Source organism: Azospirillum sp. A26 (genome assembly GCF_042604635.1).
GTDB lineage: Bacteria > Pseudomonadota > Alphaproteobacteria > Azospirillales > Azospirillaceae > Azospirillum > Azospirillum palustre.
This window is the reverse complement of sequence record NZ_CP170475.1, coordinates 332,501-388,711: the sequence shown is the minus strand read 5'-3', so window position 1 is coordinate 388,711 and position 56,211 is coordinate 332,501. Positions and strand designations below refer to the sequence as shown.

Sequence of the window (56,211 nt, the reverse complement as noted above, 5' to 3'; positions counted from 1 at the left end):
GCACCACCCGCATGCATGACTCACCGCGCCACGGCGTGGTCGATTCCGATGGGCGCGTCCATGGCGTGGGCAACCTCTACATCGCCGGCAGCTCCGTCTTCCCGACCATGGGCGCCGACCACCCGACCATGACCATCGTGGCGCTGGCCCTGCGCATGACCGACCGCGTCCTGGCCCTGTTGCAGGACGAACGCGGCAGCCCGCCCGCACCCGCGGTGGCCGCCTCGCTTTGAGCGGGGCGGCAGCGTCCTATATTCTTCTCCCTTGCGGAGAGAATGCGATTGCCATGGACCTGTTCGACGACATTCCGGCCCCGCCCCTGACCCTTGCCCCGCCGGGATTGCCGCCCCCCGCCGGGCCGCTGCCGGACATCGTGGCGCCGGGGCTCGACTGCCTGTTCGTCGGCTTCAATCCCGGCCTGCGATCCGGCGTGCTCGGCCATCACTATGCCGGGCGCGGCAACCAGTTCTGGCGCCTGCTGCATGAGGCCGGGCTGACGCCGCGCCTCTACCGGCCGGAGGAGGACGTCACCCTGCCGGCCATCGGCCTCGGCTCCACCAACCTCGTCGCCCGCGCCACCGCCAGCGCCGCAGAACTGTCGCGGGCGGAACTGCGCGGCGGCGTGCCGCGGCTGGCGCGGATCGTCGGTTTCGTCCGGCCGCAGGTGCTGGCCTATACCGGCAAGGGCGTCTATCTGGCGGCGACCGGCCTGCCAGACGCGCCCTGGGGCGTGCAGGAACGCAGCCTGTTCGACGGCGTCGCCGACGTGGTGGTGCCGTCGCCGAGCGGCCTCGCCCGCCTGCCCTTCGAGGACAAGCTGCGCTGGTTCCGCGAGGTTCGGGCGGAGATCGACCGACGGCGGCTTGCCTGAACCCATATCAGCGACGGGGATGTCGCCTCCGCTGCAATTCCTGGGAAGGCGGTAGGGATTGTTGTCCGGACGGAGAATGCCGGCCGGTCAGGGCGGGACGCGGGGGGCACTCCCCCTGCTCCGGCATTTCGCCGGGAAAGGCCGGGCGGGCCGATGCCGGCTTGGGCCATGCTGTGCCCCGCATGACCGCGACCGCCCGAACCCGTCCCATTGACCAACAGCCACCGCAGACCGACAGGATCGCCCTGCGGCTGCGCCGCCGCCATTGGGCAATCCTGGCGCTGGCCGTCCTGCTGCTGGGAGGCGTTCTGCGGGCGGCCTGCTATCTCACGGTGTTGACGCCTGCGACCGCTGCGGCAGATCTCTGGAAAGACCCTTGGGGGCCGCGGCTTCCCGCGTTTCCCTTGACGGACGCCCAATCCTGGCAGGTCGCCCGGCTTCTGCATCTCGATGCGCCCCACAAAAAAGGGCCGGCGGAGACTCCCGTCCCCACCGGCCCTGTGCCGCTGGATCCCGCGGTGAAGCTGCTGGTCGACCATGGCTGGCCTGCCCATCGCTCCAAGTCGATCCCGGTCGAGACGATCCCGGCCGCCGCGCGGACGGCCGGGATCGTCGCAGTCTCGGACAAAGCCTCGCCTTAGCTGACGATGCCGCCCCGGCTGAAGGGCAGCGTCTGCAAGGGCTGGCCGGTCACCGAGAAGACGGCGTTCGCCACCGCCGGTGCCACGGTCGGGACGCCCGGCTCGCCGGCGCCGGTCGGCCGCTCGTGCGACGGCACGATGTGGACCTCCACCACCGGCATGTCCGACATCCGCAGCGGCAGATAGCTGTCGAAGTTGGCCTGATCCACCACGCCGTCGGTCATGGTGATCTCGCCGCGCAGCGCATGGCCGATGCCCCAGCCGGCACCGCCCTCCATCTGGGCCTTGACGATGTCCGGGTTGACAACCTCGCCGCAATCGACGGCGACGACGATCCGGTCCACCTTGATCTGGCCCTTGGCATCGACCGTCACATCGGCGACATGGGCGACATAGGTGTTGAAGCTCTCATGCACGGCGACGCCGCGGCCCTTGCCCTGCGCAAGAGGCTGGCCCCAGCCGGCCTTCTCGGCCGCCAGCTTCAGCACGCCGGCCAGACGCGGATGGTCCTTCAGCATCTCCATACGGAAGGCCACCGGATCCTTGCCGGCCGCCTTGGCGAGGCGGTCGATCATCACCTCCTTGGCATAAGCCGTGTGGGTGTGCCCGACCGAGCGCCACCACAGGGTGGTGACCGGCGAGGCGACGGTGTGGGCATCGACCGCGAGGTTCGCCACCGGATAGGCCATGTCCGAGGCGCCCTCGACCATCGTCGCGTCGACGCCGTCCTTGACCATCACCGCCTCGAACGGCGTGCCGGCCATGAAGCTCTGGCCGACGATGCGCTGCTTCCAGCCGACGAGCGCACCCTTGGCGTCGACCGCCGCGGTGATCCTGTGCAGGAACAGCGGGCGGTAGCGGCCGCCCTTGATGTCGTCCTCGCGCGTCCAGACCAGATGCACCGGGGCCTTGGGATAGGCCTTGGCGATCATCACCGCCTCGGCGATGTAGTCGGCGTTGGTGGTGGCGCGCCGGCCGAAGCTGCCGCCGGCCCACTGGGTCTCGATCTTCACCTGCTCCGGCTTGCAGCCCAGGATGTGGGCGGCGGTCATCTGCTCGACCGTCTGGAACTGCGATCCGGCCCAGATGGTGCAGCCACCCTCCGGGTTCAGCGCGACCACCGCGTTCAGCGGCTCCATCGGCGCATGGGCGAGATAGGGGAAGACGAACTCGCCGTCCACCGCATGGCCGCCCGTGGCCTTGGCGTCGGCGATGGCCTTGTCGGCATCGCCCTTGTTCGCCGCGACCGACCCCGGCTTCTCCGCCGCCTTGCGGTAGTCGGCCAGCATGGCATCGGTGCCGCGGGTCTCGGCCTTGGCGTCGTCCCAGGCGACCGTCAGCGCCTCGCGGCCCTTCATGGCGGCCCATGTGTTCCTGGCGATCACCGCCACGCCGACCGGCAGGCTGATCACCTCGATGACGCCCGGCACCTTGCGGGCGGCGGCATCGTCGACGCTCTTCACCGTGCCGCCGAAGCGCGGGCTGCGGGCCAGCACCGCCGTCACCTGACCGGGGCGGCGGATGTCCATCGAGAAGATGGCAGTGCCGTTGGTCTTGCTGATGTGGTCCAGCCGGTGCAGGTCCGGCTTGCCGATCAGCACATAGTCCTTCTGCTCCTTCAGCTTGACCTGCTGCGGCACCGGCAGCTTCGCCGCCTCCTCCGCCAGTTCGCCGAACGTGGCGCTGCGGTTGCTGGCGGCATGGCGGACCACGCCCTTCGACACCGTCACCTCGCCGGCCGGAACCTTCCAGCGGGCGGATGCCGCGGCGACCAGCATGGCGCGGGCGGCGGCGCCGGCCATGCGCAGCTCGTCCCAGCTGTTGGCGACGGCGGTCGAGCCGCCGGTGCCCTGGATGCCGAAGAAATGATTGGCGTACAGCTTGGCATCGGCCGGAGCGAAGGCGCCGCGCACCTGGGCCCAATCGGCGTCAAGCTCCTCGGCCGCGATGGTGGCGATGCCGGTGACGATGCCCTGGCCCTTGTCCAGATGCTTGGCCAGCACGGTGACCGTGTTGTCCGGCGCCACGATGATGAAGGCGTGCGGACGCGGGTCGGCCGGGCCGATGATCTTCGGCGCGGCCTCGGCGGCGAAGGCCGGCATCGGCAGATGCGCGCCGACCACCAGCACGCCGGCGCCGGCGCCGATGGCCTTCAGGAAACCACGGCGCGACGGGGCGTGCAGCGGGCCGGGAGCGGGAGCGAAACCGGAGTCCGGAAACCCATGCTGGGCGGCCTGACGGATCAGATGATGCAGCATGGATCAGGCCCTCATCGTCTGGGCGGCATCCTTGATCGCCGCGCGGATGCGGACATAGGTGGCGCAGCGGCAGACATTGCCGTCCATCGCCGCGTCGATGTCCTGGTCGGTCGGGTTCTGGTTGTCGGTCAGCAGCGCGACGGCGCTCATGATCTGGCCCGACTGGCAATAGCCGCACTGGACGACGTCCAGCTTCTGCCACGCCGCCTGGACGGCCTGGGCGGCCTTGCCCTTCACGCCCTCGATGGTCGTGATCTTGCTGTCCGGCGTCAGCATGCCGACCGGGGTCTGGCAGGCGCGGGTCGGCGTGCCGTCGACATGGACGGTGCAGGCGCCGCACTGGGCGATGCCGCAGCCGAACTTGGTACCGGTCATGTTCAGCTCGTCCCGCAGAACCCACAGGAGCGGCATGTCCTCGGGAACGTCGACCTGACGCTCCTCGCCGTTGACGTTGATGCGAACCATGGCTCTTGCCTCTTTCTCCCTGAACGGAACCGCCGGCCTGCCCTGACGATTTGCGGAAGGACGACGACAGGTCCGCTGCCCGGTTGTGGGCGTTGGCTACGGAATATGGTTTTTTGATTGATGGCTGTTGGATCAGCGCTGGCTAGACAGAATACACCGTCCAGTGCACAATGAACTAGGATGGTTTGGCTCATATCGTCATGAAAGCAATTCATAACCCGGCGCTCGACCTCAACCTGATCAAGGTGTTCGATGCGCTGCTGGAGACCCGCAACGTTTCCCGCGCGGCCGATGCGCTGGGCGTCAGCCAGTCGGCGGTCAGCCACGCGCTGGGCCGGCTGCGCACCCTGGTGGGCGACCCGCTGTTCGTGCGCACCGGCAACCGGATGGAACCGACGCCGCGCGCCCAGCGTCTGGCCGAACCCCTGCGCGACCTGCTGGTGGGTGCGACCCGCGCCCTGTCGGCGGAGGAGGATTTCGATCCCCAGCGGGAGGAGCGCAACTTCACCATCTCCACCCCGGATTCGATGCAGGCGGTGCTGCTGACCGGCATCCTGCGCGACGCGGCGGAGGGCGACCTGCGCGTCTCGGTCTCCCTGCTCAGCCTCGACCCCGACGCCATGCTGAACGCGCTGGACGACGGCACGCTGGACCTCGCCATCGGCTATCTGCCGGAGACGCGGCGCTGGCACGACCGGCAGGTGCTGTACCATGAAACCCATGTCTGCCTGTTCAACCCGGCCCTCGTCCCGGTCACTCCGCCGATCGGCCTGGAGGACTACACCCGCTATCCGCATCTGATGCCGTCGCTGCGCGGCGGGCTGACCAGCTTCATCGACGACGAGCTGACGGCGCTCGGCACCCGGCGGCGGGTCGCCGCCTCGACCACGCAGTTCCTGGCGATCCCGATGATCCTGACCCAGGCGCCGATGCTGACCTCGCTGCCCGCCCGGCTGGCCCGGCTGTGCGCCGACGCGCTCGGCCTCGCCACCAGCCCGCTGCCCTTCGACATCGGCGACTATGAAGTGTCGATGATCTGGCACCGCCGCAACAGCGGTTCCCCCTCGCATGGCTGGCTGCGCCAACGCATGAGCGAAGAGGCGGCGAAGCTCTGACATGGAAAAGGGCGCCCGTTTCCGAGCGCCCCCAACGAAGATATTGCGCTGTTCGCAGAACTCGACGGCAGTGGCCGCGGTCCGGTTCGTTCAGTCGAAATCCGTCGGCAGCCCCGGATCCCGCCAGTGCTGGAACAGGCGTGTGATCTGAAATGGCAGCACCCGGCCGACGGAGAGTTCCGCTTCCGGCACCTCCTCCTGCGCAAAGAACGCCGCGGCGCCCGTTTCATGCCCATCCCCGCGTGCGCGTTCCACAGGGCTCGCCGGGACGCAGATGAAGAACATCTTGTAGATGTGGAAGGGATAAGGCGGCTGGTGGGCATGGCGGGCACGGTCATAGACACAGGCCAGCTTACGTACCCGGACCTCGATCCCAGCCTCCTCCAGAACCTCGCGAGCGACGCACTCGCCCGGCGTCTGGTTGACGTCGGCCCAGCCGCCGGGCAAGGTCCAGCGACCGCCATCCGCCAGTTCACGCACCAGAAGGATGCGCCCGGCCTGATCGAACACCGCCCCACGAACATCCACCTTGGGCGTGGCGTAGCCGGACTGCTCCGCGAAGAGCGCTTCGATCCGGGCCGGATCACCGCCCGACCGCGCTGCCATCATCTCCGCGGCCAGGAGGCGCAGATCTTCGTACCGCTCGCGGTCATAGACATCCCTGGTGAAGGCGAGGCCGGACTGCGCCAGCGCTTGAATGCGCCGGGCCCAAACCAACCAATCCGGTTCCATGTCGCACTCCCTGAAAGCCTGAGCGGAACGGCTCTGATGACGATGGGCATCACCGGCCCCATGCGCAATTGCACCATTTGCCATCGGCTTCAGGAACTACAGCTCGCCTCACAAGGATATCGACGGCATTTGCTCGCGCCGTCCGCTCAGTCCGCGGTGACGGAACGGATCTCGTCCTGGCTGAAGCGCTGCTGCTCCTCCATCACCATCTGCGACAGCTCGCGCTTCAGGCGGTTGAACTCCGGGGTGGAGCCGTCGCGCGGGCGCGGCATGTCGACGAGGACGTCGCGCTTGATGGTGCCCGGCCGGTAGGTCATCACGATGATGCGGTCGGCCAGATAGATGCTCTCCTCGATGGAGTGGGTGACGAACAGGATGGTCTTGCCGACCTCCTCCCAGATGCGCAGCAGCTCGTCCTGAAGCGTGCGGCGGGTCAGGGCGTCTAGCGCGCCGAACGGCTCGTCCATCAGCAGGATCGGGCTGTCGAGCGCCAGCACGCGGGCGATGGCCACGCGCTGGCGCATGCCGCCCGACAGATCCTTCGGAAAGCGGTTGCGGAAGTCCTGCAAATGCAGCTTCTGCAGCAGCCACTCCACCCGCTCGGCGATCTCCGGCTTGGACATCCCCTTGATCTCCAGGCCGAAGGCGACGTTCTGCGCCACCGTCATCCAGGGGAACAGGGCATATTCCTGGAACACCATGCCGCGGTCCGGACCGGGCTCGGTGATGATGCGGCCATCGACGGTGACGGTCCCCGTCGTCGGCGGCTGGAACCCGGCGACCGCGTTCAACAGCGTGGACTTGCCACAGCCCGAGGGCCCCAGCAGGCAGACGAACTCGCCCTTGCGGATGTCGAGGTCGATGTTCTGCAAGGCGACGATCTTCTGCGCCCCGACGGCGAAGGTCTTCTCCACCCCGCGCACCTGGATCTGCACAGGCGCCGCGTCGGCGACCGGCATGGTGTCGGCAACGGTCTTCAGCATGGGCGTCATCTCCATTCCCTCCCGGTCTGTCTTCTCTGGATCAGTTCTCAAGCCCGCGGTGCCAGCGCAGCAGGTGGTTGTTCAGGCGGTTCATGCCGATGTCGATGGCGAGGCCCAGCAGGCCGATGGTGAACATCCCGGCGATGATCTTGTCGGACCACATGAACTCGCGCGCTTCCAGGATGCGGAAGCCGAGGCCGGAGTTGACGGCGATCATCTCCGACACGATCACGACGATGAAGGCGGTGCCGATGCCGATCCGGGCGCCGGCCAGAATGTAGGGGGTGGCGGCCGGCAGGATGACGCGGACGAACATGGTCAGCTTGCCGGCGCCCAGGTTGCGGGCGGCGCGCAGATAGATGCCGTCGACATGGCGCACCCCGGCGATGGTGTTCATCAGCACCGGGAAGAAGGCGCCGATGGCGATCAGGAACACGGCCGGCGCGTTGCCCAGCCCGAACCACAGGATCGCCAGCGGGATGTAGGCGATGGGCGGGATCGGCCGCAGCACCTGCATCAGCGGGTCGAACAGCGCATAAATGCGCGGGTTGCCGCCCATGGCGAGGCCCAGCGGAAGCGCCAGCCCGGCGCCGACGGCGAAGCCCAGCACCACGCGGTACAGGCTGGACCAGGCGTCGAACAGCATCTCGCCCGACAGCGCCCACAGGATCCAGCTGGACTGCGCCGGATCGTAGGCCTCGGTCGGCAGCAGATAGGCCCACCAGCGCACGACCACCTGCACCGGCGACGGCAGCACCACCGGGTTGATCAGGCCGGACGTGGACAGGATCTGCCACAGCGCGATCACCAGGACCGGCACCAGGGAGCCGCGCAGCAGGGCCGCGGGCGAGAAACGGGGGGTGGCTTGGGACATGGAACGTCCTCCTTCCGCTGGGTGGGGCTCAGTTCGCCTTCACGGTGCCGGTGGCGGTGCCGGCGTCATTCGCGGCGGCTTTGGTCGCCTTCGCCTTTTCCAGCAGGTCCAGCTTGACCCAGTCGGCGGCCTTCGGCGGGTTGTCCATGCGGCCGACGCCGAACTTCTGCATCATGTCGGTCGTGACCTGGACGTGATGGGCCGACAGGTCGTAGCTGTAGGGCGAGTTGCCGATCGCATCCTTGAAGTCCTGGCTCGAGATCTGGCCCTTGAACATCTGTTCGCGGACATACTTCTCGGCCAGATCGGGGTTGGCGATGAAGGTCGCCGTCGCCTCGACGAAGCAGTTGACCAGACGCTGGGCGACGTCGGGCTTCTTCTTGTAGAAGTCCTCGGTGATGACCAGAGACCGCACCGGCTCGCCCAGTTCGGTGTCGTAGGGCTTCACCACCTCGACGCCGAAGCCCTTGTTGATGGCCTGGCTCGACTGCGGCTCGGACTGCGACATGGCGTCGATGCTGCCGGCCAGCAGGGCCTGATTCATGTCGGCGTAGGCCATGTAGACGATCTGCACGTCCTTGCCGGAACGGTCCGACCAGCTCAAGCCATGCTTCGCCAGCTCGGCCAGCAGGATCAACTCCTGCGCGCCGCCGCGCGGGGTGGCGACCTTCTTGCCCTTCAGGTCGGCGACACTCTTGATGCCGGCATCCGGCTTGGCGACGATGCGCGCGCCGCCCTTGGCAAAGCCGGCTACCGCATAGATCGGCACGCCCGACGCACGGCCGGCGATGGCGGCGTCCACCGCGCTGGCGGCCACGTCGATCTCGCCGGCGACGATGGCCGGCAGGATATCGATGCCCTTGGGGAAGACCCGCTCCTCGATCTTCAGGTCGTACTTGCCGGCGATCTCCTTCATGTAGGAGACCGCGCCGTAATGGGCGAATTTCAGGTTGCCGAGTCGGACCAGATCGGCGGCCGAGGCACCCTGGGCGGCGAGTGCCGCGGCAGCGAAGGCGGTGGCGGCGAGCAGAGTCTTCCGGAGCATCGTGTCTCTCCCATGGGGCTTGATCCGCGACCCGTCGCCGCGGTTGGCCTGGAAGAGAGCAAGGGGCGTGCCATTGTCAGTTCGTCGCGCAAACAGTTGAAAAGCCTGGACCCGGCTTTCGGCGCCATGGCCCGCATCGGCGAAAATCCGCCGATGGCGTTGCACAGGCAGGCGGATTTCCGCCGATACCCGTCCCTGCGGCAGGTCGCCGCGCCGGGCGAAAGCCGCCGTTGCCCCTTACGACAAGTCATCGCAGCGCAACGAAAAACCGTGTAGAAGATGCTGCATCTGCGAACCAACGCACGCGCTTAACCGATTAGGGACAAGAAACATGGCCGAGAGCATGGGGATCGAAACGATCGGCGTCATCGGCGCCGGACAGATGGGCAACGGCATCGCCCAGGTCTGCGCCGTCGCCGGCCTGACGGTGGTCATGACCGACATCTCCGAAGAGGCGGTGCAGCGCGGCCTGTCGACCGTCGGCGGCAGCCTGGACCGTCTGGTCAAGAAGGAGAAGATGACCGCCGCCGACCGCGAGGCCGCCGTCGCGCGCATCACCGCCACCACCGACAAGTCGAAGCTGGCAGCGTGCGATCTGGTGATCGAGGCCGCGACCGAGAATGAAGACCTCAAGGTCAAGATCCTGAAGGATCTCTGCGCCACCCTGAAGCCGGAGGCGCTGGTCGCCACCAACACCTCGTCGATCTCCATCACCAAGCTGGCGACGGCCACCGACCGTCCGGACCGCTTCATCGGCCTGCACTTCTTCAATCCGGTGCCGCTGATGGCGCTCTTGGAGATCATCCGCGGCATCCAGACCAGCGACGACACCCACGCCAAGGCGATGGCCTTCGCCAAGCGCGTCGGCAAGTCGCCAATCACCGCCAAGAACAGCCCCGGCTTCGCCGTCAACCGCATCCTCTGCCCGATGATCAACGAGGCGATCTTCGCGCTTCAGGAAGGCATCGCCACCGCCGAGGACATCGACGCCGGCATGAAGGCGGGCTGCAACCACCCGATCGGCCCGTTGGCGCTCGCCGACCTGATCGGTCTCGACACCATGCTGTCGGTGATGGAGGTCTTCTATGAAGGCTTCAACGATCCGAAGTACCGCCCGGCCCCGCTGCTGAAGGAGATGGTCGACGCCGGCTATCTCGGCCGCAAGACCGGCCGCGGCTTCTACGACTACAGCAAGTAACCGCTGCGGCGAGGGAGGGCCCCGGCGCCCTCCCCGCCAAATCCGGCCAAGCCGGGAAGCGGGTGCGCAGAACCGTCAAAAGCGGTTCGGAAGGAGCAATCACCCGGCCGGGCATCCCCATAGGATCGGTGCAGTCCAGCGCCATCACGGAGATGCCCCATGACGGCCCGCCTTCGCGCGGCGGCGGTCGCCCTTTTGCTGTGGACCGGTCCGGCCTGTGCCGCCGATCCGCCACCGCTGACCAACACCCGCTTTGACGAGGATTACCGTTACCTGCTCTCACCCGGGGCAGGGACCGGCGCCTCTTGGGAGCGGTTCAAGGCCATCCCGGTCACGCCGGACGGTTTCGCCTCGCTCTCCACCGGGCTGGAGCTGCGCCTGCGCGGCGAGGCAATCCGCAACAGCGGCTGGGGCCAGGACGAGCCGCGCAGCGACGCCTATGGGCTTTGGCGCGCCCTGCCCTACGCCGACCTGCGTGTGGGGGAGAGCCTGCGCCTGTTCGGCCAGCTGATCATGGCCGACGCGGTGGGCAAGCTGGACCCGCTGGCGCCGCCCGATGCCGACCGCATCGACCTGATGCAGGGCTTCGCCGACCTGAACGTCCCGCTGGGCGAGGCCCAGGGCACACTGCGCGTCGGGCGCCAGATGCTGGCCTATGGCTCGGAGCGGCTGATCTCCATCCGCTACGGCGCCAACGTCCCGCGCGCCTTCGACGCGGTGAAGGGGATCGTCACCGCCGGCCCCTGGCGGATCGACGCCTTCTACGGCCGTCCGATCCAGCCGACGCCGGAGCTGTTCGACGATGGCCGCGACGCCCGCCGCACCGCCTGGGGGCTCTACGCCACCCGGCCGCTCGATTTCGGATGGGGCGGCAGCGCGGGGCTGGACGCCTATTACATCGGCTATCGCAACCGCCGCGCCGGCTTCGACGCCGGCAGGGCGAACGAACTGCGGCATACGGTTGGCCTGCGCAGCTTCGGCAAGGCCGACGGCTGGGACTGGAACTGGGAAGCGATGGGCCAGTTCGGCCGTTTCGGCAGCGGGTCGATCCGGGCCTGGTCGCTCGCCACCGACAGCGGCTATCGCTTCACGGAGTTGCCGCTGCAACCCCGGCTCGGCCTGAAGGCCAACATCGCCAGCGGCGACAGCAACCCGCGCGACGGCCGGCTAGAGACCTTCAACCCGCTGTTCCCGCGCGCCAAGTATTTCGGCGAGCTGACGCCCATCGGCCCGTTCAACCTGATGAACCTGCATCCGTCGCTGGACCTCGCTTTGTCCGACGAATTCAGCCTGTCGGCCTCCGCCATCGCCTTCTGGCGGGAAAGCCTGGACGACGGCGTCTACGACCTGACCGGCGGACTGCTGCGCTCCGGTGTGGCATCGAAGGCGCGCTATGTCGGCACCCAGGGCGAACTGGTGCTGTCCTACAGCTCCGGCCGTTCCTTCGAGGGGCTGATCTCCTACTCTCTGTTCCAGCCGGGTTCCTTCCTGAAGGACAGCGGCCCGGCCAAGACCATCCACTTCGCCGGGATGGAGGCGGTCTTCAAATTCTAGGATCAGTCTGGTGCTTCCTGAAGCACCAGACTGATCCTAGGCTTTTGGGCTTCCGTGTGATTCACGCTTCAAGCGATTCCGCTTGAAGCGATCACACTCTAAAGCGCAAGCCTTGCAGCCGGACGGCGGTCTCATACGTTCAGACAATCGGGGCTTTCGACAAGCCCCGTACGAACCAACGGCGGATGCGGGAAGCGGTGGAACGGAGACTTCAGGACAGACGCCGGACCAAGCCATCCCTGCGCAAGGGGCGGCTTCTGCATGTTCGCTCCGGCCTGTCGGCGGAAAAGACCCTGCTGCTGCGCGTCGGCATCGTCGCCGCCCTGATCGCGCTGGTCATCGCGGTGTTCTGGTTCGACCGCGACGGGCTGAAGGACCAGATCGACGGCCACATCAGCTTTCCCGACATCCTCTACTTCGCCATGATCACGGTGACCACCGTCGGCTATGGCGACATCGTGCCGGTCAGCCACACCGCCCGGCTGATCGACGCCTTCGCCGTCACGCCGATCCGCATCTTCATCTGGTTCATCTTTCTCGGCACCGCCTATGAGCTGGTGGTGCAGAGGATCGTGGAGGAATTCCGGTTGAGCCGCATTCAGAAGCAGCTGCAGGGCCACATCGTGCTGTGCGGCTTCGGGCACAGCGGCTTCATCGCCGCGCAGGAGACCGTCTCGAAAGGCCACCCCGCCGACCACATCGTCGTCATCGACGAGTCGGAGGACCGCATCCAGCTGGCGGCCGACTGCGGCTTCATCGGCCTGCTCGGCGACGGCACCAGCGAGGAGACGCTGAAGAATGCCTGTGTCGGCAAGGCGAAGGCGGTGATCGTCAGCACCGGGCGCGACGACACCACCATCCTGGTGATCCTGACCGTGCGCCACCTGTCCGCCGCCACCAAGATCGTGGCGAACATCAAGCAGGAGGAGAACATCAAGCTCGCCAACCTCAGCGGCGCCGATCTGGTGGTGTCGCCGCCCAAGATCGGCGGCTACCTGATGGCCGACGCGGTGGAGACGCGCTACGCCACCCCCTTCCTGTGCGACCTGATGTCGGCCGGCGGGCAGATGGTGCTCAGCGAACGGCGGGCGGAGCCGGACGAGGTCGGCCTGACCATGGCGGAGGTCACCGTCGGCATGGTGGTGCAGGTCCACAGCCACGGCCGCGACATCCCCTTCACCGAACGCAACCGCTACATCATCCAGCCGCAGGACACCCTGCTGATCATCAGCCCGCCGGCCGAGGGGAGCCAATCCAACTAGGATCGGCCCCCATCGCCTCACCCCTTGTAATGCCGCCCGAAGCGGTTGTTCAGGAAGGCATCCAGCGGCACCTGTTCCTGCCGGATGAAGCCGGCCTGCGGGATGGATCCTTCGCGCAGCAGGTCCAGCACGGCGCAGATGCCGGCGGCGGTGGTGACCTGGATGGCGCTCCAGGTGCGGCCGGCAATCGGCTTGCTGTAGATCTTGGTGGCGAAGGTCTCCTGCCGCAACTCGCCGTCCTGCATGCCGGTGGCGGTCGCCAGCACCAGAACCACGTCCTGCAGGGTCAACGGCACCGCGGTCTCCAGCACGTCCTTCAGCAGGTGGCGCCGCTCGCCCAGCCGCAGGTCGCGGATCAGCAGGCGGACGATGTCGCGGTGGCCGGGATAGCGCACGGTCTTGTAGTCGAGGTTCCGCACCTTGCCGGCCAACGTCTCGCACAGCGACCCCAGCCCGCCCGAGGTGTTGAAGGCCTCGTAATCGACGCCGTCCAGCGCGAAGCGCTCGTCGCCCTCCAGCGGCATCACCTCGTGCGGACGGCCGTCGATGATGGCCTCGCACGGGTTGCAATACTCGTTGATCAGCCCGTCGGTGCTCCAGGTCAGATTGTATTTCAGGGCGTTGGTCGGGTATTGCGGCAGGGCGCCGACCCTGAGATGCAGGTTGTGAAGCTCGTCGAAGCGGCGGGCGAGATCATGGCCGACGATGGAGATGAAGCCCGGCGCCAGACCGCATTGCGGGATCAGTGCCGTGTTGGCGGTCTCCGCCAGCATCTTCACCTTGCGGGTGGCGGCGACATCCTCGGTCAGGTCGAGATAATGGGCGCCGGCCGCGACGGCGGCGGTGGCGATGGCCGGGGTCAGGGTGAAGGGGCAGGCGCTCAACACCGCCTGCTGGCCTGCCATGGCGGCGCGCAGGGACGCCGGATCCTCGACATCGACGCGTGTCACCCGCAGCCCGGCCTGTTCGGCGCGGTACAGCAGCGCCTCGTCCCGGTCACCGATGGTGACGGCGAAATCGCCGGTCTCCGACAGCAGCGTGCCGATCATCGAGCCGATCTTGCCCGCACCCAGAACCAGAACCTTCATCGTTGCCATGGTCTCCCGCTCCTCTGTTCAGCCGTGTCCCGTGTTGGCGAGCCATGCCGATGGTTTGGCCCGCACACGAAAGATGTCGGCGGATGCGGCCGAGCAGAACCGGGCAATGCGCCGGTGGCGCTTGAGTTTTCCGGCGGAATGACGGAAATCCCGTCGAAATGACGGACACGCTTTATCCCTCGCACCACCGCGGCGGCAGCGCTAAGGTCGCAGCCGGTTTCCCCAAATCCGGCCCGTCCCCATGACCCTTCGCCAACTGACCGCCCCACACGCCGTCCTGCTGGAAGAGCCGCAAAACGGCATCGCCCAGACCAGCGAGATGATCCGCGGCGAGCGCTTCCACATTCTGGAGGAGCGTGACGGCTGGCTGCGGGCGGAGAACGCCTTCGACGGCCATGTCGGCTGGTTGCCCCCCGGCACCGCGCATCGGGAGCCGGTGGCCCCCACCCACCGCGTGCGGGCTCTGCGCGCCGACCTGCACCCCGGCCCGACGCACCGGGCGCCGCCGGTGGCGACGCTCAGCTTCGGGTCACTGGTGACGCTGGACGGCCGGGCCGAAAACGGCTGGGTCGGCACCGACGACGGGCTGTGGCTGTTCGCCGGCTGGCTGGAACCGGTGGACGCCGCGCCTGCCACCGACCACATCGCCACCGCCCTGCGCTTTCTGGAGACGCCCTATGTCTGGGGCGGGCGCAGCAGCTTCGGCATCGACTGTTCCGGGCTGGTGCTGACCGCCATGGCGGCGGCCGGGGTGGTCTCCCACCACAGCAGCGGCATGCAGCGCAAGGACGAGCGGCTGGGGGCGTGGGTGTCCGAAGACGGCCGCGGCGTCGAGTATCGGCGCGGCGACATCGTTTTCTTCCCCGGCCATGTCGGGCTGATGGTGGACGGGACGAACCTGCTGCACGCCACCGTCTTCACCATGTCAGTCGTGATCGAGCCGCTCAGCGAGGTCGCCAAGCGTGCGGAGGTCAATGGGGTCCGCCGTCCCAACCATGTCATTGACGGCGTTGCGCGGGCGTAGCGCCTCGCCCACCAGCAGCAGGGTCGGCCCCTTGCCGGCGGCCACCCCCTGCTCCGCCATCCGGCCGAGCGTCGTCCAGTAGCGGCGCTCGTCGGGCCGGCAGCCGTTTTCCACCGCCAGCACCGGCGTCGCGGCGGGCAGCCCAGCCCCGGTCAGCCCCTGGCCAACCGCGCGCGCCTGCTCGCGTCCCATATAGATCGCCAGCGTGCCCTGCGGATCGGCCAGCCGCGCCCAGTCCGGTTCGAACCGCTCGCCGTCGCGGCCATGGGCGGTGACGAAGGTGACGGCGCGCGACACCCCGCGCTTTGTCAGAGACAGTCCGGTCGAGGCGGCGCAGCCGAGCGCCGCGGTGATGCCGGGGATGACGCGAACCGGAATGCCGAGGCTGTCGAGATGCTCGATCTCCTCGCCGGCCCGGCCGAACACCATCGGGTCGCCGCCCTTCAGCCGCACCACCCGTTTGCCGCGCCGGGCATGGAAGGCAATCAGCGCGTTGATCTCCCCCTGCGGCAGCGAATGCCGGCCGGACCGCTTGCCGACACAGATGCGCTCGGCGTTGGGATGGGCGAGGTCGAGGATGCCGTCGCCGACGAGAGCGTCGTAGAGCACGATTTCGGCCGCCGCCAGCGCCTTGACCGCCGCGACGGTCAGCAGATCCGGGTCGCCGGGACCGGCGCCGACGAGGGTGACTTGTCCGCACTTGTTTTGCCGAGCAGAGCAAGATCCCCTCTCCCCCCCGGGGAGAGGGTTAGGGTGAGGGGGACGCGCAGCGGCCCTTTCCCAAGGGGGAGGAGGAAAGGACGAGGCACCGCCTCCAGCGCCAGCGAACCGCGGCACCAAGAGGCGCGCCAGCGCCGCAAGACCATCAAGCCACTTCGCGCTGGTGGGCATGACGAAGCACCTCCTTGAGTTCGGGCACGCAGGATCCACAATTCGTGCCGGCCTTCAACGCCGCGCCGATCTCCGCCACGCTGGTCAACCGGCGGTCGCGGATGGCGCTGGCCAGCCGGTTGATGCCGACGCTGAAGCAGGCGCAGACGATCCGCCCCTCATCCGCCGGCACTCCCGGCGCCCGGCCGGCGAGCAGCCCGGCCCGCGCGCCGTCCTCCAGACTGTCCGTTTCCAGCAGCCCGGCGAGCCAGCCGCGCGGCGGCAAACGCCCGTCGGCGGCGACGAACAGGCAGGCCTCCAGCCGGTCGCCCTTCATCCAGGCCATGCGCAGGCCGCCGCGCGCCTCGTCGCGGAACTCGACCACCGCCTCGGCCGGATCGAGACCGGGCAGCCAGGACTCCACCGCCGGGATCGACCCCGTCCCCGCCATCTCCACCAGATGCCCGCCCGCCACCGCGCGGCGCGCCCAATAGCCGCCATGCCCGGGCTCCACGGCATGGCGGACCAGCAGGAAGGCGGTCCAGTCCGGCCGCCAGGGCAGGACCGTCGCCGGCATCCGCTTCAGGTCGGGCTGGCCGGAGAGCGGGTCTACCGCCTCGTCGTCGACCAGCCGGCCGATGACGCAATCGCCGGTGAAGCGCTCGGTCCAGTGCATCGGCAGGAAGACGGTGCCTTCGCCCTGGGCATCGGTGACGCGGACGCGGGCCAGCGCCTCCCCGGCTACGGTGGTGATGCGGGCCAGCCCGCCATCCACCAGCCCCCGCGCCAGCGCGTCGGCGGGATTGACGTCCAGCCGCGGTTCCGGCGCATGGGCCGACAGCCGCGCCGACAGGCCGGTGCGGGTCATGGTGTGCCACTGGTCGCGCAGCCGGCCGGTGTTCAGCAGCAGGGCGCCGTCGGGCACGCTGCGCGGCAGCGGCTTCGCCGTCACCGCCAGCATCCGGGCGCGCCCGTCCGCGGTGAAGAACCGCCCGTCGCCGAACAGCCGCTTCTGCGGCTCGCTCCCCGCCCGCCAGGGCCAGGGGAAGGGCGCCAGCGCGTCATAGCCGGCATCGTCCAGCCCGCTCAGCGCCCCGATGTCGAAGGCTCGCGTCCCGCCATTTTCGAACGCCGACAGCGCGGCATGCTCGCGGAACAGTTCGGCGGCGCTCTCATAGGGAAAGGCGTCGGCGAACCCCATCCGGCGGGCGACCTGGGTGACGATCCACCAGTCGGCCTGCGCCTCCCCCGCCTCCGCCTTGAAGGCCCGCTGGCGCGAGATGGTGCGGTCGGAGTTGGTGACGGTGCCGTCCTTCTCGCTCCACCCCTTGGCCGGCAGGCGGATATGGGCGAAGCGGCCGGTGTCGGTGTCGCGGATGCAGTCGGAGACCACCACCGTCCCGCAGCGCTCCAGCGCCCGCCGCACCCGCCCGGCGTCGGGCATGCTGACGGCGGGGTTGGTCGCCATGATCCACACCGCCTTGACCGTGCCGGCCTCGATGGCGCGGAACAGATCGACCGCCTTCAGCCCCGGCTTGGCCGCCACGCGCGGCGCATTCCAGAAGCGGCCGACCCGGTCCACCTCTTCGGCCGTAAAGCCCATATGGGCGGCGAGCTGGTTCGCCAGCCCGCCGACCTCGCGCCCGCCCATGGCGTTCGGCTGCCCAGTGACGGAGAAGGGGCCGCAGCCGGGCCGCCCGATGCGCCCGGTCAGGAAATGCAGGTTCAGGATGGCGTTGACGGTGTCGCTGCCCTGGGAGGACTGGTTGACCCCCTGCGAATAGACCGTCACCACCCGGTCCGTCGCGGCGAACTCCGCATAGAAGGCGGCAACCTCCGCAGCCTCCAGCCCGCAGCGGCGGGCCACCGTCGCGATGTCCGGCGCGTCGGCGCGGGCGGCGGCCAGCGCCTCCTCGACCCCCTCGGCATGGGCGGCGACGAAGCCGGCATCGCGATGGCCATGCCCTTCTAGGTAAGCCAGCAGCCCGTTGAACAGCAGCGCATCGGTGCCGGCCTTCAGCGCCAGATGGCGGTCGGCGGCATCGACGCAGTCGGTGCGCCGCGGATCGACGACGACGATCCGCGTGCCGCGTTCGGCCCGCGCCGCCAGCAGCCGCTGGTTCAGCACCGGGTGGCACCAGGCGAGGTTGGACCCCACCAGCACCACCAGATCGGCGCACTCGAAATCCTCGTAAGTCCCCGGCACCGCGTCGGCCCCCAGCCCCCGCTTGTGCCCGACGACCGACGAGGCCATGCACAGCCGCGAGTTGGTGTCGATGTTCGCCGAGCCGATGAAGCCCTTCATCAGCTTGTTGGCGACGTAGTAATCCTCGGTCAGCAACTGGCCGGAGACGTAGAAGGCGACCGAATCCGGCCCATGCTTGGCGATGGTGTCGGAAAAGCGCCGGGCCACCTCGTCCAGCGCCTCGTCCCACGACACCCGCCGATCTCCGATTTCCGGGTGCAGCAGCCGCCCGTCCGGCACCAGCGTGTCGGCCAGCGCCGATCCCTTGGAGCAGAGCCGTCCCCGGTTCGCCGGGTGGTCGGCATCGCCGCGCACAGTCACGGCACCAGTCGCTGCCACCGTCGCGATCACCCCGCACCCGACCCCGCAATAGGGACAGGTGGTCTTCACCTCCCGTGCCGGTCCGGAGGACGACCCCCCGCTTGGGTCAGGCCCGTCAAACATGGCCGCAGGCCTTGCGGCAGCCGCCGCGCGACAGCTTGGCCTCGGCGAGCGCGAGGGAGACGCTGCGCCCCTCCACCCGCACCGGGACATGGCCGGTGCGGCCCTCGTCAGGGGCGACGGCCTCGCCGGTCGCCAGCTCGATCACCCAGCTGTGCAGCGGGCAGGTGACGCGGCGGCCATGGACGATGCCCTGGGACAGCGGTCCCTGCTTGTGCGGGCAGGCATCCTCCAGCGCGAAGACCTCGTCGGCCGCCGTGCGGAACAGGGCGATGTCGCCGTCGGGGGTGCGGACGACGCGCGAGCCCAACACGGGGATGTCGTCGATGCTGCCGACCTGGGTCCAGACCGTTTCCGACGTGGTGTTTTCCATGACGATGCTGTCCATGATCGGTTACCCCACTTCGGCGAGCAGATTGAATTCGTGACGGTCGACGCCCTTGGCGGCGCGCTCCGCCCACGGGTCGTCCTGCGAGAAGGTCTGCGAGAACAGGAAGCGCGCGTTCAACGCCCGGCGCCGCTCCGGATCATCGACCAGCGCCGCCTTGATGTGGTCGAGCCCGACCCGCTCGACCCACGGCGCGGTGCGCTCCAGATAGCGGGCCTCCTCGCGGTAGAGCTGCATGAAGGCGCCGGTGTATTCCAGCACCTCCTCCTCCGTGCCCACGCGGACCAGCAGGTCGCAGGCGCGGACATGCAGGCCGCCGTTGCCGCCGACATGCAGCTCGTAGCCGCTGTCGATGCAGACGACGCCCAGATCCTTGATGGTCGCCTCGGCGCAGTTGCGCGGGCAGCCGGACACTGCCAGCTTGACCTTGTGCGGGGTCCAGGTGCCCCAGGTCAGCCGCTCCAGCTTCACGCCCAGCCCCGTCGAATCCTGCGTGCCGAAGCGGCACCACTCCGACCCGACGCAGGTCTTCACCGTGCGCAGTCCCTTGGCATAGGCGTGTCCCGACACCATCCCGGCGGCGTTGAGGTCGGCCCACACAGCCGGCAGATCCTCCTTCTTCACGCCGAATAGGTCGATGCGCTGGCCGCCGGTGACCTTCACGGTGGGGATGGCGAACTTGTCGACCACGTCGGCGATGGCGCGCAGTTCCGCCGCATTGGTCAGGCCGCCCCACATGCGCGGCACGACCGAATAGGTGCCGTCCTTCTGGATGTTGGCGTGGGCGCGCTCGTTGATGTAGCGCGACTGGTAGTCGTCCCGGTACTCACCCGGCCAGGCGCACAGCAGGTAATAGTTCAGCGCCGGCCGGCACGATGCGCAGCCGTCGGGCGTCGTCCATTCCATCGCCTGGAACACCTCGGCCATGGTCTTCAGCCCGCGGTCGACGATGGCCGCCCGCACCTGATCATGGGTGTGGTGGGTGCATTTGCACATCGACTTGACCTTGGGCGCGGCGGTGAAGCCGTCGCCCAGCGTCACCGCCAGCAGACGCTCCACCGTGCCGGAGCAGCCGCCGCAGGAGGCCGACGCCTTGGTGTGCGCCTTCACCTCGTCCAGGCTGGTCAGGCCCTTCTCGGTGATCGCCTTGACGATGGTGCCCTTGCACACGCCGTTGCAGCCGCAGATCTCCGCACTGTCGGGCAAGGCTGCGATGGCGGCGTTGGGGTCGCCGGCATCGGCGCTGCCGAACCCCTGGCCGAAGATCATGGTATCGCGCTCGGCCGACACGTCGGCGCCGTCCTTCAGCAGCGAGAAGTACCAGGCGCCGTCCTTGGTGTCGCCATAGAGCACGGCGCCCAGCAGCTTGCCGTCCTTCAGCACCAGCCGCTTGTAGACGCCGCGCGCGGCATCGCGGAAGACGATGTCCTCGGTCCCCGCCCCACCCGAGAAATCGCCGGCGGAGAAGACATCGACGCCGGTGACCTTCAGCTTGGTCGAGGTGACGGAGCCGGTGTAGGCGGCACCCTCCCCACCGGCGAGGTCATGGGCCAGCACCTTCGCCATCTCGAACAGCGGGGCGACAAGCCCCCAGGTGACGCCGCGATGCTCGACGCATTCGCCGACCGCGTAGATCGACGGGTCGCTGGTGCGCATCCGGTCATCGACGCGGATGCCGCGCCCGCACTCCAGCCCGGCGGCCTTGCCCAGCGCCATGTTGGGACGGATGCCCACCGCCATGACGACGATGTCTGCCGGCAGCTCGCGCCCATCCCGCAGCCGAACCGCGCTGACCCAGCCGTCGCCCCCCGGATTACTTCCAACAATCTCGGCGGTATCGGCGCCGGTCAGCACCTCGATGCCGCGGCGCTCCAGCTCACGTTGCAGCAGCATGCCGGCCGACGGGTCGAGCTGGCGCTCCATCAGCGTCGGCATCAGATGGACGACGGTGACCTCCATGCCCTTGACGCGCAGACCGTTGGCGGCTTCCAGCCCCAGCAGCCCGCCGCCGATCACCACGGCCCGCCCGCCCTTCGCCGCCGCCGCCAGCATGGCGTCGACATCGGCCAGATCGCGGAAGCCGATGACGCCCGGCAGGGTCGATCCCGGCACCGGGATGATGAAGGGCATGGAGCCGGTGGCGATCAGCAGCCGGTCATAGGGAACGACACGGCCGGACTGCGAGACCACCATCTTCGCTTCGCGGTCGATGCCCTCCACCGCCTCTCCGGTCAGCAGCGCAATGCCGTTGGCGTCGTACCACTCGCGGCTGTTCAGCACGATCTGGTCGAAGGTCTTCTCGCCCGCCAGCACCGGCGACAGCATGATGCGGTTGTAGTTCGGATGCGGCTCGGCACCGAAGACGGTGATGTCGAAGCGGCCGGGCGCCTTGGCCAGCAGTTCCTCCACTGTCTTCATGCCGGCCATGCCGTTGCCGACCACCACCAGCCTTTCCCTGACCGGGCCGGCGCTGTGCAGTTCTGCTTCGTTGGATTCGACGGCGGGCCCGTTGTTCGATGAGAGATGCATGTCCATGGCGCGTCTGCCTCGTCTATCGTGTCCGGCCTGCTGCGAAGTCAGGCACGGGGCCAAAAAGAAAGGCGTCCGAACGGGCCTGCGTCCCTGCCCCGCGAGTGAATCGCAAAGGCGGGTGCAAACCTGTTCGGACGCCGTTGTCCGGGCGGTTCGTCGTCGAACCAGAGCCAAATCCGCGCGTCGTCGCGTGGGCTTTGGCGGTGTCGCGGGCACTGGCGACGTTGCTGGCACCCGCTGTTGTCTCGGCATCCCCTTCGCAATCCGCGTGCCAATCGCCGCGTGACCGGCCGTTCACGGCAAAACTCCAGGGATTCCGCGGCCTCGCCTGCCTCACCCTGCCCGATACCTAGGTGCCTATTTTTGGATCATGCTTAGGTATTGCACAAAGCATCGCCATCCCGCCTTGTGTGCGCTGCAAAAAGCGGCAGACGACCCAATGCACTCGACAGGTTCCTCATACCTTCCGCCGGGTCATAGCCAACAGATTCAACCGCTCCGGCCGATTTTTCGGCAAAAACCATCCTTTGGCATGAGGCTTGCGAAGAGGGGGACCAGAGACGCGCCAACGACGGTGCGTGCATCCCAAGCGTCCAATGATGGGCCAGCCCCCGGCAGTGTTGCCGACCCCGGTATCGACAAGCCTTTCCATAAGGCTTTTCCGGTCGATCCCGCTGGACGCTTTCGACGGCCAAGGCACCTCTACAGCCATCTGCCCGAAAAACAGCCAGCCCGGGACTTGCCCAGAAAATCGTCACCGGTGTCGCACGCCCGACCGCTGGTCCGGATTTCAGAGATGGAGCAACCGACGTGGCCCAAATCTCCCGCACCGCCTCCCGCACCCTCCGCCACCTTCTCGCATCCGCTGCCGCGGCCGTCGCCCTGACCGCAGGCGTCTCTGCCATCGCCGCCCCACTCGACGTCGAAAAGGACCAGCTGAAGCTCGGCTTCATCAAGCTGACCGACATGGCGCCGCTCGCCATCGCCGTCGAGAAGGGCTTCTTCGAGGATGAGGGCCTGTCCGTCACGCTGGAGCCGCAGGCGAACTGGAAGGTGCTGCTCGACCGTGTGATCTCCGGCGAGTTGGACGGCGCCCACATGCTGGCCGGCCAGCCGCTGGGCGCCACCATCGGCTTCGGCACCAAGGCGCACATCGTCACCGCCTTCTCGATGGACCTGAACGGCAACGGCATCACGCTGTCGAACGACGTCTGGCGGAAGATGAAGGCCAATGTGCCCAACGGCGCCGACGGCAAGCCGCTCCACCCGATCAAGGCCGACGCGCTGAAGCCGGTGATCGCCCAGTACAAGGCCGAGGGCAAGCCCTTCAATATGGGCATGGTCTTCCCGGTCTCGACCCACAATTACGAGCTGCGCTACTGGCTGGCGTCGGGCGGGATCAACCCCGGCTTCTACAGCCCGACCGACGTGTCGGGCCAGATCGGCGCCGACGCGCTGCTGTCGGTCACCCCGCCGCCGCAGATGCCGGCGACGCTGGAGGCCGGCACCATCTACGGCTACAGCGTCGGCGAGCCGTGGAACCAGCAGGCAGTGGTCAAGGGCATCGGCGTGCCGGTCATCACCGACACCGAGATCTGGAAGAACAACCCCGAGAAGGTCTTCGGCGTCACCGACGACTGGGCGAAGAAAAATCCCAAGACTCATCTGGCCGTGGTCAAGGCGCTGATCCGCGCCGCCCAGTGGCTGGACGAGAACAACAACGCCAACCGCGCCGAAGCGGTGAAGATCCTCGCCAAGTCCGAATATGTCGGCGCCGACGCCAAGGTCATCGCCAATTCGATGACCGGTACCTTCGAGTATGAGAAGGGCGACAAGCGCGACGTTCCCGACTTCAACGTCTTCTTCCGCTACAACGCGACCTACCCCTTCTATTCCGACGCCGTCTGGTACCTAACCCAGATGCGCCGCTGGGGCCAGATCGCCGAAGCCAAGCCGGACGCCTGGTACGACGAGACCGCCCGCAGCGTCTACAAGCCGGACATCTATCTCCAGGCCGCGAAGCTGCTGGTCGAGGAGGGCAAATCCAAGGAAGCCGACTTCCCGTGGAAGAGCGACGGCTACAAGCCGGTCGACAACGGCTTCATCGACGGCATCCCCTATGACGGCCACAAGCCGAACGACTACCTCGCCAAGCAGCCCATCGGCCTGAAGGGCAACCAGAAGATCGAGGGCGGTCAGGTGGTGGGCGGGTAAGCGCCCCCACGTTCCCCCATCACCGACAGCCAGGGACACCCCGCCATGACCAGCCTGACCGACACCTCCGCCGACCTTGCCCGCGCCCAGCGCAAGGCCCGCCGCGCCCATACCCTCAACCGCGTCGCCGCCGTCCTGACCACAATCGGCCTCGGCTGGCTGGCGCCGCTGCTGCGGCTCGCCGCCGGCGAGAACCCGCGCCAGCAGGGCGTCGAGCTGTGGCGTCAGATGGGCATCCCGCTGACCGCCATCCTGCTGTTCCTCGCCGCCTGGGGCTGGGCCGCCCCGCAGGTACAGACCAGCCTCGGCGCCATCCCCGGCCCGGCCCAGGTGTGGGAGCAGGCGACCAACCTCTATGCCGACCACAAGGCCGAACGCGCCAAGGAGGCCGCCTTCTACGACCGGCAGGCCAAGCGCAACGCCGAGATCCTGGCGAAGGACCCGAAGGCGGAGGTCAAGACCCGCCCCTATGCCGGCAAGCCGACCTACATCGACCAGATCTTCACCAGCCTGAAGACGGTCTTCACCGGCTTCCTGCTGGGCGCCCTGGTGGCGGTGCCGCTGGGGGTAGCGAGCGGCCTGTCGCCGACCGTCAATGCCGCGATCAACCCTCTGATCCAGATCTTCAAACCGGTGTCGCCGCTGGCCTGGCTGCCGCTGGTCACCATGGTGGTCAGCGCCACCGTGTCGGGCAGCGACCCGCTGTTCGAGAAGTCCTTCCTGACCTCCGCCATCACCGTCACGCTGTGCTCGCTGTGGCCGACCCTGATCAACACGGCGGTCGGCGTCTCCTCCATCGACCGCGACCTGATGAATGTCGGCAAGGTGCTTCAGCTCTCCGGCTTCACCATGGTCCGCCGCCTCGTGCTGCCGTCGGCCCTGCCCTTCATCTTCACCGGCCTGCGCCTGTCGCTGGGCGTGGGCTGGATGGTGCTGATCGCCGCGGAGATGCTGGCCCAGAACCCCGGCCTCGGCAAGTTCGTCTGGGACGAGTTCCAGAACGGTTCCGCCAGCTCGCTCGCCAGGATCATGGTGGCGGTCTTCACCATCGGCCTGATCGGCTTTCTGCTCGACCGCGTGATGCTGGCGCTCCAGTCCGCCGTCAGCCACAGCCCCGCCCGCTAAGGAGACCGGCCATGGCGATCCTGGACCTGAAGGGTGTGTCGAAGTCCTACGGCGGCAACACCGTGCTGCGCGACATCGACCTGTCGATCGAAGAGGGCGAGTTCGTCGCCATCGTCGGCTTCTCCGGCTCCGGCAAGTCGACGCTGATCAACCTGATCGCCGGGCTGGCGATGGCGGACGCCGGCGAAGTGCTCTACCGCGGCAAGCCGGTCACTGGCCCCGGTCCGGAACGCGGGCTGGTCTTCCAGTCCTACTCGCTGATGCCCTGGCTCAGCGTGAAGGAGAATGTTGCCCTGGCGGTCGATGCCGTCCACAAGGCCAAGGGCGGTGCCGAACGCGGCGTGCTGACCCGCCGGGCGGTGGAGACGGTCGGTCTGGGCCACGCCACCGACCGCCGGCCGAAGGAGCTGTCGGGCGGCATGCGCCAGCGCGTCGGCTTCGCCCGCGCGCTCGCCATGAGCCCGGAGATGCTGCTGCTGGACGAGCCGCTGTCGGCGCTCGACGCCCTGACCCGCGCCAAGCTTCAGGACGAGATCGAGGCGATCTGGCGCAAGGACCGCAAGACCGTCATCCTCATCACCAACGACGTGGACGAGGCGATCCTGCTGGCCGACCGCATCGTGCCCCTGACCCCCGGCCCGAACGCCACGCTGGGTCCAGCCTTCACCGTCGATCTGCCCCGCCCGCGCGACCGCACCGCCGTCAACCATGACGAGGATTTCAAGCGCCTGCGCGCCGAGGTCACCGCCTATCTGATGGAGGTCGGCGTCGCCCGCGGCACCGGCGGCGAAGATGGCCTGACGCTGCCCGACGTGAAGCCGATCACCGCCTCGCCCCCGCCCAAGGCCTATATCGAGGCGATGGGCGGACGCGGGATGGAGGATCGCTATCTTGAATTCACCCGCCTGACCAAGACCTTCGCCACGCCGAAGGGGCCGCTGACCGTGGTGGACGGCTTCGATCTGAAGATGCGCAAGGGCGAGTTCGTCTCGCTGATCGGCCATTCCGGCTGCGGCAAGTCCACCGTGCTGTCGATGGTGGCGGGGCTGGCAGACGTGACCAGCGGCGGCATCGTGCTGGACGGCAAGGAGGTGGACGGCGCCGGCCCCGACCGCGCCGTGGTGTTCCAGGCCCCCAGCCTGTTTCCCTGGCTGACCGCCTACGAAAACGTCATGCTCGGCGTCGACCGCGTCTTCCCCCATGCCAGCAAGGGCGAGCGCGCCGACATCGCCCGCTACTATCTCGCTCGCGTCGGGCTTGGCGATAGCATGGACAAGAAGGCGTCCGAGCTGTCCAACGGCATGAAGCAGCGCGTCGGCATCGCCCGCGCCTTCGCCCTGTCGCCCAAGCTGCTGCTGCTCGACGAGCCTTTCGGCATGCTCGACAGCCTGACCCGCTGGGAGTTGCAGGAGGTGCTGATGGAGGTGTGGGCGCGCACCAAGGTCACCGCGGTCTGCGTCACCCACGACGTGGACGAGGCGCTGCTGCTGGCCGACCGGGTGGTGATGATGACCAACGGCCCGAACGCCAAGATCGGCCACGTCCTGACCGTCGACATCCCCCATCCCCGCACCCGTCAGGCCCTGCTGGAGCACCCGCGCTATTACGACTACCGCGAGGAGCTGCTGAACTTCCTCGAAGGCGGCCATGCCGGGGCGCCGAAGAAGGCGGCATAGCGGCGTCCCATCCCCCGGAAAGCCCACCGAAGATCCATCGACAAGCTGGCCCCCCGGGACCAGCTTGTTGTCTTTCGGCGAGACAGACGGGAGAGAGGAAGATGAAGCGCGTGACCCTGCCGGACGGCACCGAGGTCCCGGCTCTCGGCCAGGGCACCTGGATGATGGCGGAGGGCCGCGGCGACCGCGCCGCCGAGATCGCCGCGATCCGGGCCGGCATCGACCGTGGCATGACCCTGATCGACACCGCCGAGATGTATGGCGACGGCGCGTCGGAGGAGTTGGTGGGCGAGGCCATCGCCGGCCGGCGCGACGGGCTGTTCATCGTCACCAAGGTCCTGCCCAGCAACGCCTCGCGCATCGGCACGGTCAAGGCCTGCGAGCGCAGCCTGAAGCGGCTCGGGATCGACCGCATCGACCTCTACCTGCTGCACTGGCGCGGCGGCGTGCCGCTGGAGGAGACGGTCGAGGCGTTCCAATCGCTGATCCAGGCCGGCAAGATCGCCCGCTGGGGCGTCTCCAACTTCGACGTCGACGATCTGGAGGAGCTGGCGGAGGCCACCGACCTGCACGGCTGCGCCGTCAATCAGGTGCTCTACAACCCCGAACACCGCGGCATCGAATACGACCTGCTGCCGTTCCAGCACACCGCGCGGATGCCGGTGATGGCCTATTCCCCCATCGGCCAGGGCGGCCGGCTGCTGCGCTCCCCCGCCTTGCTGGCGGTGGCGAAGCGCCACGGCGTGACACCGACCCAGGTCGCGATTGCGTGGGCGCTGCGGCAGCAGGGGGTGATCGCGATCCCCAAGGCCGGCACGACGCCGCATGCCCTGGAGAATGCCGAGGCGGTCAAGCTGACCCTGACCGGCGAGGACATCGCGGAGATCGACAAGGCCTTCCCGCCGCCGAAACGCAAGCAGCCGCTGGCGATGATCTGAGCGACGATCTGGGCGACGATCTGGGGATGGCCGAAGGAGCGGAACGCCCCGGTCACAGCGCCAGATCGGACGACAGGGGCTGGTCCAGCCCGAGCCAGGCATCGGCCAGCGGGCCGACGGTCAATGCCCCGTCGATCCGGCAGTCGGCCAGGGCGGTGCTAAAGGTTTCGTGCAGGTCGGCCAGGGCGGCGGACGGCAGGCCCATCGCCAGACGCAGGGTCACGTCCAGCCGCCTGCCGGCCAGCGTCGCCATCAGCTGCACCGGGCCCAGCCGCTGCGGCCGGGCCTGAAGCACCAGGGTAACGCGGTCGGACAGCCCGTCCTCGATCCCGACGGCACAGAGCAACCCGTCGTCGCTGTCGAGCAGGGGCACGCGCGACAGCCGCCACAGCCGTCCGTCCACCGGCTGGAAGCGCGACGCCAGCGCCCGGTCGCACTCGTCGATCAGCAATCCGCCGTCCAGATCCGCCAGCCGTGCCGCCGCGTCGGCTCCGACCCAGCCGCGGCAGCCGCCGGCGGTCGCCGCCAGGAACAGGGCGAGCGCGGCGCCGAACGTCGAATCGCAGCGCGGCAGGCAGCCGCGCGCCAGCACCGCATCGGCCGGCGACAGCGACTCCAGCAGGTCGAGCAGACGGCGCACCAGTGCCGGCGCCTCGTCGCCGTCGGCCGGGGCGTCCACCGGAGCGTGGGTAGCGGCTGACGGTGGCGAGGCGAAATGCGCCGCCAGCAGGCTCGGCGGCGGCACATGCCGGGGAACGAGGTCGCGCCCCGCCATTCAATCGGCCTCCATCCGGATGGTCCCCATTCGCTGGCGCTCCGCTCAATAGACGACGGCGTCGGCGTCGTCGGATTGCGGGATGATGATGGTGCCGTCCTCCGCCATCGCCTTGGCGACGCGCACGATCTCCGCTTGGGCGTCGTTGACGTCGCGCATGCGCAAGGGGCCCATATTCTCGATCTCGTCCAGCAGGATCAGGCGGGCGCGTTCCGACAGGACCGACAGGAAATGGTCGCGCTGGGCCACGGGCGCGCCCTTCAGCGCGATGGCGAGCTGGCCGGTGTCGCAGCGGCGGATCACCGCCTGCAGCGAGACGCGGTCGAGCCGCATCAGATCCTCGAAGGTGAACATCAGCTGCTTGATGCGCTGGGTCGGCTCCGGCATCACGGTTTCCAGATCGTCGAAGATCTCGGTCAGCGTCTCGCGGTCGATGCGGTTGAAGATGTCGGCCATCCGCTCCAGCGAATCGTTGCCGTGGGTGCGGGCGTAATTCGCCATGAACTCGTTGTGCAGGATCGATTCGATGTCGAGCAGCACCTCGCGCTGCACCGATTCGATCTGGATCATGCGCTCAATCACCTCGGTGCGGGCGGCCGGCGGCAGCAGGACCAGCACCTTGGCGGCGTGGTCGGCGCGCATCTTGGACAGGATGACCGCCGCCGTCTGGGGATATTCGCCGGCCAGATAGCTGGCGAGCACCCCCTCGTTCACGTTGGACATCTTCTCCCACATGGTGCGGCCGGCGGGTCCGCGGATCTCGCCCATGATCTCCGTCACGCGGTCGGCCGGCAGGAAGCGGTTCAGCATCCGCTCCGTGCTGTCGTAGGAGCCGACCACCGATCCGGCATTGGCGAAGCGTTCGGTGAAGATGCGCATCAGCGTCTCCACCAGATTGGAGGTGACGTTGCCGAGCGTCGCCATCGAGCGGCTGACGAGGCGGATTTCGTCCTCGTCCAGCCGCTCCATCAGCCGGGAACCGCGCTCCTCGCCCAACGCCAGGAAGATGACCGCACTTTTCTCGATGCCGGTCAGGCTTTTGTAGTTCTCACGGATCTTGATCGGCGTTCCCATAGCGGCACCTCAGAATGAGCAATCGGCGGAGGGGGCGGAAGACGAGGCGGTATCGGAGATGTCGGCCGGCGGCAGGGCCAGCGCGCGGTCATGGCGGAAGGCCACCGCCATCACCGCCCCGGCCACCAGCAGCAGCGGATGCGGGATCAGCGGGTTGGGATCGAGGACGGCGAGCAGCCCGGCGACTGAGCCGTCCTCCGGCACCGCCACCCCGCGGCGACGGGCCAGAGCCAGCAGGCTGTCGGCCAGACTGGCAGAGGGATTGGCAGAGAAGCCGGTGGGCGTGTCGTCCATCGCCTCACACCCCATAGGAGCGGATCAGGCTGCCGGCGATCAGGAACCAGCCGTCGGTCAGCACGAAGAAGATGATCTTGAAGGGCAGCGCGATCATCACCGGCGGCAGCATCATCATACCCATCGCCATCAGGATCGCCGCCACCACCATGTCGATCACCAGGAAGGGCAGGAACAGCAGGAAGCCGATCTCGAAGGCGCGGCGCAGCTCCGACAGCAGGAAGGCCGGCATCAAGAGCCGCAGATCGACGCTTTCCGCCGTCACCGGCCGCTCGTCCCGTGCCGGTTCCGTGCTCTCGCCCGCCGGCTTCGGCTTTGCGGTGAAGGCGGCGAATGCGGCCAGATCGCGGTCGCGGACATGCGAGGCCATGAAGCCACGGAACGGCTCAATCATCCGCTCCAGCCCCTGCTCCTGGGTCACCTGTTCGTTCAACAGCGGACGCAGGCCGTCCTGCCAGGCGCTGTCGATCACCGGCCCCATGATGTGGAAGGTCAGGAACATGGCAAGGCTGACCAGCACCATGTTCGGCGGCGACTGCTGCAACCCGAGGGCGGAGCGCAGCAGCGACAGCACGACGATGATGCGGGTGAAGCAGGTGACCATGATCAGCAGGCCGGGCGCGACGCTGAGCACCGTCAGCAGCACGATGCCCTGGACGATCCGCCCCGACAGGCTCCCCCCATCCGCCAGCGATCCGAGCGCACCGAGGTTGAGGTCGAGCGGCGCCGCCGCAGCCGGGCCGGCGGCGAGGAGGAGGGCGAGGAGGAGAAGAAGGGGGCGCAGACGCATGCGGGTGCTTTCGGGGAATGCCCCCTCTCCCCCCCGGGAGAGGGTCGGGGTGAGGGGGATGCAGGGGGTGGATAGGCAGGGATGCGAGGTGCCGCTCAGCCGACTGAGCCACGTTATGCGTCCCCCTCACCCTAACCCTCTCCCCGGGGGGAGAGGGGATTCTGCTCAGTCGATCTCCAGTTCCGTCCGCACGATCTCGGTCAGCGTCACGCCGAGCCGCTGGTCCTCGACGATCACCACCTCGCCGCGCGCGACCAGACGGTGGTTGACCAGCACCTCGACCGGTTCGTCCACCTTGCGCTCAAGCTCCAGCACGGCGCCGCGGCCGAGCTTCAGCAGTTGCGCCACCAGCATGCTGGTGCGGCCCAGCACGACCTGCACGTCCACCGGCACGTTGTAGATGGCGTTCATCGGCCCGTCGTACGCCTTGTCGCCGGCCTTTTCGGGGGCCTTCTCCGCCTGCTTGGGATCGTCGTCGAGGATGTCGAGGTTCAAGGGAGGCATGAGGGGTCTCGCTTCACATCGGTTGGGGCATGTCGGAGGACAGGGCCGGCGCCAGGGCGGCGACGGCGCGGTCGGTGAGGGCGGCGACGGCGGCCTCGAAAGCGGCTGGATCGCGGCTGGCGGAGCCGGCGCCCCAGTTGGCCTCCAGGGCGCCGACGGCCAGCGCCGGGTCGCCCTGGATGTCGAGGCGCCCCTGGAAGACGGCCTGCCCGGCCAGCCGCTCTTCCAGCGGGCGGCAGAGCGACGGGTGCAGGCGCAGGGTCAGAACCGGGGCCTGCCCGGCGGCGCGCAGGGCATCGACGGCCAGACGCTCCACCTCGGCGCGGGCGACCTCATCGAGCAGGCGCGGCGCCATGCGGCGGACCAGCGCCAGCAGAACGAAGGCACCTTGGGCCTCCAGCCGCTCCATCACCGCGGCGTGGTCGGCGTCGAGCGCCGCCATCCGCTGTGCCAATTGGTCGAGGGTGGCCGACAGCTCCGCCTCGATCCGGCGGGCGGCGGACAGCTCGCCGTCGCGCCGGCCCTGGGCGAGGCCCTCAGCGAGCGCGATCCGGCGGGTTTCGTCCAGCGCTGCGCGATGGTCGCGCTCGGACAGGCTCGGCAGGTCGAGCGGATCGACGGCCTGCGCCTCGTCCGGTTCCGCCACGGCGGCGGGCGCGCCGAAGCTGTGGTCGAAGCGGTAGCGCGGATAGGCGGCCATCACGCCACCTCCTCATAGAGCCAGGAGCGCAGGATATCGATGGCCTCGTCCGGGTACTGGTCAACCAGCTCGCCCAGCCGGCGGATGGAGGAGGCGCGGACCCGGCCCTCCACCGTGCGCAGCTCGATCAGCTGGTCCATCGTCTCCTCGATGCCGAGCTGCGGCGTCATCGGCGCGGCGGCCAATCCACCTGCAAGGCCGGCCGCATCGGCCTCCCCGCCGTCGCCCAGCGCCGCACCGGCGGCGGCGGTGGCTGCGGGGCCGGTCAGCTGCGGCATGGCGCCGCCGGCCGGAGCCGCCAGGGCCGGGGCCGGGGCCTCCGCCACCACCGGTTCCGGCGCCGGGAAGACGCGGCGGATCAGCGGACGCAGGCCGACCAGGATCACCAGGGCGGAGAGCACCAGCAGGATCACCCACTGGATCAGCGTCATGACGTTGCGGGTCAGCGTCTCGGCGATCTCGTCGCCCAGGGGTCGCGGCGCGAGGTCGGGGGCCAGATCGACGAATTCCAGATTGTCCACCGTCACCCGGTCGCCGCGCGCCTCGCTGAAGCCCATGGCGGAGCGGACCAGCTCGCCCAGGCGCTGAAGCTCCTCCGCCGCGCGCGGCTCGTACTGGCGGGTGCCGTCGGGGGCGGTCTTCCAGGTGCCGTTGACCAGCACGGCGACGCTGAGGCGGCGGACGTCGCCCGGCTCGATCACCGTTTCGCGGCTGACGTTGGAGATCTCGTAATTGACCGTCTCCTCCTGCCGCTTGGTGTCGTTGGAGGATTGCGGCCCCTGCGACTGGGCGCGCACGTCGCGCTGCGGCAGGTTCTGTTCGGCGGTGACCGGCGGCTCGCCGTTGCTGTCCTGGCTGCGCTCCTGCTCCTGCACGGACTGGGTGGAGCGGATCACCTGGCTGTTGGGGTCGAAGGTCTGGCTGCGCACCACCTCGCGCTTGGTCTCCACCTCGGCGGCGACCTGGACGCGGACGTTGCCGGCGCCGAGCCGGGCGGTCAGCATCTGCTCCACCGCGCGGGCGACGCGGGTTTCCGCCGCGACCCGCAGCCCGTCGGTGCGCGCCGACGCCAGCCCCGGCCCGTCATCCTCGGTCAGCAGCAGCTCGCCGGAGGAATCCATCACCGTCACGGCGCTGGGCTTCAGGTTCGGCACGGCGGCGGAGACGAGATGTCGGATCGACAGGGCCTGTTTGCGGTCCATCGACCCCCGGCCGCGCATGCGCACCACCACCGACGCGGTCGGCTTCGGCGCGCTGCGCGAGAACTCCTCGCGCTCCGGCAGAACGATGTGGACACGCGCCGCCTCGACGCCGGACAGCGTCTCGATGGTGCGGCCGAGTTCGCCCTCCATGGCGCGCAGGCGGTTGATGCGCTGCATGAAGCTGGTGATGCCGAGCGGCTTGTCGGTGTCGAACAGCTCATAGCCGACGCCGCCATGCGCGGGCAGGCCCTTCTCCGCCAGGGCCATGCGGACGCGGGAGACGTCGGCCTGCGGCACGCTGATCGTCGTGCCGTCGAAGCCGGCATTCACCGGCACGCCCATGTCCTGGACCGCCTTGGCGATGCGGCCGGCCTCCGCCGGTTCCAGCCCGCTGTAAAGCGCGGTCATGTGCGGCTGCGACAGCAGAACCGCCATGCCGGCGACGGCCAGGACGATGCCGAGGCCGGTCCCCGCCAGCACGAGCAGCCGACCGCGCCCCAACGACCGCAACGTGTCGATCAGACTGTCCACGGTTCCCCGCACCTTTAAAGTTTCTGAAAATCGGCGGGCCTAGTCTTCGCCCTGCGCACCCCGTCACGCTAACGGCGCGACTTTTAAGCGGAGTAAAAAACGCGGATGTCGCCAAAGACAAAGCCGCTAAAACTTTAAAGAATGCTCGGTTGATTAAAATTTTCGGCAATGTCCGGCGGGATGGAGCGATGATTACACGGTTCGGCATGGCGAAGACAGGGGCGGGAGCGGCACGGGACGAGGTGCTCGACCGGCTGCGCGGATCGGAACGGATCCTGGTGGTGGCCTTGCCGGTCGCCCGGCTGCTCGCCGGCATTGCGGCGCTGGGCGCGGTGGCGGCGGCCGGGCTCGGCGGCTACTGGCTGGCTGCGGGACCGCAGGCGGTCGAGCGGCTGTGGACCCGGTCGGCGGAGACGGCGCCGGCCGATGCCGTGGTCGACATGCCGGAACTGGTGGTCAATCTGCGCCGCGACACGCCGTCCCGCTTCCTGAAGATCGGCCTGTCCCTGACCGTCGCTCCCCTTGACCGGCAGGCGCTGGAACAGGCGATGCCGCAGCTGACCGACAGCCTGCAGGAGTTTCTGCGCAACCTGGACCAGGACGACCTCGAAGGGTCGGCCGGGCTGCATCGCCTGCGCAGCGAGATCAAGCGCCGCTTCAACCTGATCCTGTCCGATCCCGCCGGCCGGCGCGACGTCGTCACCGACGTTCTGCTGCGCAGCCTGCTCACGCAATAGCGACCTCCAGAGGCACCGGATGACGACCGACACCCCCAACCCGCCTTCCACATCCATGCCAGCCCCCCAGCCCGTTCCGGCCACGGAGGAGGATGCGGACTGGTCCGACGCCGCGTGGGAACTGGCCGCGGCCCAGCAGACCGCCACCCCCGCCCCGCCCCCGGCCGAGGAAGCCGCGGCGATGGCGGAGGCGCTGCGGGAGGCGCTGGCCGGCGAGACCAAGACGCTGAGCCAGGAGGAGATCGACCGGCTGCTGAATTTCGGCGCCCCGGAAGGCGGCGGGCCGGAGATGAGCGCCATCCAGCGGCTGGTCAGCTCGACCACGGTCAACAAGGACCGGCTGCCGATGCTGGACGTGGTGTTCGACCGCATGGTGCGGATGCTGAACACCTCGCTGCGCCAGTTCGCCTCGACCAACGTCGAGGCGTCGCTGTCGAAGATCGAATGGCTGCGCTACACCGACTTCCAGGACGCCATCGAGCTGCCCGCCCTGATCGGCGTCGCCCGCGCCGAGCCGTGGGACAACCAGATGCTGGTGACCATCGACAGCGCGCTGATTTATTGCATGATGGACGTGCTGCTGGGCGGGCGGCGGTCCAGGCCGGGACGGATCGACGGGCGCGCCTACACCTCCATCGAACGCAAGATGACCGAGCGGATGATGAAGGTGGTGCTCCAGGATCTGGGGCAGTCCTTCGACCCGCTGGCTCAGGTCGATTTCGTCTTCGACCGGCTGGAGGTGAACCCGCAGTTCGCCACCATCACGCGGGCCAGCAACGCCATCATCCGCGTGCGCATCGCCGTGGAGGTGGAGCGCCGCACCGGCCACATCGACATCGTCATCCCCTACGCCACGCTGGAGCCGGTCCGCGGCAAGCTGGTGCAGATGTTCATGGGCGAGAAGTTCGGCCATGACTCGGTGTGGGAAAGCCACCTGAAGAACGAGCTGATGCGCTCCAAGCTGGAACTGGTCGCCGTGCTGGCGGAGACCAAGGTCCCGCTGGGCGAGGTCCTGGCCTGGCAGAAGGGCCAGTCGCTGAAGCTGCGCATCAGCCCGGATCAGACCGTCCTGGTCTTCAGCAAGACCATCCCGCTGTTCGCCGGCCACATGGGACAGCGCAACGACAACATCGCGGTGAAGATCGACACCGATCTCGACACCAAGCAGGAGCTGATCGATGGTCTCCTTTCTCATTGACGCGGCCCTGGCGGTGATGCTGGTCACGGCGACCGCCTATCTGGTCATCGTCAACAAGCGGCTGAAGCTGCTGCGCACCGGCCAGTCCGAGATCAACGCCCTGGTGTCGACCTTCTCCAAGTCGATCGACAACACCGACGCCTCGATGAAACGCATGGTGGCCTCGGCGACGGAGATCGCCGCCCGGCTGTCCGACGATCTCGACCGCGCCCGGGGCATGAAGGAGGACATGGGGCTGATCCTGGGCTCCTGCGAGCGCACCACCGCCCGCATGGAGGAGTCGGTCCAGCATGCCCGCGCCCTGCTGCGCCGCCTGGACGAGGGTGCGATGCGCGCCACACGGAACCGGGCGCAGCCGGAAGCGGCAGAGGTCGCCGGAAGCGTGGCCAAGGACGCCGAGGCTTCACCGGCCTCGCCGCTGCTGTCGGCGCTGAAGGCGGCGGAGGTGGACAAGGGCGAGTTCCAGGCGTTGGAAACGGCGTTGCGCGCGGTGACCGGCCAGCCTGTCGAAGCACCGGCCCCAGCCCCGGCCCCGGCTTCCGGGTCCGGCGGCCCGGCGAAAGCGGCGGCCAGCGCCTTCTATGCGCGGCTGCGCACCGTCGGGTCGGAGGCGTCGGCATGATCCCGCGGATTCTCCCCATCACCCTGGTCGCCGTGCTGATGGTGCTGCCGCTGAAGCTCGGCGCCCTGGTCGACGGCTTCCCGGTCATCGCCCAGCAGTTCGACCGCGAGTTCGGCGCCCATGAACGGCCCTGGGCAACCGACCTGAAGGCGAACGACGGCAAGGCCACGGCGGAGGCGGCGCCCGCCCCGGCGCCGGCTCCCCTGCCGGTCTCCACCCCCGTGGCCGAGGTCCCGCCGCCGGTGGCGCTGGCGCCGCCCAACTGCACCGATCCGCTGCTGCGCGCCGCCATCGACGAGCAGAAGGCCGATACGTCCGGCCGGCAGAACCGCCTGCGCGAGGCCGAGGCGGTACTCGCCGCGACCGAGGCGCGGGTCGGCACGCAGATCCAGCGGCTGAACGGGGTGAAGCGCGAGGTCGAGGCGCTGATGAGCCAGCGCTCCACCCTGGCGCAGGAGGATCTGAAGCGGATGGTGGCGATCTACGAGGCGATGAAGCCACGCGACGCCGCCCGCATCCTGACGGACATGGAAACGGATATGGTCGTCGATGTGCTGGACCGCATTTCCGAACGGCGCGCCGCGCCGATCCTGGCTGAGATGGCCGACGCCAAGGCGCGCGAGGTGACGCGGCTGATCCTGCAACGCCGCGCCCTGCCCGGCGACCGCAAGGCCGCTCCGGCGGTCGTCGGGGCAGCAGTCCCCGTCACCGCCATGCCGCGCCCCACCCTGACCAATTGAGCGCCATGACCAGCATGCCCGATGCCGTCGCGGCACCGCCCCGCCCTGCTCCGACGTCTGCCCCTGCCCAGCGCGGCGGTTCGGCCGGCGATGACGCCCGCGACGAGGATTTCGCCAGTCTGGTGGACGAGGCCGCCGACGAGGAGCCTGACGACGCGGCCCGCCCCGACCGCTTGCGCAAACGCAAGGACCCGCGGCCGGACGATCCCGTCGCCGCGCAGGGCGCAATCGTCCAGGCGGTGGTGCAGGCGGTCGTCCAAACTGGCGGCACCGACGCGCCGCTGATGCCGTGGATGGTGGCCGCGACGCCGCCGCCGGACGGGGTCGGCGCCGTCCCATCGGTTCCGGCTGCGGCAGTCCCCGAAGCAGGATCGGGCTCCGCCGCGCCCAAGGCTGGACAAGACGCCGGCATCGGCAAGCCCCCTGCCGGGCAGGCCGCGGCGCCCGCATCGACGACCCCGCCGGCAGCCATTCCGCAGCCGAGGCCGGAACCGTCCGCACCGGCTGGGCCGGGCGGGAAGAGCGGAACGGAGCCGACGGCGCCGGCCGACACGGCGGCACAAGGCAGCGCCGGGCAGACGGCGGAGGCTCCGGCGCCGCTCCAGGCCGGACAGGCCACCCTGCCGGCCGCGACCGCAGAGGCAACGCCCTCCCCGGACGGACGAGAGAGCCGGCGCGACGAAAGCACCGATCCCCGCACCGCCGTGCGTGGCGTGCGCGGCGGTCGTCAGAATAATGCTGCCGGCAATGCCGTCCAGCCGGCCACAGCCTCCGCGTCCCCCCGACACGGCCAGCCGGCACCCGATGCCGCTCCGGCCCCCGCCGGCCGGGACGCCGCCCCACCCTTCGCCACACCCCCGGCGACCGGCGGCGGCGAGGCGGCGGCAACGGGGTTCGAGACGGTGCCGCCCCTGCCAGCCCAGGCGGCGACGCATTATGCCGCCGCCGCCGCGTCCGGCCGAGCCGCCACCGCGCACAGCCCGGCGATGGCGCAGCTGGCCGCCCCGCTGGTTCGCGTGGCGGAGTCCGGTGGCGGCGAGTTCCACATCGACCTCGCCCCGGCGGAGCTTGGCCGCATCCGCGTCGTCGCCGACGTCAGCGACTGCAAGGTTTCGCTGACCGTCCAGGCCGAACAGGCCGACACGCTGGCCCTGCTGCGGCGCGACCTGACGCAGCTGGAACGCGCGCTCGGCGATGCCGGCCTGTCGCTCGACAGCTCCAGCCTTCAGTTCTCGTTGCAGGGCGACGGCCAGTCGCGCGGCTTCGCCGCTCCCGACCGCGGCGGCAGCTCCGGCGGCTGGCGCGTGCAGGCCGAGGCTGTTCCCGAACCCGTTGCCGACCGACCGCTGCGCCCGATCGACGGGCTGGTCGACGTCACCGTCTGAACAGGAAAGACCGTCCCGCCATGACCACCACGCCAAGCACCGCCCCGACGACGGCCGCCACCAAGACGGCCGCCACGGAAGAGCCCAAGAAGGCCACCGTCGATTACGAATCCTTCCTGAAGCTGCTGACCGCGCAGCTGCGCAACCAGGACCCGCTGGCGCCGATGGACGCCACCCAGTTCATGACCCAGCTGGCGCAGCTGTCGACGGTGGAGCAGTCGATGCGCTCCAACGACACGCTGGGCAAGGTGCTGGACACGCTGAAGAGCAGCGGCATGCGCATGGACATGGCCCTGCTCGGCCGCAAGGTGGAGGTGGCGTCCGACCAGCTGTCGCTGACCGGCGGCAAGGCGGAGGCCGCCTACACCGTCGACGGCACGCCGGCTTCCGTGAAGCTGGAGGTGCTGAACAGCGCCGGCAGCGTCGTCTACAGCACGCCCGGCGCGCCGAAGGCCGGCCGGCAGGTCTTCGACTGGACCGGCAGGACCGCCAGCGGCGGCACCGCGCCCGACGGGGTCTATACGCTGCGGGTGACGGCGAAGGACAAGGACGGCAAGGCGCTGACCAGCGCCACCGTCGTCAGCGACACGGTCGCCGAGGTGCGCAACGTCGACGGCGCCAGCAAGTTCGTGCTGAAGAGCGGCGCCACGGTGGATTCGAGCGCGGTGCTGTCGGCGTCGTGACGGCATGCGTCCTCTCCCCGACGGGAGAGGACGCCCTCACAGCCGCGTGTTGTCCTGGCGCAGCAGGCGGTCGATCAGCACCGCACGAATGGGCTGGCCGCTTTCCCGGACGAAGGAGCCGTTGGCGCCGGCCAGCAGCGCGGTGGCGACGCCCTGCGGGTCGACCGCCGGGCCGTTGAAGCGGCCATGACCGGCAAGGTCGAACAGGGCCTCCAGCATCGCGCTGCGGGCATGCGGCAGGCGGCGGCGGACCAGCAGCGCATCGTCGGCGCTGCCGGCTTCCAGCGTCACCTGGGTCAGGATGAAGGCGACGGTCCGCCCGCGCTCCAGCATCGGCACGACCAGCTGGCCGGCCTCCACGTAGTAGGGGCCGCCGGCGACGGTTTCGGCGGGAGCGGCGGGGGTGGGGCCGGCGCCCTGCGGGGCCTCGAACCGGCCGAAGCCGTAGCCGCCGGCGAAGGCGAGCGCCGCGGCCACGGCGAACAGCAGGACGGCTTTCATGGCACGGGCTCCCGAACAGGCCGGATCATCAGAAAGGCAGAATCACGTCCAGCACCTGCTGGCCGTAGCGCGGCTGCTGCACGTCGGTGATCTGGCCGCGGCCGCCATAGGTGATGCGCGCCTCGGCGATCTTGTCGTATTCGATGGTGTTGGCGTTGCTGATGTCCTCGGGGCGGATGACGCCGGCGATGCGCATCTCGCGCAGTTCATAGTTCACCCGCACCTCCTGCCGGCCGGCGATGACGAAGTTGCCGTTGGGCAGCACCTGGGTCACCACGGCGGCGACGCGCATGGCGATGCGCTCGTTGCGCTGGATGGTGCCGTTGCCGCTCGAGGTGCTGGAACTGTCAAGATCGACCAGGCTGGACGGATCGACCGCATCGGGCAGGATGGCGGGAAGGCGGCTTTCCAGCCCGAAGAAGTTGGGCAGGCCGGCCTTCTCGTTGTTGGTGCGCCCGCGCTGGGTGCTGTTGCGCAGCTGCGCCTGGTCGGAGATGTCGATGACGACGGTCAGAAGGTCGCCCACCGCCTTGGCGCGGGGATCGCGGAAGAAATCGCGCGACCCGGTGCGCCACAGCGAGCTTGGAATCTGCTCGGCCATCGACGGCTGCGGCATCGGCAGCGAGATGACGCGGGCTTCCGGCTGCATCGCCGGGTTGGAGATCTCCGACAGGGAAGGAGCGCTGCCGATGTCGGCCAGCCGCGCACAGCCGCCGGCGCCAAGCGACAGCAGCAGGATGGGGACGAACGCGGTGCGCATGACGGAAGCTCCCTTGAGAGGATTCAGGGCTTTGCGGCTTGCGGAATCCGCGGGCCGCTGACCGAGACGGTCTCGGCCCCGGTGACGGTGCCGGTGACGACGGTGCTGCTGGCGATGTTCATGACGCGGACGCTGTCGCCGACGCCGCCCTCCTGCAACGCCCGCCCGCGGGCGGCCAGCAGCAGCGCGCCGTCCTCGTAGACCAGCGTCACCGGCCGGTTGCGTTGGACGACGATGGGGGCGCCGACCGAGCCGACCTGGACCAGCCGCCCGGCGGAGAGCTGCCGGCGCGGCGACTGGCCGACCAGCGCGTCGGCGGTGGCGATGAAGCCGGCCCCGGCACGGTCCAGCGACAGGCGGACGGTGGTTAGGTCCGACGCCTCGATCACCTCGCCCGGCCGGATGCGGCGGACCGGCACCGGCATCGTCACCTCCACGTCGGCCCGGCCGCTCAGCTCGACCGCGTGGCCGTTGCTGAGGATGCGGGCCTGGAAGATGCCGGTGCGGGGGTCGAGGGCGATGTCGCGCACGGCATCCACCGGCCCGTCGAAGGGGCGGCCGAGTGTCAGCGCCACCTGCGCGTCCGGCGGCACCGAGGGGCCGAGGGAGGCCATAAGCTCCTCCGCCAGCCGCGTCTCGACAGGACCGGCAGCAGCCGGAAGGGGAAGCGCCAGCATGGTCCCGAGCAGGAGAACGGAGAGCCGCCGGCGGAGGGGGTGCTGCACAATCGTCACCGCATGTTGGTCATGGTGGAGGCCATCTGGTCGCCGGCCTCGATCACCTTGGCGTTCATCTCATAGGCGCGCTGGGCGGAGATCAGCTCGGTGATCTCCTGCACGACGTTGACGTTGGAGGATTCCAGGTATTTCTGGCGGATGGTGCCGAAACCGGCTTGGCCCGCCAGCCCCTCCTGCGGTTCGCCCGAGGCGGGGGTGGCGCGGAACAGATTGTCGCCCAGCGCCTCCAGCCCGCTGTCGTTGACGAACACCGTCATCGCCAACTGGCCCTGGTTGACCGGCTGGGCCTTGCCGTCGACATAGGCCAGCACCTCGCCGGAGCGGTTGATCACCACCTCGCGCGTGCCCTGCGGCACGGTGATGCCGGGGGCGACGGCAAAGCCGTCGGCGGTGACGATGCTGCCCTCCGGCGACAACTTGAAGCTGCCGGCGCGGGTGTAGACGGTCTCGCCGCCAGGCTGCGTCACGTTGAAATAGCCGCGCCCCTCGATCGCCAGATCCAGTTCGTTGCCGGTGGAGGTCAGGTTGCCGGTGGTGTTGATGCGGTTGACCGAGGTCGGCCGCACGCCCAGCCCCACCTCGACGCCGGTCGGCACGATGGTGCCGCTGTCCGTGGACTGGCTGCCCTGGCGCTTTTCCGCCTGGTACATAAGATCCTGGAATTCGGCGCGCGAGCGCTTGAAGGCGGTGGTGTTGATGTTGGCGATGTTGTTCGAGATGACCTCGACGTTCATCTGCTGGGCCATCATCCCGGTGGACGCGATGCTGAGCACGCGCATGGACGGACTCTCCCTGTGGGGATTTTAAGAGGATTTGCCGAGGCGGTTGATGGCGGAGCGCAGCAGGTCCTGCCCGTCATCCACCATCTTGGTCACCGCCTGATAGTCGCGGGTCAGGTCCATCATGCGGCCGATCTCGACGATGCCCTGCACATTGGACCGCTCGACCTTGCCCTCCACCAGCCGGGTGTCGGGGGCGGGGCGCGCCTCCATGCCGTCGGCCGGTTCGAACAGCAGGTCGCCGGTCTGTTTCAGCGCCTGCGGGTTGTCGAAGCGCGAGACGGCGATGCGGGAGACCACGGCGCCGTCGGCCGACAGCAGCCCGTCGGAGCCGATGGTGATCCTGGACGCATCGGACGGGATCACGATGGGCCGGCGGCCGTCGTCGAGCACGGCATATCCGTTGGGGCCGACCAGCGTGCCGTCGGCATCGCGGCGCAGCCGGCCGTCGCGGGTGTAGCGCACGCCGTCCGGCGTCTGCACCGACAGAAAACCGTCGCCGTCGAGCGCCACGTCATAGGGGTTGTCGGTCTCGGTGAAGGCGCCGGCCCGCAGGTCGGTGTAGGTGGAACGGTCGATGGTGAAGGCGATGCGGTCGGTCGGCTTGCGCCCGCCGGCCTCCATCGCCGCTTCGAACAGGGTGCGTTCGCCACGGAAACCGACGGTATTCATGTTGGCGACGTTGTTGGCGACGACGTCCAGCTGCCGCCGCAGCGCCATCTGGCGCGACAGTCCGATGTAAAGCTGGTTCTCCATCGCCGAACACTCCGGTTTTGAACTCCGCCTTAATCTGGACGAGGCAGTTTAAAGCCGGGTTTCAACCTGAGCCGGTTCGGCCGATGCCTTGCCTGTCCTGGTTCGGGTTTGGCGATTATTTCGATAAAATGCGAGACGACTGTGATGAAACGGCGCCCGGATACCGCATTGACGCTTGGTTCGACGCTGGTTCTCGCCCTGCTGGCGGCGCCGGGGCCGGCACAGGCCGCCGTCCGGGCGCAGCTGGGCGACCATGGCGACTATTCGCGGCTGGTGCTGTCGGTGCCGAAGGGCGTGGAGCCGGTGGCGGTGGTCGACGGCTGCGTCCTGCGCATCGGCGTGCCCGATCCCCTGCGCTGGCCGCTGGCGAGCCTGCGCGACAGCTTCTCCCGCCGGCTGTCGGACTTCGTCACGGCGGATGGAGGGCGCAGCCTGACCGCGACGGTGCCCTGCGGGGCGCGGGTGGCGAGCTTCATGGAGCGGCGTACCCTGATCGTCGATGTCGGCGGGCCTCCGGTTCCGGGGGTGAAACCGGAGACGCCGGGAGATGGGGCGGTGGAGGGGACGCCGGATGCGGTGGTCGCGATTACGCCGCCGGAGGTTGGCGCTATTGGTGTCGCCGAGGTCGTTGAAGCGCTGAACCCTATCGGCACGGCGAATGCTGCGCCTGTCACTCTCGCACCCCCGGAGCAATCCCCTCTCCCCCCCGGGGAGAGGGTTAGGGTGAGGGGGGAGCGCGGCGAGGATTCTCGGGAAAGGCACGAAGTGCATCCCCCTCACCCCGACCCTCTCCCCGGGGGGGAGAGGGAGACGAAGGGGGAGAGGGAGAACCCGCCCCTCCCCGTCGTTGCCAGCCTGGAAGGCGAAGTCCGCGACAACATCCAGCAGACCCTGCGCCAGTTGGAGCGCATGCCGGAACGCCCGGCAAAACCCGTCCCGCAAACCGCCGAGCCGCCCAAGCCGCCGGCCCCGCCGCCCATCGGGGCGATGGATCTCGCCGGCTGGGCCGGGGACGATTTCAACCGCACGCGCGAAGCGCTGCAAGCCGCGCTCGACACGGCGCAGGCCCGCGCACGGGTCGAGGCGCAGATCGCCGTGGTCCGCTTCCTGCTCGCCCGCGCCATGGACGAGGAGGGGCGCGCGGCGCTGGAGACGGCGGCCAGCCTGTCACCGGCACCCGACCAGCGCTATGCCTTGCGCATCCTGGGCGACGCCTTCCGCGCGCTCGACCGCGAGGACGGGCCCGACGACAACCTGTTCGTCCAGCTGCCGGCCGGCGCCATGCCCGACCACCATGTCTGGCGCAGCGTCGCGCTGGCGCCGACCCGCTGGGCGGCGGCGAAGGAGGGGCTGCCCATCGCGCTCCGCCGGCTGCTCGACTATCCGGCCGACCTGCGCAGCCGGCTGCTGACCACGCTCGCCACCGCCGCGGACGAGGCGGGAGACAGCGCGGCGCTGAACCTGATCGTGCTGGAGATGATCACCGTCGATTCGAAGGGCATGGCCGACGGCCGGCTGGATTATTTCCGCGGCCGCTTGGCAGAGTTGAAGGCGACGCCCGACGCGGCTCTCGAACGGTATGACGCCGCAGCGGGCCTGCGTCGCGGCCCCTTCGCCCGCCGGGCCGAGGTGCGCGCCATCGAACTGCGCCGCAGCCTGGGGCGGTTGGACGAGGATGGCGCCATCAAGGCGCTGGAAGCCTTGCGCTTCGCCTGGCGCGGCGACGACATCGAAACGGATGCTCTGGCGGCGCTCGGCGGTGCCTATGCCCGCAGCGGCAGGACCGAAGCGGCGCTCGACATCTTCGGCCTGTTGGGGCGGCGTTTCGGCGCCTCCACGCGCGGGCGCGACGCGCTGGCGGCCGGGCGCACTTTGCTGGCCGCCGTGCTCGACCGGCTGGAGCAATCCCCGCCCGGCGGGCTCTATGCACTGGCCTTGCAGGCACGCCATGGACGGCTGGTGACGCTGGTCGACGGCTCGGATGGCGGGTTGCGCCTGCGCCTCGCCACCTTGCTGCTGCGCGACGGCTATGGGCTGGAGGCCACCCGCATCCTGCATGCGCTGACGGAAGGTGCCACCGGCCCGCGCCGGGCGGAGCTTGGCGCCACCCTGGCCCGCGCCCTGATCGACGGTGGGCGCGAGGGGGAGGCGCTGGATGTTCTGGCCCGCACCGGCGGGTCGGCGTTGGAGCCGGTCCTGGCCGAACGCCGCGCCCTGCTGCGCGCCGACGCGCTGCTGGGCGACGGCGACACCGTGCGGGCGCTCGACGCGCTGCGCGGCCTGGGCGGGGCGGAGGCGGCGCGGCTGCGGGCGGAGGGGCTGTTCGCGGCCGGCGAATGGCGGGCGGCGCGGACCGCCTTCGCCGAACTGGCCGCCACCGGGGCGGAACCGACGGCCGACGATCTGGCCTTGCAGGGGTTGTCGGCCTATCTGGCCGGCGACGCCGAGGGCCTGCGCGGCTTTGGCCCGGCCCAGCGCGCGCGTCTGGCCGGCACCCGCTGGGCCGGGCTGCTCGATGCGCTCGCCCCGCCGCCCGCCGACGGGCCGCTGCGCGCGGAGTCGGTGGAGCGCGACCTTGCCGCGGCGACCGCGCTCGACCGGCTGGCGCGCGGGTGGCGGAAGTCCCCCTGACCTTTGGGCCCCGATCCGTAAAGCCACTTTAAACGGCGGGCTGTAGCGTCGGCGGACCGTTGCCCCCAATCGCGATGGCTCTTGCACATCCGGAGAAGAAGACATGCGCTTGATGTTCGGGTTGATCGCGGTGTTTGCCAGCGTGCTCGGCGGGTTCTACGCGATGGGCGGGCGGATGGCGGTGCTGTGGCAGCCGGTGGAGATCGTCATCATCATCGGCGCCGGCATCGGCGGCTTCGCCATCGCCAACAGCCCGGCGGTGCTGCGCGACACGCTGCGCGCTGTCGGCACCATCGCCCGCGGGCGGACCACCCCCAAGAACGACTATCTCGACATGATCGCGCTGGTCTACGGGCTGCTGCGCGTCGCCAAGTCCAAGGGCATGTCGCAGATCGAGACCGACATCGACAAGCCCGCCGACAGCCCGTTGTTCACCCAGTATCCCAATGTCCTGCGCTATGACCGCTGCATCACCTTCCTGTGCGATTACCTGCGCCTGATCGCACTCGGCCAGGACAACCCGCACGACCTGGAATCGCTGATGGCGGAAGAGCTGGACACGCTGGGCCGCGAGCTGAACCAGGTGCCGAAGGCGTTGCAGAACCTTGCCGACGCGCTGCCGGCGCTGGGCATCGTCGCCGCGGTGCTGGGCGTCATCAACGCCATGGGCGCCATCAGCGAGGCGCCGGAGGTGCTGGGCCGGATGATCGGCGGGGCGCTGACCGGCACCTTCCTCGGCGTGCTACTGTCCTACGGCATGGTCGGCCCCATCGCCAGCGCCGCCCGCCAGCGCCGCGAATCGGAACTGAACATGTATTTCTGCATCAAGGCGGCGCTGTGCGCCTACCTGCGCGGCAGCCCGCCGCAGGTCTGCGCCGAATATGCCCGCAAGGTGCTGTACACCGACATCCAGCCCAGCCTTGCCGAGGTGGAGGTCGCCACCGCGCTGTCGTCGCAGGCCAAGGCCCGCGACGCCCGCCAGCCGGCGTGACCGGCCATGCCGCGCAAGACCGCCCTCCCCCCGATCATCGTCAAGCGCCATCTCGGCGGCCATGAGGAAGAGGAGCACAACGGAACCTGGAAGCTGGCCTACGCCGACTTCGTGACGGCGATGATGACCTTCTTCCTGGTGATGTGGCTGATGAACATCACCACCACCGAACAGCGCAAGGGCATTGCCGACTACTTCAACCCAGTCGCGGTGTCGCAAAGCAATTCCGGCGCCGACGGCATGCTGGCCGGTCGTTCGGTCGACAAGACCGGGTCGCTGACCACCCCGAACGCCGCCGGCGATCAGGCGAGCCCGGTCGCCTCCCCGCCCGTCGTCGCCTCGGTCGGCGACAGCGACCGCCAGCCGGCCGGCCGCAGGGATCCGATGCCCCATCCGCCGGGCGGCACGGTTCCGCCGGTGGACCTGCTTCGCCCCGCGACGGAAAGCGCGCCCGCAGCCGGACCGCCCGCTCCCACTGTCCAGGCCACCCGTGCGGAGCTGGAGGCGCTGCTCGACCGCCAATCCTCCGAATTGACGGAGAAGGTGGCGCTGGAGTCGCTGGAACGGGATCTCCGCCAGCGCATCGCGGCGTCGCCGGACCTCAGCGCCCTGCAAGGCAGTCTGGTGATCCAGCAGGTGCCGGAGGGGCTGCGCGTCCAGCTGACCGATCAGGCCCGCTTCTCGATGTTCAAGGTCGGCTCGGCCCAGATGAACGACCAGGGGCGGCGGCTGATGCGGATGGTGGCGTCGGCGCTCGGCTCGGTGCCGAACCCCATCGGCATCACCGGCCACACGGATGCGCTGGGCTATGCGCCGGATGCAAAGTACGGCAACTGGGAACTGTCGAGCGACCGCGCCAACGCCGCCCGCCGCGAACTGCTGGCCAGCGGCATTCCGGGCGGGCGCATCGTCCGGGTGGAGGGGCGTGCCGATCTGGACCATTTCGGCGCCAGCGATCCGCTGGATCCCAGCAACCGGCGGATCAGCATCACGTTGCTGCGGCGGCCGGCGAGGCAATAGACGGGAGCAATCAAGGCGGGAAACAATCAAAAGAAAAAGCCTTACGCATTTTAACAAAACCATCCGCTTTTTCCTTTAAAGCCCCTTTAAAACCCCTTCGCTACCGTTAACCCCGCCAGTCATCCGCGGAGAATCCCGGAACGCACACCTTCCCTTCCGTTCGTCGTCACTGCGACGGCCCGTTCGACGGTTGACCAGAGGATTCCAAGGATGAGCCTTTACAGCGCCATGCGGTCCGGTGTCAGCGGGATGTCCGCGCAAAGCTCGCGCCTTGCCGCCATTTCGGACAACATCAGCAATTCGCAGACGGTCGGCTACAAGCGGGCGACTGTGGATTTCTCCACCCTGGTCACCTCGCCCGGCAGCCGCAGCACCTACACGGCAAGCGGCGTGCAGTCCGCCACGCATTATCAGATGCAGCAGGACGGCACGATCCTCGGGACCAGCTCGACCACCGACATGGCGATCAGCGGCAACGGCTTCTTCGTCGTCGGCAACAGGGCCTCGGGCACGCCACAATATTCGCTGACCCGCGCCGGCAGCTTCCTGCCCGACGAGGCCGGCTTCCTGCGCAACAATGCCGGCCAGTATCTGGAAGCCTGGAAGCTGAACCCGGACGGCACCATGCCGAACGTCAGCAGCTCCCGCTTCGACGACCTCCAGTCGGTGAATGTCGGCAATCTCGTCTATGGCGGCAGCAAAACGACGCAGATGGATTTCTCCGGCAACCTGCCGGCCCAGGCCATCACCGGCGACAGCTTCACCAGCAGCCCGACCTTCTATGATGGACTGGGCAACCCGCTCGACCTGTCGATGACCTGGACCAAGGCCGCCGGCCCCAACCAGTGGACGCTGACCGCCACCGGCCCGGCCGGCTACACCGTCGCCGGCGCGCCGGTGACGCTGACCTTCGCCGCGACCGGCCCCTATGCCGGCAAGCCGGTGGACGGCGCCGGCCTGCCGCTCGACCCGATGCCGGGGCTCACCGTCACCTCGCCGGCCACGCCGACCGCCGACAGCTTCACCATGTCGCTCGGCAACCTCACTCAGCTGAACGGCGACTACGTGCCGACCGTCACCGGCGACGGCGCCAAGGTCGGTCAGGTCACCTCGGTCAACATCGACGACAGCGGCAAGCTGTGGGTGATGTACGACAACGGCGCCCGTCAGGCGCTGTACCAGATCCCGATCGCCACCGTCACCAACCCCGACGGTCTGGTCGCCCAGGACGGTAACACCTACACGCTGGGGGCGGACACCGGAACCCTGACGCTGGGGGCGGGCAAGCAGGGCGGTGCCGGCAGCGTCGTCGGCAGCGCGCTGGAACAGTCGAACGTCGACATCGCGACCGAGCTGGTGTCGCTGATCGAGACGCAGCGCGCCTACTCGTCCAGCGCCACCCTGGTGCGCACCGCCGACGAGATGGTCGAAGAAACCACGCGCCTGAAGCGCTGAGCCCAGTTCCGACGGAGTCCCGGCCATGAGCGTCCAACTCGCCCTCACGTCCGCCCTGTCCGGCCTGCGCACGACGCAGCAGCAGGCGGCGATGGTGTCCCACAACCTCGCCAACGCCACCACCGCCGGCTATGTGCGCCGCGACCTCGACCTGTCGGCGGTCACCACCGCGGGCCGGGGCGCCCCCAATGGCGCTGGGGTGCGGGTGGATGCCGTCGCCCGCAAGGTGGACGAGTTGCTGATCCGCGACGCGCGGTTCGAGACCAGCCGCTACAGCGGGCAGGAGGCGCGCGCGTCGGCGCTGGCCGACTATGCGCTGGTGCTGGGGCAGCCACAGGACGAGAAGTCGGTCTCGACCCAGCTGTCGAAGCTGCAGCAGGCCTTCTCCCGCCTGCACGACATGCCCAACGACGACGCGGCGCGGAACGCCGTGGTGTCGCAGGCGACGGCTCTGGCCGGCGGGCTGAACCGTGTCGCCGAGGCGGCGCAGACGGTGCAGGACGACGCCAGGGGCCGGCTCCAGACCTCCGTCGATACGGTGAACACCTCGCTCCAGCGCATCAGCGACCTGAACGGCAAGATCGCGACGCTGGAGACGCGCGGCGGCGATGCCGGCGACCTGCGCGACCAGCGCGACCGCCTGCTCGATCAGGTCTCGCAGGAGATCGGCATCCGCACCTACAGCCGCGAGGACGGCCAGGTGGTGGTAATGACCCGCAACGGCCAGACCCTGCTTGACCACCCGCTGGCCCCGGGCGAGCAGCCGCTGACCCTGCTGGGGGACGAGGTGATGGCGAACGGCGTCGCCCTGTCGGCCAACCCGGACAGCGAAATCCAGAGCGGCCGCATCATGGGCTATGTCCAGACCGTCAAGCAGGACATGCCCCGCGCCATGGCGCAGCTGGACGAGCTGGCCGCCGGCCTCGTCCAGGCCTTTCAGGGGGCGGAGGCCGACCCGACCCAGCCCGGCCTGTTCACCGATGCCGGCGCCGCCTATGGCGCCACCGCCGGGCTGGCCTCGCGCATCGCCGTCAACGACGCGGTGCGGACGGAAAGCTGGCGGGTGCAGAGCGGCGTGCAGGCGGCGGCCCCGCTCCAGCCGGGCGACCAGACGCAGATCGAGACCTTCCAGGCCGTCTTCACCGGCACCCGCAGCTTCGCCGCCACCGACATGCCCGCCAACGCGACGCTCGGCAGCTACGCCACCGCCATGGTGTCGGCCCAGCAGGGCTACCGCACCGGTGCCGAGTCGGAGATGAACGCGCGCAAGATCAGCGCCGACACGCTGGAGACCGCGCGCATCAACCGCGACGGCGTCAACATCGACGACGAGATGCAGAAGCTGCTGCTGATCGAGCAGAGCTATGGCGCCAGCGCCCAGGTGGTGCAGGTGGCCGGCCGCATGATCGACATCCTGTTGCAGATCAAGGGGTAAGCCGATGCTGTACAATGCCCTGTCCACGCTGGGGATGAGCCGGTCGCTGCAAAGCACCATGACCCGGCAGCAGATGGAGCTGACCCGCGCCAACGAGGAGGTGTCGACCGGCGTCCATGCCGACGTCGCCGCGACCATCGGCGCCGGCACCGGCCGCGACATCGCCCTGCGCAACCTGTTCGACCGCACCGACGAGTATGTGAAGACCACCGACCTGCTCGACGGCCGGATGAAGACGATGGACAGCGCGATGACCAGCATCCTCGCGTCGGGCACCGACCTGCTGGCCGCCGCCTCGACCGGGCTGGGGCAGCAGTCGCCGACCGGGACGTCTCTGCAAATCCGCGCGCGCGGCGTGCTGGATCAGGTGGTCGGGCTGCTGAACGCCTCGTCCGGCAACAGCTATCTCTTCGCCGGCACCGCGCTGGACCAGCCGCCGATGCGCAACGTCGACGGCGACAAGTCGGGCCTGCGCTCGCCGATGCAGATCGTCCAGGACGCCATCCAGTCGGCCACCGGCGGCACCGCCATGCCGAAGACGGCGGCGGAGACCGCGGCGGTCGTCGCCCGGCTCGACGATCTGTTCGCCGTGCGCGACCCGGCGACCCCGGCCCCCGCCCCGCTGACCGACAGCTTCGAAGGCGGCCTCTACACCGGCACCACGGCGATGCAGCCCGGCGGCACCGCCTCGCCGCGCGTCAGCGGCCAGCCGGCGGAGTCCACCGCCATCGCCTATGGCGTGCAGGCCAACGACCCGATGATGCGGCAGATGCTGGAAGGCATCTACATGCTGGCGGCGGTCGACACCTCGCAGATGGATGTCGACGCCTATCCCGACTACATCAGGACCGCGGTCGACAAGCTGTCCGGCGGCCTCGGCAAACTGCGGGAGGCGACGGCCCAGCTCGGCATCCAGCGCGCCCAGGTCGCGACGCTGGCCGAGCAGCACAAGACGCAGAAGTCGATCCTCAGCCTGCAGATCGACAATCTGGAAGGCGTCGATCCCTACGAGGCCAGCACGCGGATCAGCCAGCTGGAGGCGCAGATCGACGCCACCTCCAGCGCGACCGCGCGCATCGCCAAGCTGCACCTGACCAACTACCTCTAGGCCGCATCGACATGAGCCCCGGCATCCAGCTCCCCCTATCGTACCGGCTCCGGCCCGCCTTGCGCCGCGTCCTGGTGCTGGCCGGCGGGCTGCTGCTGGCGTTCGGCATGCTGTCGGCCGTGCCCGCGGCGGCGCAGACGCGGGTGAAGGATCTGGTCACCTTCGACGGGGTCCGCCGCAACCAGCTGGTCGGCTACGGCCTTGTCGTCGGGCTGAACGGCACCGGCGACCGGCTGATCAACACCCCCTTCACCGAACAGAGCCTGAAGGGGATGATGGAGCGGCTGGGCATCAACACCCGCGGCGAGACCCTGCGCACCCGCAACGCCGCGGCGGTTATGGTGACCGCCAGCCTGCCGCCCTTCCCACGCCAGGGCACGACGGTCGACGTGACGGTCTCGGCGCTCGGCGACGCCACCAGCCTGCTGGGCGGCACGCTGGTGGTGACGCCGCTGCTGGGCGCCGACGGCGAGGCCTATGCCGTGGCCCAGGGGCCGCTGTCGGTCAGCGGCTACAGCGCCGGCGGGGCGGCGGCGACGGTGACCAAGGGGGTGCCGACCACCGCCCGCATCGCCAACGGCGCCACGGTGGAGCGCGAGCTGAAATTCGCGCTGAACGATGTCGGCGTGGTGCGGATGGCGCTGCGCAACCCCGACTTCACCACGGCGATCCGCATCGCCGACGCGGTGAACGGCCGGCTCGGCACCGGCAACGCCCGTGTGGTCGACCTGACCACCGTCGATGTGCGGATCACCGGATCCTATGTCGGCAACGTCTCCCGCCTGATCGGCGAGATCGAACAGCTGGCGGTCCGCCCCGACGCCATCGCCCGCGTGGTGGTGGACGAGCGCAGCGGCACCATCGTCATCGGCGACGATGTGCGGGTCAGCCGCGTCGCCATCACCCAGGGCAACCTGACCGTCCGCGTGGTAGAGACGCCGCAGGTGTCGCAGCCGCAGCCCTTCAGCAACGGCTCCACCGTCGTTGTGCCGCGCACCGACGTGCAGGTGCAGGAAGGCAATGGCCGCCAGTTCGTGACCGTCGGCGGCAATGTCAGCCTGCAACAGCTGGTCAACGGGCTGAACGCGCTGGGGGTGGGGCCGCGCGACATGGTCGCCATCCTCCAGGCCATCAAGGCCGCCGGTGCCCTGCACGCCGACCTGGAAATCATCTGACCCCAAAAGACCAGGATGGAGAGACGACGATGGACATCGCCGCAACGACCCTCCGCAGCCCTGCGACGCCCACGCCGGCAACCGCGAGGCCGGCCTTCCCCAACCCGGAAGCGGCCGACAAGGTCGCCAAGGAATTCGAGGCGATGCTGGTCGGCCAGCTGATGGAAAGCATGTTCGCGGGCATGCGCGAAAGCCCGCTGTTCGGCGGCGGCGGCCCGGCGGAAAAGCCGTGGCGCAGCATGATGTTGCAGGAATACGGCAAGGCCATTGCCGAATCCGGCACGCTCGGCATCGGCAGGATGACGCATGACGAGATCGCTCGCCTCTACGCCTCCCAAGCGGAGCAGCGGTCATGAGCGTCACCCTCAAGGACCTGATCCACGAATTTGCCCCCGACCGCCGGCCCGAACAGGCCGAGACCGAGGGATCGGCCGCTCCCGATCCCGGCTATGACGGCGCCACCGCCCTGCTGGTGCGTAACTTCCTCGATGCGGTGGAAGCGCTGTCCGCCGTGCTGGAGGAGGAATCCGCCTGCATCGCCGCTGGCATGCTCGACCGGCTGGAGGTCTTCGCCCACCGCAAGGCGGCGATGGCCGAACAGCTGGAGGGCGCCGTCCTGCGCGCCCGCGACGAAGGCATCCGCCTGCCCGACGATCTGCGCACGATGACGCTGGAGCGCATCGACCGGCTGGAGCGGGCGGTGTCGGTCAACGCCTCCGGCCTCGTCGCCCTGCGCAAGGCGGTGCTGACCATCAACCGCAACCTGCTGACCGCGCTGGAGAAGGCGTCGAGCGACGGCACCTATGCCCGCGACGGACAGGCGCGCCGGCCGGTGGAACTGTCGGCCTCCGGCCTGAACGCCACGCTGTGATTCCTGTCAGCATCTGATCGACTTTAGCGGCCCTTCACGCTGGACAGCTCGCCGGCCTGTTCCAGCTTGATGATGCTGGCGACCAGCGCGCGCTGGAAGCCGCGGGCATCGGAGGGCAAGGACACCCCGGTGCCGGTCGGCCAGAATTCGACGAAGGCGAGGCTGCCCTCCTCCCCCGCACCCGGCCATTCGAAGGCGACGCCCAGCCCGATCTCCTTCGTCGTCCGCCGATGGTCGGTGACGAGGATTTGCGCTTCCCAATGCATGCCGCCGGCGCCCTTGTCGGCCCGCTGCTGGCTCCAGTTCCGCAGGTAGTCACGGAAGGTCTCCGACTGGCGGTCGAGCCGCACATAGCTCGACCGGTCGGTCACCGTCTGCGCCAGCTTCGTGGTGTAACGCGCCTGGGCGAGCGCCCGCGTGACATCAGCGCAAAGCTCCTCGATCTGGGCGAAGCTACGCCGCACCGTATCGGCAAGCGCCGCCGCCAGGGCGGGACCGGTCAGCGCCGCCGCGGCGTGGTCCTTGCGATACATGTCGAAGAGATCGTCCGAATCGCCCATCGCCACCCCCACGCCACCGCCATCTGACGGTCCAGTCCACCGAATTCACCAAAAACAAATTAATAGCCGGTGAAGCGACACGAAAACGCCCCGGTTCATTCGAACCAGGGCGTTTTTCTAAGGTATGTGAAGATGCAAGCATGTGCGCTTTTGGATTGAAGCGTCTCCTGTGCCTGAGCGACCTGGCGGCGACCTACTCTCCCACGTCTTAAGACGCAGTACCATTGGCGCGGAGGCTTTTCACGGCCGAGTTCGGGATGGGATCGGGTGTTTGACACCTCGCCATGACCACCAGGTCACCGAGGCACAAGACCGACGCTGTTACCGAAAGCGCTGTATGCTTGTTCAGTGCAAGTGAGGAGGATGTATCGAACGGCTGTGCGCTGGTCAAGCACTGCTTTGGAGCAGGCTTGCTGCTGCGCATGGCGCGGTTTGTGGTGTCGAGATCAAGCCGATCGAGCGATTAGTAAGGCTTAGCTTCAGGCATTGCTGCCGGTCCACATGCCTCCTATCGACGTGATGGTCTGTCACGGCTCTCAAGGGAGCTCTGGTTTAGAGGTGGGTTTCCCGCTTAGATGCTTTCAGCGGTTATCCCGTCCATACTTAGCTACCCGGCCATGCCACTGGCGTGACAACCGGTGCACCAGAGGTATGTCCATCCCGGTCCTCTCGTACTAGGGACAAATCCTCGCAAAACTCCGACACCCACGGCAGATAGGGACCGAACTGTCTCACGACGTTCTAAACCCAGCTCACGTACCACTTTAATCGGCGAACAGCCGAACCCTTGGGACCTGCTCCAGCCCCAGGATGTGATGAGCCGACATCGAGGTGCCAAACGACTCCGTCGATATGGACTCTTGGGAGTCATCAGCCTGTTATCCCCGGCGTACCTTTTATCCGTTGAGCGATGGCCCGTCCACGTGGAGCCACCGGATCACTATGGCCGACTTTCGTCTCTGCTCGACTTGTCAGTCTTGCAGTCAGGCGGGCTTATGCCATTGCACTCGTCGAGCGATTTCCGACCGCTCTGAGCCCACCATCGCGCGCCTCCGTTACACTTTGGGAGGCGACCGCCCCAGTCAAACTACCCGCCATGCAGGGTCCCGGACCCGGATCACGGGCCACGGTTAGATGCCAGAGACTTCAAGGGTGGTATTTCAAGGTTGGCTCCACACGAGCTGGCGCCCATGTTTCCAAGCCTCCCACCTATCCTACACATGAAGTCCCTAGCACCACTGCAAAGCTGTAGTAAAGGTGCACGGGGTCTTTCCGTCTGACCGCGGGAACTCCGCATCTTCACGGAGAGTTCAATTTCGCTGAGTTGGTGTTGGAGACAGCGGGGAAGTCGTTACGCCATTCGTGCAGGTCGGAACTTACCCGACAAGGAATTTCGCTACCTTAGGACCGTTATAGTTACGGCCGCCGTTTACCGGGGCTTCAATTCAGAGCTTGCACTCCTCCTCTTAACCTTCCGGCACCGGGCAGGCGTCAGACCCTATACGTCGCCTTGTGTGGCTTCGCAGAGCCCTGTGTTTTTAGTAAACAGTCGCTACCCCCTGGTCTGTGCCCCCCGCCTGCGCTTGCGCACAAACGGGGCCCTCTTCTTCCGAAGTTACGAGGGCAATTTGCCGAGTTCCTTCAACACCATTCTCTCAAGCGCCTGGGTATACTCTACCAGTCCACCTGTGTCGGTTTGGGGTACGGTCTATAAGGCGGGGCTATTTCCTGGAACCGGTCCACAGCACGATCAATCCGATAAGATCGTACACGCTTTCCAATCCGTCACCTCCGCCAGGCCCACGAATATTAACGTGGTTCCCATCGACTACGCCTTTCGGCCTCGCCTTAGGGGCCGGCTCACCCTGCGTGGATTAACCTTGCGCAGGAACCCTTGGACTTTCGGCGACAGTGTTTCTCACACTGTTTGTCGCTACTCATGTCAGCATTCTCACTTCCGATACCTCCAGGCGGCCTCACGGACACCCTTCGCAGGCTTACGGAACGCTCCGCTACCACGTGATCATAAGATCACATCCGCAGCTTCGGTACACGGCTTGAGCCCCGATACATTTTCGGCGCAGGCCGGCTTAACTAGACCAGTGAGCTATTACGCTTTCTTTAAAGGATGGCTGCTTCTAAGCCAACCTCCTGGTTGTCATGGCCTTCCCACATCCTTTCCCACTTAGCCGTGATTTGGGGACCTTAGCTGGCGGTCTGGGCTGTTTCCCTCTCGACGATGGACCTTAGCACCCACCGTCTGTCTGCCGGACTGCACTCTGCGGTATTCGGAGTTTGGTTAGGTTTGGTAAGGCTCGCGCCCCCCTAGCCCATCCAGTGCTCTACCCCCGCAGGTGATATCCGACGCGCTACCTAAATAGCTTTCGCGGAGAACCAGCTATTTCCTGATTTGATTGGCCTTTCACCCCTAGCCACAGGTCATCTCCGACTTTTTCAACAGGCGTGAGTTCGGTCCTCCAGTGCGTGTTACCGCACCTTCAACCTGCCCATGGCTAGATCATCAGGTTTCGGGTCTAAAGCATGCAACTCGGTCGCCCTATTCAGACTCGCTTTCGCTGCGCCTCCACCTACCGGCTTAAGCTCGCTGCATACTCTAAGTCGCTGACCCATTATACAAAAGGTACGCCG

52 protein-coding genes and 2 rRNA genes (2 of these 54 only partly in view) are annotated in these 56,211 nt (G+C 68.5%); 28 read left to right on the top strand and 26 right to left on the bottom strand.

All coding sequences use genetic code 11. From position 1 onward, the window contains the following. The 3 genes from ABNQ39_RS30605 to ABNQ39_RS30595 form a co-directional block, all read left to right on the top strand. On the top strand, positions 1–233 hold the end of the coding sequence (locus ABNQ39_RS30605) for an FAD-dependent oxidoreductase (RefSeq protein WP_376965316.1). 1,459 nt of this gene lie to the left of the window's left edge; the window shows 233 of its 1,692 coding nt (coding positions 1,460–1,692); the start codon falls outside the window, past its left edge; the stop codon is at positions 231–233. Between the two features lie 53 nt (positions 234–286). Continuing rightward, positions 287–871, top strand: a complete 585-nt coding sequence (locus ABNQ39_RS30600; protein WP_376965314.1) for a mismatch-specific DNA-glycosylase — start codon at positions 287–289, stop codon at positions 869–871. Between the two features lie 182 nt (positions 872–1,053). Further along, positions 1,054–1,512: a hypothetical protein gene (locus tag ABNQ39_RS30595; RefSeq protein ID WP_376965312.1), complete on the top strand. Its 459-nt coding sequence runs from the start codon at positions 1,054–1,056 to the stop codon at positions 1,510–1,512. Here the strand turns inward: ABNQ39_RS30595 and ABNQ39_RS30590 are convergent. Together ABNQ39_RS30590 and ABNQ39_RS30585 are read right to left on the bottom strand one after the other, a co-directional pair. After that, a complete protein-coding gene (locus tag ABNQ39_RS30590) occupies positions 1,509–3,770 on the bottom strand; it encodes a xanthine dehydrogenase family protein molybdopterin-binding subunit (RefSeq protein WP_376965310.1) in 2,262 nt (753 codons plus the stop codon). The two genes, ABNQ39_RS30595 and ABNQ39_RS30590, sit on opposite strands and share 4 nt — an antisense overlap. A gap of 3 nt (positions 3,771–3,773) precedes the next feature. Next, positions 3,774–4,235: a (2Fe-2S)-binding protein gene (locus ABNQ39_RS30585; protein ID WP_109448342.1), complete on the bottom strand. Its 462-nt coding sequence runs from the start codon at positions 4,233–4,235 to the stop codon at positions 3,774–3,776. 200 nt (positions 4,236–4,435) lie between these two features. Here ABNQ39_RS30585 and ABNQ39_RS30580 point away from each other — a divergent pair, with 200 nt between their 5' ends. Next, positions 4,436–5,350, top strand: a complete 915-nt coding sequence (locus ABNQ39_RS30580; RefSeq protein WP_376965308.1) for a LysR family transcriptional regulator — start codon at positions 4,436–4,438, stop codon at positions 5,348–5,350. Between the two features lie 90 nt (positions 5,351–5,440). On the opposite strand, the gene ABNQ39_RS30575 is transcribed toward ABNQ39_RS30580, so the two are convergent. The 4 genes from ABNQ39_RS30575 to ABNQ39_RS30560 form a co-directional block, all read right to left on the bottom strand. Continuing rightward, on the bottom strand, positions 5,441–6,082 hold the full coding sequence (locus ABNQ39_RS30575; RefSeq protein ID WP_376965307.1) for an NUDIX hydrolase: 642 nt from the start codon (positions 6,080–6,082) through the stop codon (positions 5,441–5,443). Positions 6,083–6,228: 146 nt separating this feature from the next. Beyond that, entirely contained in the window at positions 6,229–7,065 is an 837-nt protein-coding gene (locus ABNQ39_RS30570; protein ID WP_376965305.1) for an ABC transporter ATP-binding protein, read from the bottom strand. A 40-nt stretch (positions 7,066–7,105) separates the two neighbouring features. Continuing rightward, on the bottom strand, positions 7,106–7,939 hold the full coding sequence (locus tag ABNQ39_RS30565; protein ID WP_376965303.1) for an ABC transporter permease: 834 nt from the start codon (positions 7,937–7,939) through the stop codon (positions 7,106–7,108). Positions 7,940–7,967: 28 nt separating this feature from the next. Then, entirely contained in the window at positions 7,968–8,984 is a 1,017-nt protein-coding gene (locus ABNQ39_RS30560) for an ABC transporter substrate-binding protein (protein ID WP_376965301.1), read from the bottom strand. A gap of 12 nt (positions 8,985–8,996) precedes the next feature. Between ABNQ39_RS30560 and ABNQ39_RS30555 the strand changes: the two genes are divergently transcribed. The 4 genes from ABNQ39_RS30555 to ABNQ39_RS30540 all read left to right on the top strand — a co-directional run bounded on the left by ABNQ39_RS30555 (position 8,997) and on the right by ABNQ39_RS30540 (position 12,998). After that, the gene (locus ABNQ39_RS30555) at positions 8,997–9,260 is read left to right on the top strand and encodes a hypothetical protein (RefSeq protein ID WP_376965299.1); all 264 of its coding nucleotides are present in this window, start codon (positions 8,997–8,999) and stop codon (positions 9,258–9,260) included. Positions 9,261–9,315: 55 nt separating this feature from the next. Then, positions 9,316–10,182: a 3-hydroxybutyryl-CoA dehydrogenase gene (locus ABNQ39_RS30550; protein ID WP_199235306.1), complete on the top strand. Its 867-nt coding sequence runs from the start codon at positions 9,316–9,318 to the stop codon at positions 10,180–10,182. Positions 10,183–10,341: 159 nt separating this feature from the next. Further along, a complete protein-coding gene (locus ABNQ39_RS30545) occupies positions 10,342–11,736 on the top strand; it encodes an alginate export family protein (RefSeq protein ID WP_376965297.1) in 1,395 nt (464 codons plus the stop codon). 197 nt (positions 11,737–11,933) lie between these two features. Then, positions 11,934–12,998, top strand: coding sequence for a potassium channel family protein (locus ABNQ39_RS30540; protein WP_376965295.1), 1,065 nt, complete (start codon positions 11,934–11,936; stop codon positions 12,996–12,998). A gap of 17 nt (positions 12,999–13,015) precedes the next feature. On the opposite strand, the gene ABNQ39_RS30535 is transcribed toward ABNQ39_RS30540, so the two are convergent. Then, entirely contained in the window at positions 13,016–14,095 is a 1,080-nt protein-coding gene (locus ABNQ39_RS30535) for a saccharopine dehydrogenase family protein (protein WP_376965293.1), read from the bottom strand. A gap of 241 nt (positions 14,096–14,336) precedes the next feature. Here ABNQ39_RS30535 and ABNQ39_RS30530 point away from each other — a divergent pair, with 241 nt between their 5' ends. Next, positions 14,337–15,119, top strand: coding sequence for an NlpC/P60 family protein (locus ABNQ39_RS30530; protein ID WP_376965291.1), 783 nt, complete (start codon positions 14,337–14,339; stop codon positions 15,117–15,119). On the opposite strand, the gene cobA is transcribed toward ABNQ39_RS30530, so the two are convergent. The 4 genes from cobA to nirB all read right to left on the bottom strand — a co-directional run bounded on the left by cobA (position 15,021) and on the right by nirB (position 21,592). After that, the gene (gene cobA / locus ABNQ39_RS30525; RefSeq protein ID WP_376965724.1) at positions 15,021–15,770 is read right to left on the bottom strand and encodes a uroporphyrinogen-III C-methyltransferase; all 750 of its coding nucleotides are present in this window, start codon (positions 15,768–15,770) and stop codon (positions 15,021–15,023) included. The genes ABNQ39_RS30530 and cobA overlap by 99 nt on opposite strands. A gap of 214 nt (positions 15,771–15,984) precedes the next feature. After that, complete coding sequence (locus tag ABNQ39_RS30520; RefSeq protein ID WP_376965289.1) at positions 15,985–18,678, bottom strand: molybdopterin-dependent oxidoreductase; 2,694 nt, start codon at positions 18,676–18,678, stop codon at positions 15,985–15,987. Further along, positions 18,671–19,063 carry a nitrite reductase small subunit NirD gene (gene nirD / locus ABNQ39_RS30515; protein WP_376965287.1) on the bottom strand — a complete coding sequence of 131 codons (393 nt, stop codon included), beginning with the start codon at positions 19,061–19,063 and terminating at the stop codon, positions 18,671–18,673. Before nirD ends, ABNQ39_RS30520 begins: the two co-directional genes overlap by 8 nt. A 6-nt stretch (positions 19,064–19,069) precedes the next feature. Continuing rightward, complete coding sequence (gene nirB, locus ABNQ39_RS30510; protein ID WP_376965722.1) at positions 19,070–21,592, bottom strand: nitrite reductase large subunit NirB; 2,523 nt, start codon at positions 21,590–21,592, stop codon at positions 19,070–19,072. Positions 21,593–22,414: 822 nt separating this feature from the next. Between nirB and ABNQ39_RS30505 the strand changes: the two genes are divergently transcribed. The 4 genes from ABNQ39_RS30505 (at position 22,415) to ABNQ39_RS30490 (ending at position 27,548) form a co-directional block, all read left to right on the top strand. Beyond that, positions 22,415–23,809, top strand: coding sequence for a CmpA/NrtA family ABC transporter substrate-binding protein (locus ABNQ39_RS30505; RefSeq protein WP_376965720.1), 1,395 nt, complete (start codon positions 22,415–22,417; stop codon positions 23,807–23,809). 45 nt (positions 23,810–23,854) lie between these two features. Continuing rightward, entirely contained in the window at positions 23,855–24,934 is a 1,080-nt protein-coding gene (locus ABNQ39_RS30500; protein ID WP_376965285.1) for an ABC transporter permease, read from the top strand. 11 nt (positions 24,935–24,945) lie between these two features. Further along, on the top strand, positions 24,946–26,610 hold the full coding sequence (locus tag ABNQ39_RS30495) for an ABC transporter ATP-binding protein (protein WP_376965283.1): 1,665 nt from the start codon (positions 24,946–24,948) through the stop codon (positions 26,608–26,610). 101 nt (positions 26,611–26,711) lie between these two features. Further along, positions 26,712–27,548: an aldo/keto reductase gene (locus ABNQ39_RS30490; RefSeq protein ID WP_376965281.1), complete on the top strand. Its 837-nt coding sequence runs from the start codon at positions 26,712–26,714 to the stop codon at positions 27,546–27,548. A 52-nt stretch (positions 27,549–27,600) separates the two neighbouring features. Here the strand turns inward: ABNQ39_RS30490 and ABNQ39_RS30485 are convergent, their stop codons facing one another. From ABNQ39_RS30485 to fliF, 7 genes are all read right to left on the bottom strand, one after another. Then, positions 27,601–28,323: a hypothetical protein gene (locus tag ABNQ39_RS30485; RefSeq protein ID WP_376965279.1), complete on the bottom strand. Its 723-nt coding sequence runs from the start codon at positions 28,321–28,323 to the stop codon at positions 27,601–27,603. Between the two features lie 45 nt (positions 28,324–28,368). Then, positions 28,369–29,397, bottom strand: a complete 1,029-nt coding sequence (locus ABNQ39_RS30480) for a flagellar motor switch protein FliG (RefSeq protein ID WP_376965277.1) — start codon at positions 29,395–29,397, stop codon at positions 28,369–28,371. Positions 29,398–29,406: 9 nt separating this feature from the next. Next, entirely contained in the window at positions 29,407–29,691 is a 285-nt protein-coding gene (locus tag ABNQ39_RS30475) for a hypothetical protein (protein ID WP_376965275.1), read from the bottom strand. Between the two features lie 4 nt (positions 29,692–29,695). Next, the gene (fliP, locus tag ABNQ39_RS30470) at positions 29,696–30,481 is read right to left on the bottom strand and encodes a flagellar type III secretion system pore protein FliP (protein ID WP_376965273.1); all 786 of its coding nucleotides are present in this window, start codon (positions 30,479–30,481) and stop codon (positions 29,696–29,698) included. 165 nt (positions 30,482–30,646) lie between these two features. Next, the gene (fliN, locus tag ABNQ39_RS30465) at positions 30,647–30,985 is read right to left on the bottom strand and encodes a flagellar motor switch protein FliN (RefSeq protein WP_098735505.1); all 339 of its coding nucleotides are present in this window, start codon (positions 30,983–30,985) and stop codon (positions 30,647–30,649) included. A 13-nt stretch (positions 30,986–30,998) separates the two neighbouring features. Beyond that, a complete protein-coding gene (locus ABNQ39_RS30460) occupies positions 30,999–31,685 on the bottom strand; it encodes a flagellar assembly protein FliH (RefSeq protein WP_376965271.1) in 687 nt (228 codons plus the stop codon). Then, a complete protein-coding gene (gene fliF, locus ABNQ39_RS30455; RefSeq protein WP_376965269.1) occupies positions 31,685–33,418 on the bottom strand; it encodes a flagellar basal-body MS-ring/collar protein FliF in 1,734 nt (577 codons plus the stop codon). Before fliF ends, ABNQ39_RS30460 begins: the two co-directional genes overlap by 1 nt. 188 nt (positions 33,419–33,606) lie before the next feature. Between fliF and ABNQ39_RS30450 the strand changes: the two genes are divergently transcribed. The 6 genes from ABNQ39_RS30450 to ABNQ39_RS30425 are packed head-to-tail and all read left to right on the top strand — an operon-like array spanning position 33,607 to position 38,783. Continuing rightward, the gene (locus ABNQ39_RS30450) at positions 33,607–34,155 is read left to right on the top strand and encodes a flagellar basal body-associated FliL family protein (RefSeq protein WP_376965267.1); all 549 of its coding nucleotides are present in this window, start codon (positions 33,607–33,609) and stop codon (positions 34,153–34,155) included. Positions 34,156–34,174: 19 nt separating this feature from the next. Continuing rightward, positions 34,175–35,353, top strand: a complete 1,179-nt coding sequence (gene fliM, locus ABNQ39_RS30445; protein WP_376965265.1) for a flagellar motor switch protein FliM — start codon at positions 34,175–34,177, stop codon at positions 35,351–35,353. Continuing rightward, positions 35,334–35,975: a DUF6468 domain-containing protein gene (locus ABNQ39_RS30440; protein ID WP_376965263.1), complete on the top strand. Its 642-nt coding sequence runs from the start codon at positions 35,334–35,336 to the stop codon at positions 35,973–35,975. Before fliM ends, ABNQ39_RS30440 begins: the two co-directional genes overlap by 20 nt. Next, positions 35,972–36,715: a MotE family protein gene (locus tag ABNQ39_RS30435; protein ID WP_376965261.1), complete on the top strand. Its 744-nt coding sequence runs from the start codon at positions 35,972–35,974 to the stop codon at positions 36,713–36,715. The genes ABNQ39_RS30440 and ABNQ39_RS30435 overlap by 4 nt, the downstream gene beginning before the upstream one ends. 5 nt (positions 36,716–36,720) lie before the next feature. Further along, a complete protein-coding gene (locus tag ABNQ39_RS30430; RefSeq protein WP_376965259.1) occupies positions 36,721–38,100 on the top strand; it encodes a flagellar hook-length control protein FliK in 1,380 nt (459 codons plus the stop codon). Positions 38,101–38,120: 20 nt separating this feature from the next. Beyond that, the gene (locus tag ABNQ39_RS30425; protein ID WP_376965257.1) at positions 38,121–38,783 is read left to right on the top strand and encodes a flagellar hook assembly protein FlgD; all 663 of its coding nucleotides are present in this window, start codon (positions 38,121–38,123) and stop codon (positions 38,781–38,783) included. A gap of 36 nt (positions 38,784–38,819) precedes the next feature. Here ABNQ39_RS30425 and ABNQ39_RS30420 read toward each other — a convergent pair whose 3' ends face one another. Genes ABNQ39_RS30420 through flgF form a run of 5 tightly spaced genes read right to left on the bottom strand, consistent with a single transcriptional unit; the run spans position 38,820 to position 42,316 of the window. Continuing rightward, entirely contained in the window at positions 38,820–39,284 is a 465-nt protein-coding gene (locus tag ABNQ39_RS30420; RefSeq protein ID WP_376965255.1) for a hypothetical protein, read from the bottom strand. Positions 39,285–39,312: 28 nt separating this feature from the next. Continuing rightward, complete coding sequence (gene flgH, locus ABNQ39_RS30415; RefSeq protein WP_376965253.1) at positions 39,313–40,044, bottom strand: flagellar basal body L-ring protein FlgH; 732 nt, start codon at positions 40,042–40,044, stop codon at positions 39,313–39,315. A gap of 23 nt (positions 40,045–40,067) precedes the next feature. Beyond that, positions 40,068–40,769 carry a flagellar basal body P-ring formation chaperone FlgA gene (flgA, locus tag ABNQ39_RS30410; RefSeq protein WP_376965251.1) on the bottom strand — a complete coding sequence of 234 codons (702 nt, stop codon included), beginning with the start codon at positions 40,767–40,769 and terminating at the stop codon, positions 40,068–40,070. A 5-nt stretch (positions 40,770–40,774) separates the two neighbouring features. Further along, positions 40,775–41,560: a flagellar basal-body rod protein FlgG gene (gene flgG / locus ABNQ39_RS30405; protein ID WP_376965249.1), complete on the bottom strand. Its 786-nt coding sequence runs from the start codon at positions 41,558–41,560 to the stop codon at positions 40,775–40,777. 24 nt (positions 41,561–41,584) lie between these two features. Beyond that, positions 41,585–42,316 (bottom strand): flagellar basal-body rod protein FlgF, encoded by a 732-nt coding sequence (gene flgF, locus ABNQ39_RS30400; RefSeq protein WP_376965247.1) that lies wholly within the window; start codon positions 42,314–42,316, stop codon positions 41,585–41,587. 144 nt (positions 42,317–42,460) lie between these two features. Here flgF and ABNQ39_RS30395 point away from each other — a divergent pair, with 144 nt between their 5' ends. The 9 genes from ABNQ39_RS30395 to ABNQ39_RS30355 all read left to right on the top strand — a co-directional run bounded on the left by ABNQ39_RS30395 (position 42,461) and on the right by ABNQ39_RS30355 (position 53,002). Then, the gene (locus ABNQ39_RS30395; protein WP_376965245.1) at positions 42,461–44,947 is read left to right on the top strand and encodes a hypothetical protein; all 2,487 of its coding nucleotides are present in this window, start codon (positions 42,461–42,463) and stop codon (positions 44,945–44,947) included. 103 nt (positions 44,948–45,050) lie between these two features. After that, complete coding sequence (gene motA, locus ABNQ39_RS30390; protein ID WP_098735491.1) at positions 45,051–45,938, top strand: flagellar motor stator protein MotA; 888 nt, start codon at positions 45,051–45,053, stop codon at positions 45,936–45,938. A 6-nt stretch (positions 45,939–45,944) separates the two neighbouring features. Then, positions 45,945–46,958 (top strand): flagellar motor protein MotB, encoded by a 1,014-nt coding sequence (locus tag ABNQ39_RS30385; protein ID WP_376965243.1) that lies wholly within the window; start codon positions 45,945–45,947, stop codon positions 46,956–46,958. Between the two features lie 210 nt (positions 46,959–47,168). Then, a complete protein-coding gene (locus ABNQ39_RS30380; protein WP_376965241.1) occupies positions 47,169–48,413 on the top strand; it encodes a flagellar hook protein FlgE in 1,245 nt (414 codons plus the stop codon). Between the two features lie 25 nt (positions 48,414–48,438). Next, positions 48,439–49,848: a flagellar hook-associated protein FlgK gene (gene flgK / locus ABNQ39_RS30375; RefSeq protein ID WP_376965239.1), complete on the top strand. Its 1,410-nt coding sequence runs from the start codon at positions 48,439–48,441 to the stop codon at positions 49,846–49,848. 4 nt (positions 49,849–49,852) lie between these two features. Continuing rightward, positions 49,853–50,956 (top strand): flagellin, encoded by a 1,104-nt coding sequence (locus tag ABNQ39_RS30370; RefSeq protein WP_376965237.1) that lies wholly within the window; start codon positions 49,853–49,855, stop codon positions 50,954–50,956. An 11-nt stretch (positions 50,957–50,967) separates the two neighbouring features. Next, the gene (locus tag ABNQ39_RS30365; protein WP_376965235.1) at positions 50,968–52,131 is read left to right on the top strand and encodes a flagellar basal body P-ring protein FlgI; all 1,164 of its coding nucleotides are present in this window, start codon (positions 50,968–50,970) and stop codon (positions 52,129–52,131) included. Positions 52,132–52,160: 29 nt separating this feature from the next. Then, positions 52,161–52,487, top strand: a complete 327-nt coding sequence (locus tag ABNQ39_RS30360; protein ID WP_376965233.1) for a rod-binding protein — start codon at positions 52,161–52,163, stop codon at positions 52,485–52,487. Next, positions 52,484–53,002 carry a flagellar protein FlgN gene (locus ABNQ39_RS30355; protein WP_376965231.1) on the top strand — a complete coding sequence of 173 codons (519 nt, stop codon included), beginning with the start codon at positions 52,484–52,486 and terminating at the stop codon, positions 53,000–53,002. Before ABNQ39_RS30360 ends, ABNQ39_RS30355 begins: the two co-directional genes overlap by 4 nt. Before the next feature lie 23 nt (positions 53,003–53,025). On the opposite strand, the gene ABNQ39_RS30350 is transcribed toward ABNQ39_RS30355, so the two are convergent. From ABNQ39_RS30350 to ABNQ39_RS30340, 3 genes are all read right to left on the bottom strand, one after another. Next, positions 53,026–53,562 carry a hypothetical protein gene (locus ABNQ39_RS30350; protein ID WP_376965229.1) on the bottom strand — a complete coding sequence of 179 codons (537 nt, stop codon included), beginning with the start codon at positions 53,560–53,562 and terminating at the stop codon, positions 53,026–53,028. Positions 53,563–53,742: 180 nt separating this feature from the next. After that, positions 53,743–53,858, bottom strand: a 5S ribosomal RNA gene (rrf, locus tag ABNQ39_RS30345). A 146-nt stretch (positions 53,859–54,004) separates the two neighbouring features. Then, positions 54,005–56,211, bottom strand: a 23S ribosomal RNA gene (locus tag ABNQ39_RS30340); it runs 539 nt beyond the window's last position.

Coding starts and splice junctions, on each gene's coding strand:
- flgK (WP_376965239.1), top strand. CDS start 48,439: ATGAGCGTCCAACTCGCCCTCACGTCCGCCCTGTCCGGCCTGCGCACG.
- ABNQ39_RS30350 (WP_376965229.1), bottom strand. CDS start 53,562: ATGGGCGATTCGGACGATCTCTTCGACATGTATCGCAAGGACCACGCC.
- fliP (WP_376965273.1), bottom strand. CDS start 30,481: ATGCGTCTGCGCCCCCTTCTTCTCCTCCTCGCCCTCCTCCTCGCCGCC.
- ABNQ39_RS30460 (WP_376965271.1), bottom strand. CDS start 31,685: ATGGCCGCCTATCCGCGCTACCGCTTCGACCACAGCTTCGGCGCGCCC.
- ABNQ39_RS30565 (WP_376965303.1), bottom strand. CDS start 7,939: ATGTCCCAAGCCACCCCCCGTTTCTCGCCCGCGGCCCTGCTGCGCGGC.
- ABNQ39_RS30475 (WP_376965275.1), bottom strand. CDS start 29,691: ATGGACGACACGCCCACCGGCTTCTCTGCCAATCCCTCTGCCAGTCTG.
- ABNQ39_RS30420 (WP_376965255.1), bottom strand. CDS start 39,284: ATGAAAGCCGTCCTGCTGTTCGCCGTGGCCGCGGCGCTCGCCTTCGCC.
- ABNQ39_RS30585 (WP_109448342.1), bottom strand. CDS start 4,235: ATGGTTCGCATCAACGTCAACGGCGAGGAGCGTCAGGTCGACGTTCCC.
- ABNQ39_RS30425 (WP_376965257.1), top strand. CDS start 38,121: ATGACCACCACGCCAAGCACCGCCCCGACGACGGCCGCCACCAAGACG.
- ABNQ39_RS30495 (WP_376965283.1), top strand. CDS start 24,946: ATGGCGATCCTGGACCTGAAGGGTGTGTCGAAGTCCTACGGCGGCAAC.
- ABNQ39_RS30450 (WP_376965267.1), top strand. CDS start 33,607: ATGATTACACGGTTCGGCATGGCGAAGACAGGGGCGGGAGCGGCACGG.
- ABNQ39_RS30500 (WP_376965285.1), top strand. CDS start 23,855: ATGACCAGCCTGACCGACACCTCCGCCGACCTTGCCCGCGCCCAGCGC.
- fliN (WP_098735505.1), bottom strand. CDS start 30,985: ATGCCTCCCTTGAACCTCGACATCCTCGACGACGATCCCAAGCAGGCG.
- flgF (WP_376965247.1), bottom strand. CDS start 42,316: ATGGAGAACCAGCTTTACATCGGACTGTCGCGCCAGATGGCGCTGCGG.
- ABNQ39_RS30365 (WP_376965235.1), top strand. CDS start 50,968: ATGAGCCCCGGCATCCAGCTCCCCCTATCGTACCGGCTCCGGCCCGCC.
- ABNQ39_RS30550 (WP_199235306.1), top strand. CDS start 9,316: ATGGCCGAGAGCATGGGGATCGAAACGATCGGCGTCATCGGCGCCGGA.
- ABNQ39_RS30435 (WP_376965261.1), top strand. CDS start 35,972: ATGATCCCGCGGATTCTCCCCATCACCCTGGTCGCCGTGCTGATGGTG.
- ABNQ39_RS30520 (WP_376965289.1), bottom strand. CDS start 18,678: ATGTTTGACGGGCCTGACCCAAGCGGGGGGTCGTCCTCCGGACCGGCA.
- ABNQ39_RS30430 (WP_376965259.1), top strand. CDS start 36,721: ATGACCAGCATGCCCGATGCCGTCGCGGCACCGCCCCGCCCTGCTCCG.
- ABNQ39_RS30555 (WP_376965299.1), top strand. CDS start 8,997: ATGGGGCTTGATCCGCGACCCGTCGCCGCGGTTGGCCTGGAAGAGAGC.
- ABNQ39_RS30480 (WP_376965277.1), bottom strand. CDS start 29,397: ATGGGAACGCCGATCAAGATCCGTGAGAACTACAAAAGCCTGACCGGC.
- ABNQ39_RS30395 (WP_376965245.1), top strand. CDS start 42,461: ATGAAACGGCGCCCGGATACCGCATTGACGCTTGGTTCGACGCTGGTT.
- motA (WP_098735491.1), top strand. CDS start 45,051: ATGCGCTTGATGTTCGGGTTGATCGCGGTGTTTGCCAGCGTGCTCGGC.
- ABNQ39_RS30360 (WP_376965233.1), top strand. CDS start 52,161: ATGGACATCGCCGCAACGACCCTCCGCAGCCCTGCGACGCCCACGCCG.
- ABNQ39_RS30530 (WP_376965291.1), top strand. CDS start 14,337: ATGACCCTTCGCCAACTGACCGCCCCACACGCCGTCCTGCTGGAAGAG.
- nirD (WP_376965287.1), bottom strand. CDS start 19,063: ATGGACAGCATCGTCATGGAAAACACCACGTCGGAAACGGTCTGGACC.
- ABNQ39_RS30370 (WP_376965237.1), top strand. CDS start 49,853: ATGCTGTACAATGCCCTGTCCACGCTGGGGATGAGCCGGTCGCTGCAA.
- ABNQ39_RS30575 (WP_376965307.1), bottom strand. CDS start 6,082: ATGGAACCGGATTGGTTGGTTTGGGCCCGGCGCATTCAAGCGCTGGCG.
- ABNQ39_RS30355 (WP_376965231.1), top strand. CDS start 52,484: ATGAGCGTCACCCTCAAGGACCTGATCCACGAATTTGCCCCCGACCGC.
- ABNQ39_RS30590 (WP_376965310.1), bottom strand. CDS start 3,770: ATGCTGCATCATCTGATCCGTCAGGCCGCCCAGCATGGGTTTCCGGAC.
- ABNQ39_RS30385 (WP_376965243.1), top strand. CDS start 45,945: ATGCCGCGCAAGACCGCCCTCCCCCCGATCATCGTCAAGCGCCATCTC.
- ABNQ39_RS30490 (WP_376965281.1), top strand. CDS start 26,712: ATGAAGCGCGTGACCCTGCCGGACGGCACCGAGGTCCCGGCTCTCGGC.
- ABNQ39_RS30440 (WP_376965263.1), top strand. CDS start 35,334: ATGGTCTCCTTTCTCATTGACGCGGCCCTGGCGGTGATGCTGGTCACG.
- ABNQ39_RS30600 (WP_376965314.1), top strand. CDS start 287: ATGGACCTGTTCGACGACATTCCGGCCCCGCCCCTGACCCTTGCCCCG.
- ABNQ39_RS30570 (WP_376965305.1), bottom strand. CDS start 7,065: ATGCTGAAGACCGTTGCCGACACCATGCCGGTCGCCGACGCGGCGCCT.
- ABNQ39_RS30545 (WP_376965297.1), top strand. CDS start 10,342: ATGACGGCCCGCCTTCGCGCGGCGGCGGTCGCCCTTTTGCTGTGGACC.
- fliM (WP_376965265.1), top strand. CDS start 34,175: ATGACGACCGACACCCCCAACCCGCCTTCCACATCCATGCCAGCCCCC.
- ABNQ39_RS30380 (WP_376965241.1), top strand. CDS start 47,169: ATGAGCCTTTACAGCGCCATGCGGTCCGGTGTCAGCGGGATGTCCGCG.
- ABNQ39_RS30485 (WP_376965279.1), bottom strand. CDS start 28,323: ATGGCGGGGCGCGACCTCGTTCCCCGGCATGTGCCGCCGCCGAGCCTG.
- ABNQ39_RS30535 (WP_376965293.1), bottom strand. CDS start 14,095: ATGGCAACGATGAAGGTTCTGGTTCTGGGTGCGGGCAAGATCGGCTCG.
- ABNQ39_RS30595 (WP_376965312.1), top strand. CDS start 1,054: ATGACCGCGACCGCCCGAACCCGTCCCATTGACCAACAGCCACCGCAG.
- ABNQ39_RS30580 (WP_376965308.1), top strand. CDS start 4,436: ATGAAAGCAATTCATAACCCGGCGCTCGACCTCAACCTGATCAAGGTG.
- nirB (WP_376965722.1), bottom strand. CDS start 21,592: ATGCATCTCTCATCGAACAACGGGCCCGCCGTCGAATCCAACGAAGCA.
- flgG (WP_376965249.1), bottom strand. CDS start 41,560: ATGCGCGTGCTCAGCATCGCGTCCACCGGGATGATGGCCCAGCAGATG.
- ABNQ39_RS30560 (WP_376965301.1), bottom strand. CDS start 8,984: ATGCTCCGGAAGACTCTGCTCGCCGCCACCGCCTTCGCTGCCGCGGCA.
- flgH (WP_376965253.1), bottom strand. CDS start 40,044: ATGCGCACCGCGTTCGTCCCCATCCTGCTGCTGTCGCTTGGCGCCGGC.